At 71.3% G+C, this 57501-nt stretch carries 50 protein-coding genes and 1 tRNA gene (1 of these 51 only partly in view); 19 read left to right on the plus strand and 32 right to left on the minus strand.

Annotated elements, in window-relative coordinates; all coding sequences use genetic code 11:
- Positions 1–174: 174 nt before the first annotated feature.
- From J2W21_RS18070 to J2W21_RS18090, 5 genes are read right to left on the minus strand one after another with little or no spacing between them, the layout of a single operon-like run.
- Positions 175–504 (minus strand): metal-sulfur cluster assembly factor, encoded by a 330-nt coding sequence (locus tag J2W21_RS18070; protein ID WP_307006170.1) that lies wholly within the window; start codon positions 502–504, stop codon positions 175–177.
- Positions 505–544: 40 nt separating this feature from the next.
- Positions 545–1321, minus strand: a complete 777-nt coding sequence (gene sufC, locus J2W21_RS18075) for a Fe-S cluster assembly ATPase SufC (RefSeq protein ID WP_307115912.1) — start codon at positions 1319–1321, stop codon at positions 545–547.
- Between the two features lie 48 nt (positions 1322–1369).
- Complete coding sequence (gene sufD, locus J2W21_RS18080; protein WP_307115913.1) at positions 1370–2656, minus strand: Fe-S cluster assembly protein SufD; 1287 nt, start codon at positions 2654–2656, stop codon at positions 1370–1372.
- Positions 2656–4143 (minus strand): Fe-S cluster assembly protein SufB, encoded by a 1488-nt coding sequence (gene sufB / locus J2W21_RS18085; protein ID WP_307115914.1) that lies wholly within the window; start codon positions 4141–4143, stop codon positions 2656–2658. Before sufB ends, sufD begins: the two co-directional genes overlap by 1 nt.
- Complete coding sequence (locus tag J2W21_RS18090; RefSeq protein ID WP_307115915.1) at positions 4143–4898, minus strand: helix-turn-helix transcriptional regulator; 756 nt, start codon at positions 4896–4898, stop codon at positions 4143–4145. Before J2W21_RS18090 ends, sufB begins: the two co-directional genes overlap by 1 nt.
- Positions 4899–5116: 218 nt before the next feature.
- Between J2W21_RS18090 and J2W21_RS18095 the strand changes: the two genes are divergently transcribed.
- Genes J2W21_RS18095 through J2W21_RS18105 form a run of 3 tightly spaced genes read left to right on the plus strand, consistent with a single transcriptional unit; the run spans position 5117 to position 7714 of the window.
- A complete protein-coding gene (locus tag J2W21_RS18095; protein WP_307115916.1) occupies positions 5117–6040 on the plus strand; it encodes an ABC transporter ATP-binding protein in 924 nt (307 codons plus the stop codon).
- Positions 6037–6780 carry an ABC transporter permease gene (locus J2W21_RS18100; protein WP_307115917.1) on the plus strand — a complete coding sequence of 248 codons (744 nt, stop codon included), beginning with the start codon at positions 6037–6039 and terminating at the stop codon, positions 6778–6780. Before J2W21_RS18095 ends, J2W21_RS18100 begins: the two co-directional genes overlap by 4 nt.
- A gap of 4 nt (positions 6781–6784) precedes the next feature.
- A complete protein-coding gene (locus J2W21_RS18105; RefSeq protein WP_307115918.1) occupies positions 6785–7714 on the plus strand; it encodes a COX15/CtaA family protein in 930 nt (309 codons plus the stop codon).
- A gap of 79 nt (positions 7715–7793) precedes the next feature.
- On the opposite strand, the gene J2W21_RS18110 is transcribed toward J2W21_RS18105, so the two are convergent.
- Positions 7794–8741: a heme o synthase gene (locus J2W21_RS18110; protein ID WP_307115919.1), complete on the minus strand. Its 948-nt coding sequence runs from the start codon at positions 8739–8741 to the stop codon at positions 7794–7796.
- A gap of 431 nt (positions 8742–9172) precedes the next feature.
- On the opposite strand from J2W21_RS18110, the gene tkt reads away from it, so the two are divergent.
- From tkt to pgl, 6 genes are all read left to right on the plus strand, one after another.
- Positions 9173–11290: a transketolase gene (gene tkt, locus J2W21_RS18115; RefSeq protein ID WP_307115920.1), complete on the plus strand. Its 2118-nt coding sequence runs from the start codon at positions 9173–9175 to the stop codon at positions 11288–11290.
- A gap of 19 nt (positions 11291–11309) precedes the next feature.
- The gene (gene tal / locus J2W21_RS18120; protein ID WP_307115921.1) at positions 11310–12431 is read left to right on the plus strand and encodes a transaldolase; all 1122 of its coding nucleotides are present in this window, start codon (positions 11310–11312) and stop codon (positions 12429–12431) included.
- The gene (locus J2W21_RS18125; RefSeq protein WP_307115922.1) at positions 12428–14038 is read left to right on the plus strand and encodes a glucose-6-phosphate isomerase; all 1611 of its coding nucleotides are present in this window, start codon (positions 12428–12430) and stop codon (positions 14036–14038) included. Before tal ends, J2W21_RS18125 begins: the two co-directional genes overlap by 4 nt.
- An 85-nt stretch (positions 14039–14123) precedes the next feature.
- Positions 14124–15683 (plus strand): glucose-6-phosphate dehydrogenase, encoded by a 1560-nt coding sequence (zwf, locus tag J2W21_RS18130; RefSeq protein WP_307115923.1) that lies wholly within the window; start codon positions 14124–14126, stop codon positions 15681–15683.
- The gene (locus J2W21_RS18135; protein WP_307115924.1) at positions 15680–16621 is read left to right on the plus strand and encodes a glucose-6-phosphate dehydrogenase assembly protein OpcA; all 942 of its coding nucleotides are present in this window, start codon (positions 15680–15682) and stop codon (positions 16619–16621) included. The genes zwf and J2W21_RS18135 overlap by 4 nt, the downstream gene beginning before the upstream one ends.
- On the plus strand, positions 16611–17417 hold the full coding sequence (gene pgl, locus J2W21_RS18140; protein WP_307115925.1) for a 6-phosphogluconolactonase: 807 nt from the start codon (positions 16611–16613) through the stop codon (positions 17415–17417). Before J2W21_RS18135 ends, pgl begins: the two co-directional genes overlap by 11 nt.
- A 94-nt stretch (positions 17418–17511) precedes the next feature.
- Here pgl and secG read toward each other — a convergent pair whose 3' ends face one another.
- The 13 genes from secG to J2W21_RS18205 all read right to left on the minus strand — a co-directional run bounded on the left by secG (position 17512) and on the right by J2W21_RS18205 (position 31883).
- A complete protein-coding gene (gene secG / locus J2W21_RS18145; protein WP_307115926.1) occupies positions 17512–17769 on the minus strand; it encodes a preprotein translocase subunit SecG in 258 nt (85 codons plus the stop codon).
- Between the two features lie 50 nt (positions 17770–17819).
- Positions 17820–18632, minus strand: coding sequence for a triose-phosphate isomerase (tpiA, locus tag J2W21_RS18150; RefSeq protein ID WP_307115927.1), 813 nt, complete (start codon positions 18630–18632; stop codon positions 17820–17822).
- 72 nt (positions 18633–18704) lie between these two features.
- On the minus strand, positions 18705–19949 hold the full coding sequence (locus J2W21_RS18155) for a phosphoglycerate kinase (RefSeq protein ID WP_307115928.1): 1245 nt from the start codon (positions 19947–19949) through the stop codon (positions 18705–18707).
- Positions 19950–19990: 41 nt separating this feature from the next.
- On the minus strand, positions 19991–20998 hold the full coding sequence (gene gap / locus J2W21_RS18160; RefSeq protein WP_307115929.1) for a type I glyceraldehyde-3-phosphate dehydrogenase: 1008 nt from the start codon (positions 20996–20998) through the stop codon (positions 19991–19993).
- Positions 20999–21239: 241 nt separating this feature from the next.
- The gene (locus J2W21_RS18165; RefSeq protein WP_307115930.1) at positions 21240–21875 is read right to left on the minus strand and encodes a superoxide dismutase; all 636 of its coding nucleotides are present in this window, start codon (positions 21873–21875) and stop codon (positions 21240–21242) included.
- A 112-nt stretch (positions 21876–21987) separates the two neighbouring features.
- Positions 21988–22968, minus strand: a complete 981-nt coding sequence (whiA, locus tag J2W21_RS18170; RefSeq protein ID WP_307006192.1) for a DNA-binding protein WhiA — start codon at positions 22966–22968, stop codon at positions 21988–21990.
- Between the two features lie 43 nt (positions 22969–23011).
- Entirely contained in the window at positions 23012–24058 is a 1047-nt protein-coding gene (locus J2W21_RS18175) for a gluconeogenesis factor YvcK family protein (protein ID WP_307115931.1), read from the minus strand.
- Positions 24055–24978, minus strand: a complete 924-nt coding sequence (gene rapZ / locus J2W21_RS18180) for an RNase adapter RapZ (protein WP_307115932.1) — start codon at positions 24976–24978, stop codon at positions 24055–24057. Before rapZ ends, J2W21_RS18175 begins: the two co-directional genes overlap by 4 nt.
- A gap of 13 nt (positions 24979–24991) precedes the next feature.
- Entirely contained in the window at positions 24992–26920 is a 1929-nt protein-coding gene (gene uvrC / locus J2W21_RS18185; RefSeq protein WP_307115933.1) for an excinuclease ABC subunit UvrC, read from the minus strand.
- A 67-nt stretch (positions 26921–26987) separates the two neighbouring features.
- Positions 26988–27638 carry a lysophospholipid acyltransferase family protein gene (locus J2W21_RS18190; RefSeq protein WP_307115977.1) on the minus strand — a complete coding sequence of 217 codons (651 nt, stop codon included), beginning with the start codon at positions 27636–27638 and terminating at the stop codon, positions 26988–26990.
- A gap of 8 nt (positions 27639–27646) precedes the next feature.
- Positions 27647–28345: an HAD hydrolase-like protein gene (locus J2W21_RS18195; protein ID WP_307115934.1), complete on the minus strand. Its 699-nt coding sequence runs from the start codon at positions 28343–28345 to the stop codon at positions 27647–27649.
- Between the two features lie 114 nt (positions 28346–28459).
- A complete protein-coding gene (gene uvrA, locus J2W21_RS18200; RefSeq protein ID WP_307115978.1) occupies positions 28460–31324 on the minus strand; it encodes an excinuclease ABC subunit UvrA in 2865 nt (954 codons plus the stop codon).
- Positions 31325–31487: 163 nt separating this feature from the next.
- Positions 31488–31883 carry a GntR family transcriptional regulator gene (locus J2W21_RS18205; protein ID WP_307115935.1) on the minus strand — a complete coding sequence of 132 codons (396 nt, stop codon included), beginning with the start codon at positions 31881–31883 and terminating at the stop codon, positions 31488–31490.
- 36 nt (positions 31884–31919) lie between these two features.
- On the opposite strand from J2W21_RS18205, the gene J2W21_RS18210 reads away from it, so the two are divergent.
- Both J2W21_RS18210 and J2W21_RS18215 read left to right on the plus strand, forming a co-directional pair.
- Entirely contained in the window at positions 31920–32570 is a 651-nt protein-coding gene (locus J2W21_RS18210; RefSeq protein ID WP_307115936.1) for an MBL fold metallo-hydrolase, read from the plus strand.
- Between the two features lie 5 nt (positions 32571–32575).
- On the plus strand, positions 32576–33484 hold the full coding sequence (locus J2W21_RS18215) for an amidohydrolase family protein (RefSeq protein ID WP_307115937.1): 909 nt from the start codon (positions 32576–32578) through the stop codon (positions 33482–33484).
- Here the strand turns inward: J2W21_RS18215 and J2W21_RS18220 are convergent.
- A complete protein-coding gene (locus J2W21_RS18220) occupies positions 33481–34287 on the minus strand; it encodes a trans-aconitate 2-methyltransferase (RefSeq protein WP_307115938.1) in 807 nt (268 codons plus the stop codon). The genes J2W21_RS18215 and J2W21_RS18220 overlap by 4 nt on opposite strands.
- Positions 34288–34321: 34 nt before the next feature.
- Here J2W21_RS18220 and J2W21_RS18225 point away from each other — a divergent pair, with 34 nt between their 5' ends.
- The 4 genes from J2W21_RS18225 to J2W21_RS18240 all read left to right on the plus strand — a co-directional run bounded on the left by J2W21_RS18225 (position 34322) and on the right by J2W21_RS18240 (position 40297).
- Positions 34322–36883: a DEAD/DEAH box helicase gene (locus J2W21_RS18225; RefSeq protein ID WP_307115939.1), complete on the plus strand. Its 2562-nt coding sequence runs from the start codon at positions 34322–34324 to the stop codon at positions 36881–36883.
- 10 nt (positions 36884–36893) lie between these two features.
- Positions 36894–37418 (plus strand): GNAT family N-acetyltransferase, encoded by a 525-nt coding sequence (locus tag J2W21_RS18230; RefSeq protein WP_307115940.1) that lies wholly within the window; start codon positions 36894–36896, stop codon positions 37416–37418.
- 86 nt (positions 37419–37504) lie between these two features.
- Entirely contained in the window at positions 37505–38779 is a 1275-nt protein-coding gene (locus J2W21_RS18235) for an alpha/beta fold hydrolase (RefSeq protein WP_307115979.1), read from the plus strand.
- A gap of 45 nt (positions 38780–38824) precedes the next feature.
- Positions 38825–40297, plus strand: coding sequence for an HNH endonuclease signature motif containing protein (locus tag J2W21_RS18240; protein WP_307115941.1), 1473 nt, complete (start codon positions 38825–38827; stop codon positions 40295–40297).
- 65 nt (positions 40298–40362) lie between these two features.
- On the opposite strand, the gene J2W21_RS18245 is transcribed toward J2W21_RS18240, so the two are convergent.
- The 3 genes from J2W21_RS18245 to coaE form a co-directional block, all read right to left on the minus strand.
- Positions 40363–41694, minus strand: coding sequence for an MFS transporter (locus J2W21_RS18245; RefSeq protein ID WP_307115942.1), 1332 nt, complete (start codon positions 41692–41694; stop codon positions 40363–40365).
- Complete coding sequence (uvrB, locus tag J2W21_RS18250; RefSeq protein ID WP_307115943.1) at positions 41687–43795, minus strand: excinuclease ABC subunit UvrB; 2109 nt, start codon at positions 43793–43795, stop codon at positions 41687–41689. The genes J2W21_RS18245 and uvrB overlap by 8 nt, the downstream gene beginning before the upstream one ends.
- A gap of 92 nt (positions 43796–43887) precedes the next feature.
- Positions 43888–44502 carry a dephospho-CoA kinase gene (gene coaE, locus J2W21_RS18255; RefSeq protein WP_307115944.1) on the minus strand — a complete coding sequence of 205 codons (615 nt, stop codon included), beginning with the start codon at positions 44500–44502 and terminating at the stop codon, positions 43888–43890.
- Positions 44503–44562: 60 nt separating this feature from the next.
- Between coaE and J2W21_RS18260 the strand changes: the two genes are divergently transcribed.
- Complete coding sequence (locus J2W21_RS18260; protein WP_307115945.1) at positions 44563–45240, plus strand: IMPACT family protein; 678 nt, start codon at positions 44563–44565, stop codon at positions 45238–45240.
- Positions 45241–45485: 245 nt separating this feature from the next.
- Here J2W21_RS18260 and rpsA read toward each other — a convergent pair whose 3' ends face one another.
- From rpsA to polA, 4 genes are all read right to left on the minus strand, one after another.
- Positions 45486–46949 (minus strand): 30S ribosomal protein S1, encoded by a 1464-nt coding sequence (gene rpsA, locus J2W21_RS18265; protein WP_307115946.1) that lies wholly within the window; start codon positions 46947–46949, stop codon positions 45486–45488.
- A 189-nt stretch (positions 46950–47138) separates the two neighbouring features.
- Complete coding sequence (locus J2W21_RS18270; protein WP_307115947.1) at positions 47139–48011, minus strand: polysaccharide deacetylase family protein; 873 nt, start codon at positions 48009–48011, stop codon at positions 47139–47141.
- Between the two features lie 152 nt (positions 48012–48163).
- A complete protein-coding gene (locus J2W21_RS18275; RefSeq protein ID WP_307115948.1) occupies positions 48164–49492 on the minus strand; it encodes a GNAT family N-acetyltransferase in 1329 nt (442 codons plus the stop codon).
- Positions 49493–49562: 70 nt separating this feature from the next.
- The gene (gene polA, locus J2W21_RS18280) at positions 49563–52346 is read right to left on the minus strand and encodes a DNA polymerase I (RefSeq protein WP_444965509.1); all 2784 of its coding nucleotides are present in this window, start codon (positions 52344–52346) and stop codon (positions 49563–49565) included.
- Between polA and J2W21_RS18285 the strand changes: the two genes are divergently transcribed.
- Positions 52345–52905, plus strand: a complete 561-nt coding sequence (locus J2W21_RS18285) for a hotdog fold thioesterase (protein WP_307115949.1) — start codon at positions 52345–52347, stop codon at positions 52903–52905. The genes polA and J2W21_RS18285 overlap by 2 nt on opposite strands.
- A 10-nt stretch (positions 52906–52915) precedes the next feature.
- On the opposite strand, the gene J2W21_RS18290 is transcribed toward J2W21_RS18285, so the two are convergent.
- Complete coding sequence (locus tag J2W21_RS18290; protein ID WP_307115950.1) at positions 52916–53455, minus strand: dihydrofolate reductase family protein; 540 nt, start codon at positions 53453–53455, stop codon at positions 52916–52918.
- 89 nt (positions 53456–53544) lie between these two features.
- Between J2W21_RS18290 and J2W21_RS18295 the strand changes: the two genes are divergently transcribed.
- A complete protein-coding gene (locus J2W21_RS18295; protein ID WP_307115951.1) occupies positions 53545–53904 on the plus strand; it encodes a hypothetical protein in 360 nt (119 codons plus the stop codon).
- A 95-nt stretch (positions 53905–53999) separates the two neighbouring features.
- Here J2W21_RS18295 and J2W21_RS18300 read toward each other — a convergent pair whose 3' ends face one another.
- The 3 genes from J2W21_RS18300 to J2W21_RS18310 form a co-directional block, all read right to left on the minus strand.
- Complete coding sequence (locus J2W21_RS18300; protein ID WP_307115952.1) at positions 54000–54224, minus strand: hypothetical protein; 225 nt, start codon at positions 54222–54224, stop codon at positions 54000–54002.
- Positions 54221–55414, minus strand: a complete 1194-nt coding sequence (locus J2W21_RS18305; RefSeq protein ID WP_307115953.1) for an inorganic phosphate transporter — start codon at positions 55412–55414, stop codon at positions 54221–54223. The genes J2W21_RS18300 and J2W21_RS18305 overlap by 4 nt, the downstream gene beginning before the upstream one ends.
- Positions 55415–55577: 163 nt before the next feature.
- A tRNA-Leu gene (locus tag J2W21_RS18310) sits at positions 55578–55659 on the minus strand.
- A gap of 83 nt (positions 55660–55742) precedes the next feature.
- On the opposite strand from J2W21_RS18310, the gene J2W21_RS18315 reads away from it, so the two are divergent.
- Positions 55743–56369, plus strand: a complete 627-nt coding sequence (locus J2W21_RS18315) for an ANTAR domain-containing response regulator (protein WP_307115954.1) — start codon at positions 55743–55745, stop codon at positions 56367–56369.
- 71 nt (positions 56370–56440) lie between these two features.
- On the opposite strand, the gene pyk is transcribed toward J2W21_RS18315, so the two are convergent.
- Positions 56441–57501, minus strand: partial view of a pyruvate kinase gene (pyk, locus tag J2W21_RS18320; RefSeq protein WP_307115955.1) — the 3' portion only. Its footprint extends 448 nt past the window's final position; 1061 of the gene's 1509 nt are visible here — the last part of the coding sequence; the start codon falls outside the window, past its right edge — the gene reads right to left on this strand; its stop codon occupies positions 56441–56443.

A 57501-nucleotide genomic window follows, 5' to 3' on the forward strand; every position in this document is an offset into this window, starting at 1 on the left:
TCTCTGGGGGGGGTGGGGGGGGGGTACCCCACTTAGCTCCACCACGCGCCCGGCCCCGTTGCGGCCCCGTTGCCCGTGGGGTTGCTTGGGGGGGGGCCCTGGCCGGCGTGTCCGCGCCGCCCCCGCCCGCCGTCGTGCGCTGGCGCGGGCGGGTCCTCGCCGGGACCCTGTCCTCTAGATGTTGAAGCCGAGGGCGCGCATCTGGTCGCGCCCGTCCTCGGTGATCCGCTCGGGACCCCAGGGCGGCATCCACACCCAGTTGAGGCGCCACTCGTCGACAACGCCGTCGAGGACCTTGCCGACCTGCTCTTCGAGGATGTCCGTGAGCGGGCATGCGGCGGTCGTGAGCGTCATGCTGATCAGCAGCGCCCCGTCCTCGCCGTACTCGAGCCCATAGACGAGCCCCAGGTCCACGACGTTGACGCCGAGCTCGGGGTCGATCACGTCCTTGAGACGCTCCTCGACGTCCTCGAGCGATGTCGGTGCGGGCTGGATCTCTGTCATCACTGCCTTCCCAGTGTCGAAGTGGTGGCCGTGGCCCGAATCAGGCCGTGGCGGTCGCGGAGCCGGCGCCGGTGAGGTAGCGGTCGTAGCCCTCGTCCTCGAGGCGGTCGGCGAGCTCCGGGCCGCCCTGCTCGGCAATGCGGCCGTCCACGAACACGTGCACGAACTGCGGCTTGATGTAGCGCAGGATCCGCGTGTAGTGGGTGATGAGGAGCGTGCCCATGTTGCCCTCGGCGTGGGCGCGGTTGACGCCCTCCGAGACAACCTTGAGGGCGTCGACGTCGAGGCCGGAATCGGTCTCGTCGAGGATCGCGAACTTCGGCTTGAACAGCTCGAGCTGGAGGATCTCGACGCGCTTCTTCTCGCCGCCGGAGAAGCCCTCGTTGACGTTGCGCTGGGCGAAGTCCGCGTCGATGCGCAGCTGCTCCATGGCCGCCTTGACGTCCTTGGTCCAGTGGCGGATGGCGGGGGCCTCGCCGTCGATCGCGGTCTTCGCGGTCCGCAGGAAGTTCGTCATGGTGACGCCCGGGATCTCCACCGGGTACTGCATCGCGAGGAACAGGCCCGCGCGGGCGCGCTCGTCCACGCTCATCGCGAGGACGTCCTCGCCGTCGAGCGTGATCGAGCCCGACGTGACGGTGTAGCGGGGGTGGCCCGCGATCGTCGAGGCGAGGGTGGACTTGCCGGAGCCGTTCGGGCCCATGATCGCGTGGGTCTCCCCCGTCTTCACGGTGAGGGTGACGCCCTTGAGGATCTCCTTGACGCCCTGCTCCGTCTCGATCGAGACGTGCAGGTCCTTGATCTCCAGTGTCGACATGTGTGTTCTCCTACTGCCCGGCGGGCCGGGCTGTACTAAAGGTCGTTGTCAGTTGTCGCCGGCTTCGAGCTCGCGCTCGACGGCCTCGGTCAGGTGGTCTTCGATGCCCTGGACACCGATCTTCTGGATGATCTCGTTCAGGAAGCCGCGCACCACGAGCCGGCGGGCCACATCCTCGGGGATGCCGCGCGCCATGAGGTAGAACAGGTGCTCGTCGTCGAAGCGGCCGGTCGCGCTCGCGTGCCCGGCGCCCTCGATGAGGCCGGTCTCGATCTCGAGGTTCGGCACGGAGTCCGCGCGGCAGCCGTCGGTGAGGACCAGGTTCTGGTTCTTCTCGTAGCTGTCGGTGCCCTCGGCCTGCTTCTGGATCAGCACGTCGCCGACCCACACCGTGCGCGCATCCTTGCCCTGCAGCGCGCCCTTGTACAGGACGTTCGAGACGCAGTTCGGCTGGGCGTGGTCCACATAGGTGCGGTGCTCGAGGTGCTGGCCGGCGTCGGCGAAGTAGAGGCCGTAGAGCTCGACCTCGCCGCCGGGCGCCGCGAACCGGGCCGTGGGGGTCATGCGGACGAGCGAGCCGCCCAGGCTCACCACGATGTGCTTCAGGTGCGCGTCGCGGCCCACCTTGACCTGCTGGCTCGAGGCGTGCACCGAGGTGTCGGTCCACTCCTGAAGGGTCACGACCGTGAGGTCGGCGCCGTCCTCCAGGACGATCTCGACGTTCTCGGACACGACCGCCTCGCCCACGTGGTTGAGCACGACGACGCCGCGGGAGCCCTGCTCCGCGATGACCACGAGGTGCTGCGCGGCAGGGGCGGAGCCCGCTCCGGTCAGGGTCACGAGGACCCGGTCCGCCAGCTCGGCACCCGCGGGCACCGTGACGACGGTGGCTTCGCTGAAGTGCGCCCACGCGTTGGCCGAGACGCGGTCCTCGGGGATGCCGGCCGAGCCGATGCGGGCGTCGTCGCGGCCCACCGTCTCGACGCGGACCTGCTCGGGCCCCTCGACGGCAACGGCCGGGGCCGCGCCGTCCAGCGCCGCGGTGTGCAGGCCGCCGAGCCGCTTGAGCGGCGTGAACCGCCACTCTTCCTCGGTGCCCTTGAGGACGGGGAAGTCCTCGAGCCGGTAGGAGGTGAGGCGGCCTGCGCGCGAGCTGTCCGGGATGCCGTAGCCCCCGCCGTGCGAGTGCGCCTTCGCGGCGGCCCCGCCCAGCGGCGAGGTCTGCCCGGCGGGCTCGAGCGGGGTCAGGCTCTCGCCCTCCTCCGTGAGCCCGGGGATCGACGGGGTGCCGATGCGGGCCTTCTCTGCGGTCTTCTCTTCGGTCATCTCAGTCATCAGCCGACGGACCCTTCCATCTGCAGTTCGATCAGGCGGTTCAGCTCGAGGGCGTACTCCATCGGGAGCTCGCGGGCGATCGGCTCGATGAAGCCGCGCACGATCATCGCCATCGCCTCGTCCTCGGGCAGGCCGCGGGACATGAGGTAGAAGAGCTGCTCCTCGGACACCCGCGAGACGGTCGCCTCGTGGCCCAGCACGACGTCGTCCTCGCGGATGTCGATGTACGGGTAGGTGTCCGAGCGGGAGATCGTGTCGACGAGCAGCGCGTCGCAGCGGACCGTGTTGGCGGAGTGCTTGGCGCCCTCGCGGACCTGGACGAGGCCGCGGTACGCCGCACGGCCGCCGCCGCGGGCCACGGACTTGGACACGATCGAGGACTTGGTGTTCGGCGCGATGTGGACCATCTTCGAGCCGGTGTCCTGGTGCTGGCCCTCGCCGGCGAACGCGATCGAGAGCGTCTCACCCTTGGCGTGCTCGCCCACGAGGTAGACGGCCGGGTACTTCATGGTGACCTTCGAGCCGATGTTGCCGTCGATCCACTCCATCGTCGCGCCCTCGTGGCAGATGGCGCGCTTGGTGACGAGGTTGTAGACGTTGTTCGACCAGTTCTGGATGGTCGTGTAGCGCACGCGGGCGCCCTTCTTCACGACGATCTCGACGACGGCCGAGTGCAGCGAGTCGGACGTGTAGATCGGGGCCGTGCAGCCCTCGATGTAGTGGACGTAGGAGTCCTCGTCCGCGATGATGAGCGTCCGCTCGAACTGGCCCATGTTCTCCGTGTTGATGCGGAAGTAGGCCTGCAGCGGGATCTCGACGTGGACGCCCTTGGGGACGTACACGAACGAGCCGCCGGACCAGACGGCCGTGTTGAGGGAGGCGAACTTGTTGTCGCCCACCGGGATCACGGTGCCGAAGTACTCCTGGAAGAACTCCGGGTGCTCCTTGAGCGCGGTGTCCGTGTCGAGGAAGATCACGCCCTGCTTCTCCAGGTCCTCACGGATCTGGTGGTACACGACCTCGGACTCGTACTGGGCCGCGACGCCCGCCACGAGGCGGGAGCGCTCCGCCTCCGGGATGCCCAGCTTCTCGTAGGTGTTGCGGATGTCCTCGGGCAGGTCCTCCCACGAGGCGGCCTGCTTCTCCGTGGAGCGGACGAAGTACTTGATGTTGTCGAAGTCGATCCCGGACAGGTCCGCGCCCCACAGCGGCATGGGCTTGCGGTCGAAGTACTTCAGGCCCTTCAGGCGCGTCTCGAGCATCCACTCGGGCTCGCCCTTCTTGGCGGAGATATCCCGGACCACGTCCTCGTTGAGGCCGCGGCGCGCGTTCGCGCCGGCGTCGTCCTTGTCGGCCCATCCGTACTCGTACGTGCCGATCCCGTGGAGCTCGGGGTTCTTCTCCAGGATCTCCGCGATCACCGTGGACCCGGCGCCGGCCTGGCCCCCGGCCGTCGCGGCGCGGTTCTCAGCTAATTGATCCGTCATCACGGCCTCTCTTGCTGGTTGGTTGCGGTCTCCGCGCCGGGCAGCCTCAGCTGGCCCCGCCCGGTAGGAATGTGGGTCGTGCACACGTGCCCGCCCTGCGCGAGGGTCGAGAGCCGGCGGACGTCCACGCCGAGGAGGCGTGAGAACGCGGCCGTCTCGCTGTCGCAGAAGACGGGGAATTCCGCGGCGAGCTCCTGCACGGGGCAGTGCCCCTGGCAGAGCTGGACGCTCCCCAGGTGGGCCGGAAGCGGCGCCTTGCCCTGCACGGAGGCGGCGGAGGCGACGAAGCCGTCCGCCGTGAGCGCCTCGGCGAGGGCCCGCGCCCGCGCCGCGATGTCCTCGCCCGCTGCGTCCACGAGCGGCTGGTAGCGCCTCTCCATGGCCGCGAAGCGCTCATGGGCGAAGTCCTCGACGGCCCCGGGGCCGCCGAGCTCGCCGAGCCGCTCGAGGGCCTTGCGGGCGATCGCGAGGTAGTCGTCGCCGATCGTGGACTGGCCCCTCGAGGTCAGCACGTACCGCCGGGCGGGACGGCCAGCACCGACGCCGGAGGTCGCGACCCGCTTGACCTCCACGACGCCGGCCTCGGTGAGGGCGTCGAGGTGGCGGCGGACCGCGGCGGGCGTGACGTTGAGCATCTCGCCCAGCTCCGCCGCGCTGACAGGCCCGTGCTCGAGGACTGCGCTGAGGACACGGTCCCGCGTGCGGTCCTCAGCATCGGCCCGGGCATCGGGCTTCGAAGAGGTCACGGAATACACAAGACAATCATTGCCTAATATCCAGCGGGTCTCCAGTAAGGAGATGCTTATCACGCCCTCGGCGGACACGGCAGGGCCGCCCGGCGGCGCCGGCCCGCTCACAGGGAACGCACTACTACCTTGCGTAGAATGGGCGGGTGCTACAGACCGGTACTCCCTGCCTCGAAATAGAAGGCCTGGTGAAGGACGTCGGCCCCCTCCCCTCTCTCGAAGGCCGCATGAAGAGGGTGCTGGCAGGAGTCGACCTCACGGCGAACGCCGGTGAGATCACCGTGATCCTGGGCGTCAACGGCGCCGGGAAGACGACCACCCTCGAGTGCGCGCAGGGCCTGCAGAGGCGCACCGCCGGCGTCGTCCGCCTCCTCGGCGAGGACCCCGAGAAGGCCGACGCCGCGCTGCGCGCCCGCGTGGGCATCATGCTGCAGGAGGGCGGCCTGCCCCCCGCCGCGCGGCCGCTCGCCCTGCTCGCGCACGTCGCCGGCATGTACACGGACCCGCGCCCCGTCGGCGAGCTGGCCGAGCGGCTCGGGATCCATGAGTTCGCCTCCACCACGATCCGGCGCCTCTCCGGCGGCCAGAAGCAGCGGGTCGCCCTCGCGGCCGCGCTCATCGGGAGGCCCGAGGTCGTCTTCCTCGACGAGCCCAGCGCCGGCCTCGACCCGCAGTCCCGCCAGCTCGTGGTGGACCTCATCGACGAACTGCGCCGTGACGGCCTCGGGGTCATCCTCACGACCCATCTCCTCGACGACGCGGAGCGCCTCGCCGACGTGGTCCACATCCTCGACCGGGGCCGGGTGGTGACGAGCGGCACCGTCGGGGAGATCCTGGCCGGCCGTGAGGGCACCCGGTCGCGGCTCACGCTGCGGGCGCGGCCAGGCCTCGACCTCGCGGCGGCGTTCGCCGGCCGCACTGGCCAGGGCCCGGAGGTCACGGTCACCGAGGCCTCCGCCGGCCACTACACGGTCGCCGGCGAGCTCACCCCGGCAGACCTCCTCGCCGTCGCGCAGTGGCTCCACGCGCGGGACATCATGCCGGCCTCGCTCGAGCTCGGCACCGCCAACCTCCAGGACGTCTTCCTCTCCATCGCCGCCGAGTCCGCGGCCGAGGACGAGGGTGCCCGGCCCGGCGGGAGGGCCGCATGAGCGCCGCCGCAGGGCTCACGCGCCGCGTCTGGCAGCAGGGCCGGTACGAGACGGCCGCGATGCTGCGCAACGGCGAGCAGCTGACGCTCATGATCGTCCTGCCGATCCTCGCGCTTGTCGGCCTCACCGTCACGCCCGTCCTCGACGGGCTGGGACCGAGCCGGATCGCCGTCGCCGCGCCGGGCGTGCTCGCCCTGTGCACCATGAGCGTCGGGTTCACCGGCCAGGGCATCGCGACGGGGTTCGACCGCCGCTACGGCGTGCTCCGCTTCCTCTCGACCACGCCGCTCGGCCGCGGCGGACTCATCGCGGGAAAGGTCCTCGCGGTCCTGGTGGTCCTCGCCGTCCAGGTCGTCGTCATCGGCGGCGTCGCGCTCACCCTCGGCTGGCGGCCCGGCGCCCTCGGGGTCCTCCTCGGGCTGCCGCTCCTGGCCCTGGGCGCCGCCGCGTTCACCGCCCTCGGCCTGCTCATCGCCGGCACTGCCCGGCCGGAGGCCACGCTCGCGGTGACCAACCTCGTGTGGATCCTCCTCGGCGTCCTCGGCGGGATCGTCCTGCCCGTCCAGCGGGTGCCGGCCGCCCTGGCCCCCGTGGTCGGATTCCTCCCCTCCGGAGCGCTCGGCGACGCCGTGCGCTCGGCCTTCCTCGAAGGCTCCCTGAATGTCCCTGCCGCCGCCGTGCTCCTGACGTGGACCGTGCTCGCCGGCGCCGCCGCCACCCGCTGGTTCCGATGGAGCTGAAACCATGACAGACACCGCACTGACACGCCTCACCGCCCGGCTCCCCCGGGAGGTGGACGGCCGCATCCGCGCCATGGCGATCGCCTCCTTGGTCGGGCAGATCGTGCTCATCCTCACCGGCGGCGCCGTACGCCTGACCTCCTCCGGGCTCGGCTGCCCCACGTGGCCCCGCTGCACCGCAGAGTCCATCACCACCACGCCGGAGATGGGGGTGCACGGAATCATCGAGTTCGGCAACCGGCTCCTGACGTTCGCGCTCACGGCCGTCGCGGTCCTCATGCTGGTGATGCTGTGGAACCTGCGCAAGGAGCGCAAGGACCTGTTCTGGCTCGCCGTCGGGCTGCTCGCCAGCGTTCCCGCGCAGGCGATCATCGGCGGGATCACCGTGCTGACGCACCTGAACCCCTGGGTGGTCGGGCTGCACTTCCTGGTCTCGATGGCCCTCGTGGTCCTGTCGATGCTCCTCGTCAACCGGGCCTATGGGCGCACCGGCCGCTTCATGGACAGGGTGCACCCGGCCCTGCCGGGCTCGATGGCGCCGGCCATGCTCGCCACGACGGTGGCCACGGCCGCGGCGGTGGTCCTGGGGGTCACCGTCACCGGTGCGGGCCCGCACGCAGGCGACGCCAACGCGCCGCGCAACGGGCTCGACTGGGACCTGTTCTCGCACATCCACGCCGTCCCCGCGTACCTCGTGCTCTTCGGGGCCCTCTTCGCCGTCGTCGCCACCTTGGGCCGCCGGATCAAGGGCTCCTTCCGCAACGGCGTGCTCGCCCTCCTCGGCCTGACAGTCCTGCAGGCCGCCCTCGGGATCACCCAGTACTACACGGGCATCCCGGCGCTCCTCGTCGCAGCGCACATGCTCGTCTCGGCGCTCCTCATGGCCGCGGCAGTGAATGCGGCCGACGTCGCCAGGCACAGCCCCACGGCGTAGTCCCCAGTCCGCTTCTTCTGCGCCGAGACAGCGAGAGGCCCGCAGCATCGAGTGCTGCGGGCCTCTCGCTGTCTCCGGTTCAGCCCAGGAGCGGGCCCCCCACGAAGGGGTCCACGGCAAGGGCCAGGAAGAGCAGCGTGAGGTAGCTGATGGAGCCGTGGAAGACCTTCATCGCCTTCTTGTCCTGGATCTCCTCGCGCTGCGCGCGGGCATAGAGCGCGTGCGACTCGTACAGGAACCATGCCCCCGAGGCGAGCGCAGTGAGGGTGTACACCCACCCGGCGTGGCCGAGCGGGACGAGCAGGAGCGAGGCCATCACCATCGCCCACGCGTACAGGACGACCTGCACGGCGACGATCTTCGCCCCCGCCACCGCGCCCAGCATCGGCACCTGCGCATTGCGGTAGTCCTCGCCGTACCGCATGGACAGCGGCCAGTAGTGCGGCGGGGTCCACAGGAAGATCACCAGGAAGAGGATGACCGCGGGCCACTCGATCGTGTTCGTGACGGCGGACCACGCGATGAGCACCGGGAAGCAGCCGGCGGCTCCGCCCCAGACGATGTTCTGGGCAGTCCTGCGCTTGAGGACGAGCGTGTAGACCACGACATAGAAGAAGATCGCGCCGGCGCCGAGCACGGCCGAGAGCGGGTTCGCTCCGAACCACAGGATGGCGAGCGATGCGATGCCCAGGACCCAGGAGAAGACGAGCGCCTCCCGCGGCGTCACCTCTCCGGTCACGAGCGGGCGGTTCTCAGTGCGGCGCATCAGCCGATCGATGTCCCGGTCGATGTAGCAGTTGAACGCACCGGCACTCCCCGCGGCGAACGCCCCGCCCACCAGGGTGGCAATGATGAGGCCGATCGACGGGAAGCCGCGTTCGGCGTAGATCATGGTCGGCAGCGTGCTCACGAGCAGCAGCTCGATGACCCGGGGCTTGGTGAGGGCGACGTACGCCTTGATCTTGCGGCGCAGGCCGAGCTTCGCTGGCCTGGACGGTGCTGTGGCGGGGGCGTCTGCTGTGCTCACGGATGCGCGACTCTTCTACTCGGGATCGTCGGTCCCCGCAAGGGGTGCTCGAGGACCGCCTCCATGATACCCGCCGCCCGTACGCCCCCCGGTTGGCCGCGCCACCCCCCAGCGCCGCTCCCGGCAGCTGCCCGGAGACGTTCACAGAGTGGAATATCGGTGGCAATTTCCCGAAACACCTCTCCCCCCGCGGGGTCCCGTGGCTAGTATGAATGCTGGATGCCCTGCTGCTGGGACGCGCCCCCGGGACGAACGGCCAGCCAGACCGGTGGCCGGATATGTGTAGGGAAAGGCGCATGAGGGCAGTGGGCAGACACCGACAAACGTTTCGATGGTGAACGGCTGGCAGGATGCTTTGCAGGGCCCACCATTCGCGTGCCCCGTAGGCTGCCTGCCGCCAGCAATGGAGAGGGGCCGTGTACGTGCCTGCTGTGGATGTGCAAGAACTGACCTGGACCGACCTGGACCGCAAGGCCGTCGACACCATCCGCGTGCTCGCGGCGGACGCGGTGCAGAAGGTGGGCAACGGGCACCCGGGCACGGCGATGAGCCTGGCCCCGGCCGCGTACCTGCTGTTCCAGAAGCTCATGCGCCACGACCCGGCGGACCCGACCTGGATCGGCCGCGACCGCTTCATCCTCTCCCCGGGGCACTCGTCGCTGACCCTGTACATCCAGCTGTTCCTGGCCGGGTACGGCCTCGAGCTGGGCGACCTCGAGTCGCTGCGCACCTGGGGCTCGCTCACCCCGGGCCACCCCGAGTACAAGCACACCAAGGGTGTGGAGATCACGACCGGCCCGCTGGGCCAGGGCCTGGCCTCCTCGGTCGGGTTCGCCTACTCCGGCCGCCGCGAGCGGGGCCTCTACGACCCCGAGGCAGCCCAGGGCGAGTCCCCGTTCGACCACACCGTGTGGGTCATCGCCTCCGACGGCGACCTGCAGGAGGGCGTGACCTCCGAGGCCTCCTCCCTCGCCGGGCACCAGGAGCTGGGCAACCTCGTGGTGATCTACGACGAGAACCACATCTCCATCGAGGACGACACCGACGTGGCCTTCACGGAGGACGTCCTGAAGCGGTACGAGGCCTACGGCTGGCACACCCAGCGGGTCGACTGGACCGCCTCCGGCGAGTACAGGGAGGACGTGCCCGCCCTCTACGACGCCCTCGTCGCGGCCAAGGCCGAGACGGGCCGGCCCTCGATCATCTCCCTGCGCACCGTCATCGGCTGGCCCGCGCCGACCAAGCAGAACACCGGCAAGATCCACGGCTCGGCCCTGGGCGCCGAGGAGGTCGCGGCCCTGAAGGAGATCCTCGGCTTCGACCCGGAGAAGTCCTTCGAGGTCGATCCCGAGGTCCTCGAGCACACCCGCAGGGCCGTCGAGCGTGGCGAGCAGGCCAAGGCCGCCTGGCAGGAGTCCTTCGACGCCTGGAAGGCCGCGAACCCCGAAGCGGCGAAGCTGCACGAGCGCATCGAGGCCCGCCGCCTCCCCGAGGGCTGGGCCGATTCGCTGCCCGAGTTCCCGGCCGGCAAGGACGTCTCCACCCGCGCCGCCTCCGGCAAGGTCCTCAACGCGATCGGACCCGTCCTGCCCGAGCTCTGGGGCGGCTCCGCTGACCTCGCCGAGTCGAACAACACCACGATCGAAGGCTCCCCCTCGTTCATCCCGGCCTCCCGCTCCACCCATGCGTGGGAGGGCAACCCCTACGGGCGCGTGCTCCACTTCGGCATCCGCGAGCACGCCGCGGCCGCGATCGTCAACGGCATCACGCTCGGCGGGAAGACCCGGGCGTTCTCCGGGACGTTCCTGATCTTCTCTGACTACCAGCGCCCGGCCATCCGCCTCTCGGCGCTCATGGGCATCCCGTCCACCTACGTCTGGACCCACGACTCGATCGGGCTCGGCGAGGACGGCCCCACCCACCAGCCGGTCGAGCAGCTCGCCTCCCTGCGGGCCATCCCCGGCCTGGACGTGGTCCGCCCCGCCGACGCGAACGAGACCGCCCAGGCCTGGAAGACCATCCTGGAGCACACGGACCGCCCGGCCGGGATCGTCCTGACCCGGCAGAACCTCCCGACCTGGGAGCGCGGCCAGAACGGATCGGGCCAGGGCGGCTTCGCTTCGGCGTCGAACGTCTCCAAGGGCGGCTACGTCCTCGCCGAGGCCCAGCGTGACGGCGCCGACGTCGAGCCGGACGTGATCCTCATCGCCACCGGCTCGGAGGTCCAGCTCGCCGTCACGGCCCGCGAGGCGCTGGCCGCCGAGGGCGTTGCCGCCCGCGTGGTCTCGATGCCGTGCGTGGAGTGGTTTGACGCCCAGGACGAGGCCTACCGCGAGTCCGTCCTGCCTGCAGCGGTCAGGGCGCGCGTCTCGGTCGAGGCCGGCCTGGCCCTGACCTGGCGGCGCTTCGTCGGCGACGCCGGCCGCTCCATCAGCCTCGAGCACTACGGCGCCTCCGCCGACTACAAGACCCTCTTCACCGAGTTCGGCATCACCGCCGAAGCGGTCGCCGCCGCCGCCAAGGACTCCATCGCCGCCGCCGCGGCCTGACCCACGAGGAGCACCTCACATGACTACCCCCACCCAGGCCCTCTCCGACGCGGGCGTGTCCATCTGGCTCGACGACCTCTCCCGGCTCCGCCTCCAGGACGGTTCGCTCGCTGCGCTCATCTCCGAGAAGAACGTCGTCGGGGTGACCACCAACCCGACCATCTTCCAGGCCGCGATCACCAAGGGCCACGGCTACGACGACCAGCTGCGCGAGCTCGTCGCCGAGGGCGCCGACGCCGAGAAGACGGTCTTCGAGATCACCACGGCCGACGTCGCCGACGCGTGCCGCCTCTTCGCCCCCGTGGCCGAGGCGACGCGGGGCGTGGACGGCCGGGTCTCCATCGAGGTCGACCCGCGCCTGGCGTGGGACACCGCCGGGACGATCGCCGAGGCCAAGCGCCTGCACGCCAAGGTCGCGCAGCCGAACGTGCACATCAAGATCCCGGCCACGCTCGAGGGCCTCGAGGCGATCTCGGCGACCCTCGCCGAGGGCATCAGCGTCAACGTGACCCTGATCTTCTCGCTCACCCGCTACCGCGCGGTGATCAACGCGTTCATGACCGGCCTCGAGAAGGCCAAGGCGGCGGGGCACGACCTGTCCCAGATCCACTCGGTCGCCTCGTTCTTCGTCTCCCGCGTGGACACCGAGATCGACAAGCGCCTCGAGAAGGTCGGCACCGAGCAGGCCACGGCCCTCAAGGGCAAGGCCGGCCTGGCCAACGCCCGCCTCGCCTACCAGATCTACGAGGAGGAGTTCACCACCGAGCGGTGGAAGCTCCTGGCCGACGCCGGCGCCCTCCCGCAGCGCCCGCTGTGGGCCTCGACCGGCGTCAAGGACCCGGCCCTCCCCGACACCCTCTACGTCACGGGCCTCGTCGCCCCCGGCGTGGTCAACACGATGCCGGAGAAGACCCTCGAGGCGACCTTCGACCACGCCGAGGTCACGGGCGACACCGTGACGGGCACGTACGCCGAGGCCAACGCCCACCTCGACGCACTGGCAGAGCTCGGCATCGACTACAACGACGTCGTCTCCGTCCTCGAGTCCGAGGGCCTGGACAAGTTCGTCGCGTCCTGGAAGGACCTCCTCGCCGACGTCGAGCGCACCCTGTCCGAGACCGCGCACGGGGCCCGCGCATGAGCGCCCTGACGTTCGAGGCGACCGGCGCGGCGCAGGCCGCCGTCGACGCGCACGTGAAGCAGCTGGCGGCCGACGCCGTCGCGAGCCGCATCTTCGCCAAGGACGCCACGCTGTGGGGCCCGGACGCCGAGGAGGAGTCCGGCAAGCGCCTGGGGTGGACGGAGGCCGCCACGGTCTCCCAGCCCCTCGTCGCGGAGATCACCGCGCTCCGCGATGCGTTCCGGTCCGAGGGCGTGGACCGCATCGTCCTGTGCGGCATGGGCGGGTCCTCCCTGGCCCCCGAGGTGATCGCCGGCACGGCCGGGGTTCCCCTCGTGGTCCTCGACTCGACCGACCCCGAACAGGTCGCCGAGGCCCTCGCCGAGCGCCTCGAGAACACCGCCATCGTCGTCTCCTCCAAGTCCGGGTCCACGGTCGAGACCGACTCGCAGCGCCGGGCCTTCGAGGCGGCCTTCACGGAGGCGGGCATCGACGCGGCCTCCCGCATCGTGGTCGTGACCGATCCCGGCTCCCCCCTCGAGAGCGCCTCGCGCGAGGCAGGGTACCGGGCCGTGTTCAAGGCCGACCCGACTGTCGGCGGCCGCTACTCGGCGCTGACCGCCTTCGGCCTCGTGCCGGCGGGGCTGGCCGGCGTCGACCTCCAGGCGCTCCTCGACGAGGCCGAGGAAGCGGCCGAACTCCTGCGCGACGACTCGGAGGACAACATCGGCCTGCAGCTGGGAGCGGCCCTCGGGGGAACGTCCCCGCTGCGGGACAAGATCGTGATCGTCGAGGACGGCTCCGGCATCGCCGGCTTCGCCGACTGGGCCGAGCAGCTCATCGCCGAATCGACCGGCAAGATCGGCCGCGGCGTGCTCCCCGTCGTCGCCGGCGCCGGCGCCCCCGAGGTCACCTCGGGTGCGGACGACGTGCTCGTCGTGCGGCTCGTCTCCGCGGAGGGCGAGCCCTCGCTCGGCGCCAACGAGGCCGCGGTCGGCGGCTCCCTCGCGACGCAGATGCTCGTGTGGGAGTTCGCGACGGCCGTCGCCGGGCGCCTGCTCGGCATCAACCCGTTCGACCAGCCCGACGTCGAGGCCGCCAAGGCCGCCGCTCGCGGACTCCTGGACGCCCAGCCGGAGCCCACACCGGCGCTCTTCACCGAGGGCGCCATCGAGGTGCGCGGCGGCGAGTGGCTCGAGGGCGCCTCGACGGTCGAGGAGGCCGTCAGGGCGCTGCTGGCCCAGCTCGGCCCCACCGGCTACCTGAGCGTGCAGGCCTACCTCGACCGGCTCGCCTACCCCAAGCTCGAGGCTGTCCGCGACCAGCTCGCCGCGGCCACGGGACGCCCGACGACGTTCGGGTGGGGCCCGCGCTTCCTGCACTCCACCGGCCAGTTCCACAAGGGCGGCCCCGCCGTCGGCGTGTTCCTCCAGATCACGGCGGATGCCGCGCAGGACGTCGAGATCCCGGAGCGCCCGTTCACGTTCGGGCGGCTCATCGCCGCGCAGGCCGCCGGAGACGCCCAGGTGCTGCGCGACCACGGCCGCCCCGTGCTGCAGCTCCACCTCACCGACCGCGCGGCAGGCGTCGCGCAACTGACCGGTCTCATCTCGGCGCTCTCGCGCTGACGCCCACGAGCGGCCGGCCCGGGCGACCCGGGTCGGCCGCTCGTGTCCGCTGCGCGGACCGCATCCGATGGACTAGAAAGGCATCATGCCAGAGAACGACAACGGCGCGACCGGGACGAAGCGGCGCTCGAATCCGCTGCGCGACCCGCGCGACCGGCGCCTCAACCGCATTGCGGGGCCCTCGTCCCTCGTGCTGTTCGGGGTGACCGGCGACCTCGCGCGCAAGAAGCTCATGCCCGCCGTGTACGACCTCGCCAACCGCGGCCTCCTGCCGCCGAGCTTCGCCCTCGTGGGCTTCGCCCGCCGCGAGTGGGAGCACGAGGACTTCGCGGAGGAGGTCAAGGCTTCCGTCAAGCAGTACGCCCGCACGCCCTTCGACGAGACCGTCTGGGCCCAGCTGAACGAGGGCGTCCGGTTCGTGCAGGGCTCCTTCGACGACGACGAGGCGTTCGAGAACCTCAAGGCCACCCTCGAGGAGCTCGACGCGAAGCGCGGCACGCGCGGCAACCATGCGTTCTACCTCTCGATCCCGCCCAAGGCGTTCGAGCAGGTGTGCCGGCAGCTGTCCGACCACGGCCTCGCCCAGCCCGAGCAGGGCAAGTGGCGCAGGGTCGTCATCGAGAAGCCGTTCGGGCATGACCTCGCCTCGGCCCGCGCCCTGAACGACATCGTGGAGTCCGTCTTCCCGCCCGACGCCGTCTTCCGGATCGACCACTACCTGGGCAAGGAGACGGTCCAGAACATCCTCGCCCTGCGGTTCGCCAACATGCTGTTCGAGCCGATCTGGAACGCCAACTACGTGGACCACGTCCAGATCACCATGGCCGAGGACATCGGAACCGGCGGCCGCGCGGGCTACTACGACGGCGTCGGCGCAGCCCGCGACGTGATCCAGAACCACCTCCTCCAGCTCCTCGCGCTGACGGCCATGGAGGAGCCGATCTCCTTCAACGCCGACGACCTGCGCGCCGAGAAGGAGAAGGTGCTGGCCGCGGTGCGGCTGCCCGAGGACCTCTCGACCCATTCGGCCCGCGGTCAGTACCTGGGCGGGTGGCAGGGCGGCGAGCTCGTCAAGGGATACCTCGAGGAGGACGGCATCCCGGCCGACTCCACGACCGAGACCTACGCCGCGATCCGCGTGGACATCAACACGCGCCGCTGGGCCGGCGTGCCGTTCTACCTGCGGGCGGGCAAGCGGCTCGGCCGCCGCGTGACGGAGATCGCCGTGGTGTTCAAGCGCGCCCCCAACCTGCTGTTCCAGGACCAGGAGGAGGCCGAGTTCGGCCAGAACGCCGTCGTGATCCGCGTCCAGCCCGACGAGGGCGCCACGATCCGGTTCGGTTCCAAGGTCCCGGGCACGCAGATGGAGGTCCGCGATGTGAGCATGGACTTCGGCTACGGGCACTCCTTCACCGAGTCCTCCCCCGAGGCGTACGAGCGGCTGATCCTCGACGTCCTCCTCGGCGAGCCGCCGCTGTTCCCCCGGCACCAGGAGGTCGAGCTGTCCTGGAAGATCCTCGATCCGTACGAGGAGCACTGGGCCAGCACCGGCGAGCAGCCTGAACCGTACGAGCCGGGCAGCTGGGGGCCGCGCAGCGCCGACGAGCTCCTCGCCCGCGACGGACGCACCTGGAGGCGACCATGATCATCGACCTGCCCAACACCACGACCTCGCGGATCTCCAAGGAGATCACCAACCTCCGCCACCGGGGCGGCGTCGTCGCCCTCGGGCGGGTCCTCACGCTCGTGGTCATCACCAAGCACGGTTTCGAGGAGGAGGCGATCGAGGCGGCGAACCAGGCCAGCCGCGAGCACCCCTGCCGCATCATCGTGCTCGTCGACTCGGGCCACGATGCGGCAGACCGCATCGACGGGCAGATTCGCGTGGGCGGGGACGCCGGCGCCTCCGAGGTGATCGTGCTGCGCGGCTACGGCCGGCTGGCCGAGGAGAGCGAATCGCTCGTCGCGGCACTGCTCCTCCCCGATGCCCCGATCGTGGCCTGGTGGCCGCACGGGGCCCCGGACAACGCGAGCGCCACCTCGATCGGGTGCATCGCCCATCGGCGCATCACGGACTCGGGCAACGAGCCGGACCCCACCGCGGCGCTCTTCCACCTGCGCGAGACGTACCGGCCGGGCGACACCGACCTCGCGTGGACGCGGCTGACGAATTGGCGCATCCAGCTCGCCGCCGCACTGGACCAGGTCGATCCCGAACCGGTCTCCGCCGTCACCGTCGAGGGCGCCTCGGACTCCCCCAGCACGGTGCTGCTGGCCGCATGGCTCGGGCTGACCCTCGACAGTCCGGTGACGATCGTGGCCGATCCCGCGGGCACGGGCATCCGGCGGGTCCGCCTCCGGCGGTCGACCGGGGACATCCAGCTGCACCGCCCGGGGTTCACGGTCGCGGAGCTGACCCAGCCCGACCAGCCCGCCCAGCGCATTGCCCTGCCGCGGCGGAGTCTGCAAGACTGCCTCACCGAAGAGCTGCGCAGGCTCGACCCGGACGAGGTCTTCGGCGAAGTCCTCACTGCCGGGCTGCCGCGCACGAACCTGAGGAGTGTGCAGCCGAGTGAGCGCTGATCCCCGCGTGAGCATCCATCCCGACTCGTCCGTGCTGCTGGCCGCGATCGCTGCCAGACTCATCACGAAACTCGTGGACACCCAGGACCGGTACGGCGAGGCGACGATCGTGCTCACCGGCGGGACGATGGGCATCGGCACCCTGCGCGCCGTCGCCGACTCGCCCGCGTGCCGTGCCGTGGACTGGTCCAAGGTCAACGTGTGGTGGGGGGACGAGCGCTTCGTGGAGGCCGACTCCCCAGACCGCAACACGGTCCAGGCGGATGAGGCGCTGCTGGGGCGGCTGCCGCTCGACCCGGCGCGCGTGCACCGCCCCGGCGCTGCGGGGGACTTCGCGACGGCCGACGACGCCGCAGCGGACTACGCCCGCAGGCTGGCCGAGGCCGCATCCGCCGAGCACGAGTCCGATCTGCCGGGCGGCGTGCGGGGTGTGCCCCGCTTCGACGTGCTGCTCCTCGGTGTGGGGCCCGACGCGCACGTGGCCTCCCTGTTCCCCGAGATGGCCGGGATCCGGGAGACCGATCGCACCGTGGTCGGCGTCGAGAACGCTCCCAAGCCGCCGCCGGCGCGCATCTCGCTGACCCTTCCGGCGATCAAGTCGGCGGACGAGGTGTGGATGCTCGTGGCGGGCGAGGACAAGGCGGGCGCCGTCGGCCTCGCCCTCGCCGGGGCCGGCGCCGTGCACGTGCCCGCCGCCGGCGCGAGGGGCCGCACCCGCACGCTGTGGCTCATCGACGCCGCCGCCGCCGCGAAGGTGCCCCAGGAGCTGGTCCGCAAGGAGCCGGCGTCGGCCTGAGCGACGCCTGAGCGGACCTTGATGCGACGAGGCCGGGACCAGCGGATGCTGGTCCCGGCCTCGTTCTGCTGGGAAAGCTGCTTGCTGCTGCGGGTCAGGACTCCCCGACGTTCGAGAAGCGCATGATGAGCCCGAGCGCGATGATCACCACGCCCCAGGTGACGCCGAGGATGATGGTGAAGCGGTTCAGGTTCCTCTCGGCAACGCCGGACGACGCCAGACCGGAGGACATCCCGCCGCCGAACATGTCCGAGAGGCCGCCGCCGCGGCCCTTGTGCATGAGGATCAGCATGGTGAGCAGGAGGCTCGTGATGCCCAGGATGATCTGGAGGATGATCTGGAGTACTTGCACAGGTTTGCCTCGTGGCCTTCCGTCAGCTGTCGTGCGTGGTCGCGGCGCTGCTACGCGCCCGCGTGGCTCTCGAACCTGACAATGCTAGCAAATTCGGCGACGTCGAGGCTCGCACCGCCCACGAGCACGCCGTCCACGTCCTGCTCGGCGAGGATGGCCGCGGCGTTGGCCGCCTTGACGGATCCGCCGTAGAGGAGGCGCGTGGCACGGGCGGCCTCGTCGCCGAACAGCGCGGCGAGCTCGGCGCGCAGCGCGGCGCACATCTCCTGCGCATCGCCGGGCCCGGCGACCTCGCCCGTGCCGATCGCCCAGACGGGCTCGTAGGCCACGACGAGCTGCGCGGCCTGGTCGGCGGTGAGGCCCTCGACGTCCGCCCTGAGCTGGGCCAGGGTGTGCTCGACGTGGGTGCCCGCCTGCCGGACCTCGAGCCCCTCGCCGACGCACAGGATCGGCACGAGCCCGTGCTTGTAGGCGGCCTTGACCTTGGCGTTGAGGACCTCGTCCGTCTCGCCGTGGACCGTCCGGCGCTCGGAGTGGCCCACGAGGACGTAGCGGCAGCCGAGCTTGGCCAGGAAGGCGCCGCTGATGTCGCCGGTGTAGGCGCCGGCGTCGAACTGGGAGAGGTCCTGGCCGCCGTAGGCGATGGCGAGGTCGTCGCCCGCCACGAGCGTCTGGACGCCCCGGAGGTCGGTGAAGGGCGGGAACACCGCGACCTCGACCCGCGCGTAGTCATGCTTCGCGTCATCGAGGGTCCAGGCGAGCTTCTGGAGCAGGGTGATGGCCTGGACGTGGTCCATGTTCATCTTCCAGTTGCCGGCGATGAGGGGGGTGCGCTCGAACGTGCCGTTCGCGGAGGTGGTCACGGTGGGCTCCTGACGAGGTGGTGTGGTGGGCACAGGGAGGCCCCGCCGCCTCTCGGCGGCGGGGCCTGGGGCTCAGGCTCCGAGGGCCGTGAGGCCCGGGAGCTCCTTGCCCTCGAGGTACTCGAGGCTCGCGCCGCCGCCGGTCGAGATGTGTCCGAACTGGGCGTCGTCGAAGCCGAGCGTGCGGACCGCGGCGGCGGAGTCGCCGCCGCCGACGACGGTCAGGGCGCCGGCCGCGGTCGCGTCGACGAGGCCCTGCGCGACGGCCTTGGTCCCGGCAGCGAAGGCCGGGAACTCGAACACGCCCATCGGGCCGTTCCAGAACACGGTCTTGGCCCCGGCGATCTCCTTGGCGAACGCCGCGGCGGTGTCGGGTCCGATGTCGAGGCCGATGCCGGCGGCTCCGAAGGACGTGCCCTCGATGGCGTCGGCCGCGGCGACCTCGTGGTCGGCGTCGGCCCCGAACTTCGAGGCGACAACGACATCGGTCGGGAGGACGAACTCAGTGCCGGCTGCCGCGGCGCGGGCGAGGTAGTCCTGCACGGTGGCGATCTGGTCCTGTTCGAGCAGGCTCCCACCGACCTTGTGCCCCTGGGCCGCGAGGAAGGTGAAGAGCATGCCGCCGCCAACCAGGAGCTTGTCCGCCTTGCCGATGAGGTTGGCGATGACCGCGAGCTTGTCCGAGACCTTCGATCCGCCCAGGACCACGACGTAGGGACGCTCGGCGCCGTCGGTGAGGCGGCGGAGCACCTCGACCTCCGTCCGGACGAGCTCGCCGAGGTAGGCGGGCAGGACGGCCGCGATGTCGTACACCGAGGCGTGCTTGCGGTGCACGGCGCCGAACGCGTCGTCCACATAGGCGCCGCGCTCGCCCGTGAGGGAGGCGAGCTCGCGGGCGAAGGCGGTCCGCTCGGCGTCGTCCTTGCTCGTCTCGCGCGCGTCGAAGCGGACGTTCTCGAGGACGAGCACCTGTCCGTCCTCGAGCGAGGCGGCGAGGGCCTTGGCGCTGTCCCCGACCGTGTCCTCCGCGCGCAGCACGGTGACGCCGGCGGGCGCGGCGAGCTCCGCGAGGCGGTCAGCGGCGGGCTTGATCGTGTACTTGGGGTCCGGGGCGCCCTTGGGCCGGCCGAGATGGGCCATCACCAGGACGCGGGCGCCGGCTTCGGCGAGCTTCTGGATCACGGGCAGGGAGGCGCGGACGCGTCCGTCGTCGGTGACGGTGGAACCGTCGAGCGGCACGTTCAGATCCGAACGGACCAGAACGTGCCGCCCACGGACACCATCGGCGAGCAGGTCGTCGAGAGTGCGTGCAGTCATGGACTCAGGCTATCCGAGTTCTTCGTGCGTTACGGCGCGGGTCAGAGCTTGGACGCGACGAGCTCGGTCAGGTCCACGAGGCGGTTCGAGTAGCCCCACTCGTTGTCGTACCACGAGACGACCTTGACCTGGTTGCCGATCACCTTGGTGAGCCCGGAATCGAAGATCGACGACGCCGGGTCTCCCACGATGTCGGAGGACACGATCGGGTCCTCCGTGTAGGTGAGGAAGCCGGCCAGCGGGCCGGACTCGGAGGCGGCCTTGACGGCGGCGTTGACCTCGTCCTTGGTGACCTCTCGGGACACCGTGACCGTCAGGTCGGTCGCGGAGCCGGTGGGAACGGGCACGCGGATCGCGTAGCCGTCGAGCTTGCCCTTGAGCTCCGGCAGGACCAGGCCGATGGCCTTCGCCGCGCCGGTGGACGTGGGGACCATGTTGATCGCGGCGGCGCGGGCGCGGCGGAGATCGCGGTGCGGGCCGTCCTGGAGGTTCTGGTCGGCGGTGTAGGCGTGGACCGTGGTCATGAGGCCCCGCTCGATCCCGAACGCGTCGTTGATCGCCTTGGCCAGCGGGCCGAGGCAGTTCGTCGTGCAGGAGGCGTTCGAGATGATGTTGTGGTTCGCGGGGTCGTAGAGGCCGTCGTTGACGCCCATGACGATCGTGACGTCCTCGTCCGTGGCCGGGGCCGAGATGATGACCTTCTTCGCGCCCGCGGCGAGGTGCTTCTTGGCGCCCTCGGCCTTGGTGAAGAATCCGGTCGACTCGATGACGATGTCCACGCCCAGATCGGCCCACGGCAGGTTGGCCGGGTCGCGCTCGGCCAGCACCTTGATCTCCTTGCCGCCGACGACGATGGTCCCCTCGCGGACCTCGACGGACTCGGCCAGGCGGCCGGTGATCGAGTCGTACTTGAGCAGGTGGGCGAGAGTCTCGGGGCTCGTCAGGTCGTTGACGGCCACAATCTCGAGGTCTGCGCCCTGGGAGAGGGCTGCGCGGAAGAAGTTGCGCCCGATGCGGCCGAAGCCGTTGATGCCAATTCGAGTGGTCACTCTGGTCGATCTCCTTGATGCTCAGTCGAGCATCCGCGAAGACTGCTCGAACTGTTAGACGGTCCCGCACGCCGTTGGGCAGAGATTTGCACAGGGAAAGGCCGACAGCCCAAGTCTCCATTGTCATGGCTGAAAGGCCGCACGGGCCTTTCCGTTTCCCCATCCTACGGCGAAAGGGCCCGTCCGGGAACAGACGGACCCTTTCGCACTGAAAGTCACAAAATGTGACGCAGGTCTCCGATCAGGAGAAGGTGACGAGGCCCTTGGCGCCCGAGCGGGCGGCCTCGAAGCGGCGGGCCACATCGGCCCAGTTGACGATGTTCCAGAAGGCCTTGACGTAGTCCGCCTTGACGTTCTGGTAGTCGAGGTAGAAGGCGTGCTCCCACATGTCCAGCTGGAGGAGCGGCGTCGTCGCGACCGGCACGCCGTTCTGCTGGTCGTACATCTGCTCGATGACCAGGTTCCCGCCGAGGGGCTCGTACGCGAGGATGGCCCAGCCGGAACCCTGGATGGTCGTGGCGGCGGCCGTGAAGTGGCCGCGGAAGGCGTCGAAGGAGCCGAAGTACTCGTCGACCGCGGAAGCCAGCTCGCCCTCGGGCTTGTCGCCGCCGTCCGGGGAGAGGTTGTTCCAGAAGATCGAGTGGTTGAGGTGGCCGCCGAGGTTGAACTGGAGGTCCTTCGAGAGCTTGGCAGCGGCCGCGCCGTCGCCGTTGGACCGCGCCTCGGCCATCTTCTCGAGGGCGGTGTTGGCGCCGGCGACGTAGGCCGCGTGGTGCTTGTCGTGGTGGAGCTCCATGATCCGGGCCGAGATGTGCGGCTCGAGGGCGGCGTAGTCGTACGGGAGCTCGGGCAGTACGTAGGTCACAACATCCTCCATCGGTTGGCTCCCCGCACGCGCTGGTCGCGGCGCGCGGGCTGGTGACGGCTCCATCCTAAGCAGATGCGCCGGATGGGATACCGATCATTGCGGTACCCGCGCCCGGCGCCGGTCAACCGTCGAGCATCTCCGGCGTCACATTGGCCTCGGTTCCGGGGACCCCCTCCTCGGCGGCCTTCTTGTCCGCCATGGCCAGGAGCCGCCGGATCCGGCCCGCGATCGCGTCCTTCGTCATGGGCGGGTCGGCGAGCCGGCCCAGCTCGTCGAGGCTCGCCTGCTTGTGGGCGACCCGGAGCTCGCCGGCGTAGCGCAGGTGCTCCGGGACGTCGGTGCCGAGGATCTCCAGGGCGCGCTCGACGCGGGCCCCGGCGGCCACGGCTGCCTGGGCCGACCGGCGCAGGTTGGCGTCGTCGAAGTTGGCCAGCCGGTTCGCGGTCGCGCGGACCTCCTTGCGCATGCGCCGCTCCTCCCACGCCATGAGCGCGTCGTGGGCGCCCATGCGCGTCAGCAGCGCGGCGATGGCGTCGCCGTCACGCACGACGACGCGGTCCACCCCCCGCACCTCGCGCGCCTTGGCGGCGATCCCCAGCCGGCGGGCGGCGCCCACGAGGGCGAGCGCGGCCTCCGGGCCCGGGCAGGTCACCTCGAGCGAGCTCGAGCGGCCGGGCTCGGTCAGCGACCCGTGCGCGAGGAAGGCCCCGCGCCAGACCGCCTCCGCGTCCGCGGCGGAGCCGTTGACGACAGTGGAGGGCAGGCCCCGGACGGGGCGCCCGCGGTTGTCGAGCAGCCCGGTCTGGCGGGCGAGGGCCTCGCCGTCGCGCACCACGCGCACCACGTACCGGCTCCCCCGCCGGAGCCCGCCGCCGGAGACCACGATGATCTCGCTGGGGTGCCCGTAGACCTCGGCGATGGCGGCCCGGAGCCGGCGGGCCGTCGCGGCGAGGTCCACCTCGGCCTCGATGACGATCCGCCCCGAGATGATGTGGAGCCCGCCGGCGAACCGCAGCATGGCGGAGACCTCCGCCTTGCGCTCGGAGGACTTCTTCACCGTCAGCCGCGACAGCTCGTCCTTGACGCTCTGGGTCAATGCCATGGCTGTCCTTCCTGCTCCCGCGGCGTCCGCACCGGACCCACGCTCAACGGCCTGCCGCGGGGGTCCCGCCCCCGGTGAAGACCTCATGGTACGCACCGGCCAGCCGGAGCGCGTCGTGCACCGGCCGTCGGCCGGAGGACCTCACTCTATCGAAGAGGACCTGCGCTCCGAGCTCGGCGGCGACCCGTTCGAACTCCGCGCGATCCGCCACCGACGCATGGTCCGCGATCACCGCATCCACCCGGAACCCCGGTGCGACCCGCTGGATCGCGCGGAGGTGGTCGGCCGCGCTCATGCCCGTGGTCTCCTTGGTGTCGACCGCGAGGTTCATCGTCAGGCAGCGGCGGGCCGGGGTGTCGACGAGGGCCTGGCGCAGCTGCGGCAGGAGCAGGTGCGGCAGCACCGAGGTGTACCAGGAGCCGGGGCCGAGCACGACCCAGTCGGCGAGTTCGATCGCGCTGAGGGTCTCGGGGCACGCGGGGGCGTCGTCCGGCTCGAGCCGGACGTCCTCGAGGCGGCCGGCCACCGCGCACGCGGCCTGCCCGCGGATGGTCTCCACCCGCGCGGGGCCGCCGTGGGCGCCGCCGCCGGTGACCACGACGTCGCCCTCGATGGTGAGGGGAACGCGGGACATCGGCAGCACCTGGCCGCGCGCGCCGAGCAGGGCGCCGGCCCAGCGCAGGCCGTCGACGACGTCCCCCAGCAGCTCCCACAGGGTGACGATGAGCAGATTGCCCATCGCATGGTTGTCGAGGCCGCTCGTGCCGGCCGGGGAGCGGAACCGGTGCTGCATGACGTCGCGCCACGTCCTCCCCCAGTCGGTGTCGTCGCACAGCGCGGCCAGGGCCATCCGGAGGTCGCCGGGCGGGAGGACGCCGAAGTCGGCCCGGAGGCGGCCGGAGGAGCCGCCGTCGTCCGCGACGGTCACGACGGCGGTGAGCTCCGTGGTGAGCAGGCGCAGGGCGGACAGCGACGCGGCGAGGCCGTGGCCACCGCCGAGGGCGACGACGGCGGGACCCTTGGGCTTGCCGCCGTCGGTGCCCGCGCCCGGGCGGATGAGGGGCAGCGGCCCCGTGAAGAGCGTGCTCACTCGCGGCCGAGGTCCCGGTGCGCCGTGGTGACCGTGACCCGGGGCTGCTGGGCGAGCCGCTTGGAGATCTCCTCGGCGATCGCGACCGAGCGGTGCTTGCCGCCGGTGCAGCCGATCGCGATCGTGGCGTAGTGCTTGTTCTCGCGGCGGTAGCCGGCGAGGACGGGCTCGAGGGCGTTCACGTAGCGCTCCACGAACTCCTGGGCCCCGTTGGCCACGAGCACGTAGTCCCGCACGTCCGGGTCCAGGCCGGTGTGCGGGCGCAGCTGGGGCACCCAGTGCGGGTTGGGGAGGAAGCGCACATCGGCGACGAAGTTGGCGTCGGCCGGGAGGCCGTACTTGAAGCCGAAGCTCATGACGTTCAGCCGCACCGTCACGGGGCCCTTCTCGGAGAAGAGCTCCGTGATGGCCGTGGCGAGGCCGTGCACGTTGAAGTCCGAGGTGTCCAGGACGATCGTCGCGTGGTCCCTGAGCTCGCGCAGGAGGGTCCGCTCCTCCGCGATGCCGTCCGAGATGCGGCCGCCCTCCTGGAGGGGGTGGGGGCGGCGGCCCTGCTCGAACCGGCGGATGAGCACGTCGTCGCTCGCGTCGAGGAACAGCAGGCGGTACTCCGTGCCGCTCGAGGTGAGCTGGCCGAGCGCGTCGCGGATGTCGGCGAAGAGCGCCTTGCTGCGCACGTCCATGACGACCGCGAGCTTGGGGATGCGGTCCGGCGAGTGGCGGACGAGGTCGGATAGGGTGCCGAGCAGCTGCGGGGGGAGGTTCTCGACGACGTACCACCCGTGGTCCTCGAGGGCGTTCGCCGCGGTGCTGCGGCCGGCGCCGGACATCCCCGTGACGATGAGCAGCTCGGACGCGGGCGGCCTGACCGGAGTCAGGTCTGTCTCGTGGCCGGCCTCGGCGGCGCTCGTCTCGGTCATGGTGCCAGCCTAGCTAAGACTCCACGATTTCGCCGGTGGCGTAGTTGACGGCGGGGGCTGGCTGCTCCACTCCGTGGAGCCGGGCGTGGATGGCCGCCGCGAGGGACGGGCCCACCCCGTTCACGTCCGTGATCTCGGTCACCGACGCGGCCCGGAGCCGCTTGAGCGAGCCGAAGTGCGCCAGGACGGCCTTCTGACGGGCAGGGCCCAGCCCGGGGACCTCGTCGAGGAGGGACGCGGTCATCGACTTCGCGCGCCGCTGCCGGTGGAAGGTGATGGCGAAGCGGTGGGCCTCGTCGCGGATGCGCTGGAGCAGGTACAGGCCCTGTGAGGCGCGGGGCAGGATGACGGGGAAGTCGCCCTCGGGGAGCCAGACCTCCTCGAGCCGCTTGGCGAGGCCCACGACGCGGACCTCGTCTCCGATGCCGAGCTCGGCGAGGGCCCGGACCGCGGCCGTCACCTGGGGCTGGCCGCCGTCCACCACGACGAGGTTCGGCGGGTAGGCGAACTTGCCGCTGTCCCGCTCCTCGACCGGCCGCTCGCGCTCGGCGAGGTAGTTGCGGAAGCGGCGCGTCAGGACGTCATGCATCGCCGCCGTGTCGTCGCGGGCCGCCTCGCCCGTGATCGTGAACTTGCGGTACTCGCTCTTCTTCGTGAGCCCGTCCTCGACCACGACCATCGAGGCCACGACGTTGGTGCCCTGGACGTGGGAGATGTCGAAGGACTCGATGCGCAGGGGCGGCTCGGGCAGCTCGAGCGCGTCCTGGAGCTCCTGCAGGGCGAGGGAGCGGGTCGTGATGTCCCCCGCGCGGCGGCTCTTGTGCAGCCGCAGGGCCTGGACCGCGTTCTCGTGCACGGTCTTGAGCAGGGCGGCCTTGTCGCCCCGCTGCGGCACCCGCAGCTCGACCCGCGCGCCGCGCAGGCCGGTGAGCCAGATGCCGAGCTCGTCGGCATCCTCCGGCAGGACCGGGACGAGCACCTCGCGCGGGAGCCGCCCGTTCGTCTCCTCCTGGTCGCCGTAGACCTGCTGGAGCAGGTGGCCCACGAGCGCCTCGGGCGTCGTGTCCTCAACCTTCTCCACGATCCACCCGCGCTGGCCGCGGATGCGCCCGCCCCGGACGTGGAACACCTGCACGGCGGCCTCGAGCTCGTCCTCCTCGACGGCGAAGACGTCCGCGTCGGTCTCTTCGGAGAGCACCACCGCGTTGCGTTCGAAGACCTTCCGCATGGCCACGATGTCGTCCCGCAGCCGCGCGGCGTTCTCGTAGTCGAGGTCGGAGACGGCGTCCGCCATCTTGCGCTCAAGCTGGGTGATGAAGCGCTTGGCCTCGCCGCCCATGAAGGCGCAGAAGTCGTCGGCGAGGGCGCGGTGGTCCTCCTCGCTGATGCGGCCCACGCACGGGGCCGAGCACTTGTCGATGTAGCCGAGCAGGCACGGGCGCCCGCTCTGCTCGGCGCGCCGGAACACTCCGGCGCTGCACGAGCGGACCGGGAAGACGCGCAGGAGGGTGTCCATGGTCTCGCGGATGGCCCCGGCCGTGTAGGGCCCGAAGTAGCGGGTGCCCTTGCGCCGCTCGCCGCGCATGACCATGACGCGGGGGTACTTCTCCCCCATCGTGACGGCGAGGTAGGGGTAGGTCTTGTCGTCGCGGAAGGCGAGGTTGTAGCGCGGCCTGAACTCCTTGATCCAGGTGTACTCGAGCTGGAGGGCCTCGAGCTCGCTCCCGACCACGGTCCACTCGACACTCGCGGCCGTGTGGACCATCGCGTACGTCTTGGGCAGGAGCGTCGCCGGCCGCGCGAAGTAGGACGTGAGCCGCTGGCGGAGGTTCTTGGCCTTGCCGACATAGATGACCCGCCCGTGCGGGTCCCGGAAGCGGTAGACGCCAGGGTCGGTCGGGATCTCGCCGGTCCTGGGCCGGTAGCTCGCTGGATCTGCCACCGCTCCAGTCTAGGAGAGTCGGCGGGTCCTCCCGTGCGCGCGGCCCGCCGTGCGGCCCCCCGCGCGGCTAGTGCGAGGGCGGCTTGTTGTAGCCGGCCGCGCGCTCCTGCCCGCTGAGGGCGGCGATGGCGTCCATGATCCGGTCGGTCGCCTCGCGGCGCAGCGGGAGCGAGTGGTCCGGCCCGGTCTTGTCGAACCACAGCGGCTCGCCGACGCGCATCTCGAAGTGCTGCGGCCGGATCGCGTTCCTGCCCGCCGGCTGGAGGTTCTCCGTCCCGACGAGCCCGACCGGGACCACGGGCGCGCCGGTCGTGAGCGCGAGCCAGCCGACGCCGGTCCGGCCGCGGTAGAGCAGGCCGTCGCGGGAGCGTGTGCCCTCGGGGTAGATGCCGATCGCCTCGCCCTGGTCGAGGATGTCGAGCAGCGTCTTGAGCGCGGCCACGCTCGCCGCCTGCTCGCCGCGCTCCACGGGGATGGACCCCACGCCCTCGAAGAAGGCCTTCATGAGCTTGCCCTTGACGCCCTTGCCCGTGAAATACTCGGCCTTCGCGAAGAACGCGACGCCGCGGGGCATGAGCGCCTGGATGATGACGGAGTCGAGGAACGAGAGGTGGTTGGAGGCCACGATGAAGGGGCCGCTCTCGGGCACGTTCTCCAGCCCCGTCACAGTGGGACGGCAGAGGCCGCCGATGAGGCCCCGGATGCTCTGCCGGGTCATGGAGTAGATCAGCACGCGGCGGCCTCCGGTGCACGGTGGAGCACGACGTCGATCGCCCGCCCGAGCTCGTCGGCGTCGCCGACCGCGGCGGCGAGGTCGAGGGACGCGAATTCGCCCTCGGGCGCGAAGCCCCACCGGACTCCGATGCACGGCAGCCCGTTCGCGGCGGCGCCCGCGGCGTCGTGCCGCCGGTCGCCGATCATGACCGAGCGCTCTGCGCGGCCGTGATTCGTCTCGAGGGCGGCACGGACCATCCCCGCCTTCCCATCCGGAGCGGGCGGAAGCGTCTCGTCGTCGGGCGCTCCGTGGATGCTGTGGAAGTGGACGTCGAGGCCGTGGGCGCGCAGGAGGCGCTCGGCGAGGTTCTGCGGCTTCTGGGTGGCGACGGCTAGGTGCACCCCCTCGGCCCGCAGGCGGCCGAGCAACTCGGGGATGCCGGGATACGGCCTGCTCTCGGCCATCCCGTGCGAGATGTAGCGCTGCCGGTAGGTGTGGACCACCGCCGAGAGCGTCTCCTCGGGCACGTCCGCGAGCCGGTGCAGGGATTCCAGGAGCGGCGGGCCCACCATGCTGGAGAGCGTCTCGCTGTCGGGGACGGGCAGCCCGTGGGCCTGCAGGGCGAAGGCGATGCCGCCGGTGATGCTCCCCGCCGGGTCGATGAGGGTTCCGTCCAGATCGAAGATCGCAAGCGCGGGGCTGTCAGTCACCGGGACAGTCTCGCACATCGCCCGCGCCGGACCGAAACGGACACGGCCATGGCATGAACGCCGCGGCATGGAACCGAGGATCCATGCCGCGGCGCTCATGTTCGACGGGTGCGGCTAGCCCTCGCCGCCGAGAATCTCCGCGAGGAACATGCCCGTGTAGCTGCCCTCCACGCGCGAGACCTGCTCCGGGGTTCCGGTGGCCACGATCCGGCCGCCGCCCGATCCGCCGTTCGGGCCGAGGTCGATGATCCAGTCGGCGCTCTTGATGACGTCGAGGTTGTGCTCGATCGTGATCACCGTGTTGCCCTTCTCGACGAGGGACTGCAGGACGAGGAGCAGCTTGCGGATGTCCTCGAAGTGCAGGCCGGTGGTCGGCTCGTCCAAGACGTAGGCGCTGCGGCCGTTGGAGCGCTTCTGGAGCTCCGCCGCGAGCTTGACACGCTGGGCCTCGCCGCCGGACAGGGTCGTGGCCGGCTGGCCGAGCCGGACATAGCCGAGGCCCACGTCGACGAGGGTGTTGAGGTGCCGCGCGATCGGGCTGAACGCGGCGAAGAACTCGGCCGCCTCGTCGATCGGCATGTTCAGCACGTCCGCGATGGTCTTGCCCTTGTAGTGCACCTCGAGCGTCTCGCGGTTGTAGCGCGCTCCGTGGCACACCTCGCAGGGGACGTACACGTCCGGGAGGAAGTTCATCTCGATCTTGATGGTGCCGTCGCCGCTGCACGCCTCGCAGCGGCCGCCCTTGACGTTGAACGAGAAGCGGCCGGGCATGTAGCCGCGGACCTTCGCCTCGTTCGTCTCGGCGAACAGCTTGCGGATGTGGTCGAACACGCCGGTGTAGGTCGCCGGGTTGGACCGCGGGGTGCGACCGATCGGGCTCTGGTCGACGTGGATGACCTTGTCGAGGTGCTCGAGCCCCTCGATGCGCGTGTGGCGGCCCGCGACCTGCTTGGCGCCATTGAGGCGGTTCGCGAGCACCTTGTAGAGGATGTCGTTGACGAGCGTGGACTTCCCGGAGCCGCTCACGCCGGTGACGGCGGTGAGCACCCCGAGGGGGAAGGTCACGTCGACGCCCTGCAGGTTGTGCTCGCGCGCCCCCACGACCTTGAGCTGGCGCTTGCGGTCGACCTTGCGGCGCTTGGCCGGGATCTCGATGGAGCGCCGTCCGGACAGGTAGTCCCCGGTGAGCGAGGCGGTATTGGCCTTGAGGTCCTCGAGCGTGCCGGAGTGGACGACCTCTCCCCCGTGCTCGCCGGCGCCCGGGCCGATGTCGACGATCCAGTCGGCCTCGTGGATGGTGTCCTCGTCGTGCTCGACGACGATGAGCGTGTTCCCGAGGTCGCGCAGCCGGGTGAGCGTCTCGATGAGCCGGCGGTTGTCGCGCTGGTGCAGGCCGATGCTCGGCTCGTCCAGGACGTACAGGACGCCGACGAGGCCGGAGCCGATCTGGGTCGCGAGCCTGATGCGCTGCGCCTCGCCGCCGGAGAGCGTCCCGGCCGCGCGCTCGAGGTTGAGGTACTCGAGGCCCACATCGAGGAGGAACCGCAGGCGCGCGTCGATCTCCTTGAGGACCTGCGCGGCGATCTGCTCCTCGCGCCGGGTGAGGTCGAGCGTGGCGAGGAACGTCCTCGCCTCCTGGAGCGGCAGCCTGCTGACGTCCGCAATGGACCGGCCGCCCACCAGGACCGAGAGCGAGGCCGGGTTCAGCCGCGCGCCGCCGCACTCGGGGCACGGGATCTCCCGCATGTACTCCTCGTACCGGTCACGGGCGGAGTCCGACTCGGTCTCGAGGTGCTTGCGCTGGATGTAGGCCACCGCGCCCTCGAACCCCGTGCTGTACTTCCGCTCCCGGCCGAACCGGTTGCGGTACTGGACGACAACCTTGTGGTCCTTGCCGAACAGCACCGCGTCCCGGGCATACTCCGGAAGGCTGTGCCACGGGGTGGTCATCGAGAAGCCGAGCTCGTCGGCGAGGCCGGCGAGGAGCCGCGTCCAGTACTCCTGGGTCGCCGTGCCGAGCGACCAGGGGGCGATCGCGCCCTCGGAGAGGCTCAGCTGCGCGTCGGGCACCACGAGGTCGACGTCGACCTCGAGCTTCGTGCCGATGCCGGTGCACGCCGGGCACGCGCCGAACGGGTTGTTGAAGGAGAAGGAGCGCGGCTCGATCTCGTCGATCGCCAGAGGGTGCTCGTTGGGGCACGCAAGGTGCTCCGAGAACGCGCGCAGCCGCACGTCGTCGTCCTCGTCGAGGTCCACGAAGTCTGCGAGGACGCGCCCCTCGGCGAGCCCGAGCGCCGTCTCCACCGAGTCGGCGAGGCGCTGGCGGATCCCCTCCTTCACCACGAGCCGGTCGACGACGACCTCGATGGTGTGCTTGAACTGCTTGCCGAGCTTGGGCGGGTCGGAGAGCTGCACGAGCGAGCCGTCCACCCGGGCCCGGGAGTAGCCCTTGGCGGCCAGCTCCTTGAACAGGTCCACGAACTCGCCCTTGCGGCCCCGCACCACGGGGGCGAGCAGCTGGAAGCGGGTGCCCTCGGGCATCTCGAGGAGCTGGTCGACGATCTGCTGCGGGGTCTGGCGGGTCACCGGCTCGTGGCAGATGGGGCAGTGCGGGCGCCCGACGCGCGCCCAGAGGAGGCGCATGTAGTCGTAGATCTCGGTGATCGTGCCCACCGTCGAGCGGGGGTTCTTGCTCGTGGACTTCTGGTCGATCGAGACGGCCGGCGAGAGGCCCTCGATGAAGTCGACATCAGGCTTGTCCACCTGGCCGAGGAACTGGCGGGCGTAGGCCGAGAGGGACTCGACGTAGCGTCGCTGCCCCTCGGCGAAGATCGTGTCGAAGGCGAGCGAGGACTTCCCCGAGCCCGAGAGCCCGGTGAAGACGATCATCGCGTCGCGCGGCAGGTCGAGGCTGACGTTGCGGAGGTTGTGCTCGCGCGCGCCCTTGACGACGAGGCGGGACTGGTCGTGCGGCGTCAGGGTCTCCTGGAGGACGGCAGCGGCCGTGGCAGGCCCCGTCCGCTCGCCATCCAGGACGTTCTCCTGCTCGGACGTGGACTCGTTGAGTGTGGGCAGACTCTGCACCTGACTATGCTAGTGGACAGGATCGAAATTCGAAAATGTCTTCGATGTGAGCTTGGGCTCACCCGGCCTGCGGGCGGTCCCTGGTGCCGTAGGCCGCGGTGACGAGGGTGACAGCCTCCTCGAGCGAGCAGCCCCGTGCCGCCGCGGTGCGCACGAACGCCGCCGCAGCCGCCGCGAGGTCCTCGTCCCGCTGGCCCCGGGGGGCCACCGTGGTGCCGGCCCGCCCGGCTGTCTCGAGGACGCCGGCCTCCTCGAGCTCGCGGTAGGCGCGCGCCACGGTGTGCGGCGCAACCCCGAGCTCGCCCGCGAGCGCGCGCACCGACGGCAGCTTCGTGCCGACCCCCAGGCCCCCCTCCTCCACGAGCCCCAGGATGTGCCGCCGGAGCTGCTCGAAGAGCGGAACGGCCAGCTCCGCGTTGGGGCGCCACCGCCCCGGGAAATCACCCTTTGCCATTGGCCCAGCGTAGCGAAGCCGCCTAGGGTGGCGTCCATGAGCACCCTCGTGAAAGACCTCGGGCGCGTCACGGTGCGCCGGATCTCCGTGAGCGACATGGACAACAACGTCTACCTCATCACGGCCAAGGCCTCAGGAGCCCAGGTCCTCATCGACGCCGCCGACGACCTCCCGGCCATCCGCGCCCTGCTCGCCGAGGGCGCGGCCGATGCGCAGGGACCGGCGAAGCTCGCCCTGATCGCGACGACGCACCAGCACTGGGACCATGTCCGGGCGCTCGAGGGGCTCGTGGAGGAGACGGGCGCGCCGGTCGCCGCCGGCCGGCAGGACGTGTCCGGAATCCCCGCCCCGGTCGGGGTCGTCCTCGACCACGGCGACGTGGGCACCTTCGACGGGTTCGAGCTGACCGCCGTCCACCTGCGGGGGCACACGCCGGGATCGATCGCCTACGTGCTGGCCGAGCCCGGCTCGGCGCCGCTCATCTTCTCCGGCGACTCCCTCTTCCCCGGCGGCATCGGGAACACCCAGCAGGACCCCGACCGCTTCGCGCTCCTCTACGGCGACGTCGTCGAGCGCCTGTTCGGCGCGTACCCGGACGAGTCCGAGGTCCACCCCGGACACGGCAAGCCCACCACGCTCGGCGCCGAGCGGCCGCACCTGGCCGAGTGGAAGGAGCGGGGCTGGTAGCCGGCATGCCCACCAGCCCGGGGCCCGCCACCGACGCCGAGATCCCCGCCTACCTCGGGCGGCTCGGCATCCCGGCGCTCGCGGACATCCACGTCCACTTCCTGCCGCCGGCGGTCCTCGCGAAGGTCTGGGCCTACTTCGACCAGGCGGAAGAACGCTACGGATGGGCGTGGCCGATCACCTACAGGACCGGCGAGGAGGAGCGCCTGCGGATCGCCCGCGGCCTCGGGCTCGCCGCGATCCCGGCGCTCACGTATGCGCACAGGCCCGGCATGGCAGCGTGGCTCAACCACTGGTGTGCGGACTTCGCCTCGCGGGTCCCCGACGCCGTCCACTGCGGCACGATGTACCCGGAGCCCGAGGCCGGCGAGTACGTGGGCCAGGCCCTCACCGCAGGGGCACGGCTGTTCAAGGTCCACCTCCAGGTGGGCCGGTTCGGACCGGACGATCCCCTGCTCGAGCCTGCATGGGCCCAGCTCGAGGAGGCCGGGGTACCCGTAGTCATGCACGCGGGGTCCAAGCCGCTCCCCGGGGAGTTCACCGGCCCCCAGCGCGTCGAGGCCCTCCTGCGCCGCCACCCACGGCTCGCGCTCGTGATCGCGCACCTCGGCATGCCGGAATACTGGGAGTTCGCCGACCTCGCGGCCGCGTACCCGAACGTCCACCTCGACACCACCATGGCTGCGACGGACTTCACCGAGCGGTTCGCTCCCCTTCCCGACGGCTTCCCCCACCGGCTCGCGGAGCTGGCAGACCGCGTGGTCCTCGGCTCGGACTTCCCGAACATCCCGTACCCGTACGCCCACCAGCTCGACGCGCTCGCGCGGCTCGGCCTCGGGGACGAGTGGATGCGCAAGGTCCTGTGGCACAACGGGGCCCGGCTCCTCGGCCTGGAGGAACGCGCCGCGTCCTAGGCCCGCCCCGGCCTGCGCCCCACGCAGAAGATCCGGCGGAAGGGATAGACGGTCGTGAGGACCCCGTCCCGCTCGGACGAGGGGTACGCGTCGTAGAGGAGCTGGTTGTACTGCTCCTCGAACTGGGCGGCCTCGGCGGGAGAGAGCGCATCGAGCACGGGGCGCAGGCCCGTGCCGCGCACCCAGTTGAGGACGGCGTCCTCCCCGGTGAGGAGCTGGCAGTACGTCGTCTCCCAGACGTCTGCATCCCAGCCGGCGTCGAGCATGAGCTCGAGGTAGGCCCGGGGCTCGGACACCGGGTCGGTATGACGGAGCACCCCGCGGAGGCGGTGGTCCCACTGCGAGGACTCGGCGAGCTCGCGCATGAGGGTGTGGGAGGGGGCCGAGAAGTTGCCGGGCACCTGGACGGCCAGCCACGCGCCGGGCGCGAGCTGTTCGAGCCAGCGGCCCATGAGGCCCTGGTGCCCGGGCACCCACTGGAGGGCGGCGTTCGAGACGACCACGTCGACGTCGTCCTCCGGCTCCCAGTGGAGGATGTCGCCGTGCCGGAACGAGAGCCGGTCGCGCCCAGCGAACCGCGAGCGCGCGGCGTCGAGCATCTCCTCGGAGCTGTCCAGCCCCTCCACGTGGGCGCCGGGCCAGCGCTCGGCGAGGGTGGCGGTGAGCTCGCCCGGGCCGCAGCCGAGGTCGACGACGCGGCGCGGCGCCTCGGCCGCGATGCGTCCCGTGAGGTCGTAGAACGGCCTCGAGCGATGGTCCCCGAAGGCGGTGTAGAGGGCCGGGTCCCACGTGGGCGAACTCATGGGACCACGCTAATCCGGATAGTCTGGGGGCGCCATGCGACTCGACACCCTGATCCCCGCGCCGTCCTCCCGCCCCGACTCCGGACAGTCCCTGGAGGACAGGGTCTACGACGCGTTCGTCGGCTGGGCCGAGGCCCGCGGGCTCTCCCTCTACCCCGCGCAGGACGAGGCGGTGCTCGAGATCGTCTCCGGCTCGAACGTGATCCTCGCGACGCCGACCGGCTCCGGCAAGTCCCTCGTGGCCGTCGCGGCGCACTTCCACGGCCTCGCGACGGGCCAGCGCAGCTACTACACCGCCCCGATCAAGGCGCTCGTGTCGGAGAAGTTCTTCGCGCTGTGCGAGATCTTCGGCGCCGAGAACGTCGGCATGGTCACGGGCGACTCGTCGGTGAACCCCGACGCCCCGATCATCTGCTGCACCGCGGAGATCCTCGCCAACCACGCCCTGCGCCTCGGCGACGCCGCCGAGCTCGGTCCGGTGATCATGGACGAGTTCCACTTCTACTCCGACCCACAGCGAGGCTGGGCCTGGCAGGTGCCCCTCCTCGAGCTCCCCCAGGCGCAGTTCCTCCTCATGAGCGCCACGCTCGGGGATGTCAGCCGCTTCGAGCGCGAGCTCACCGAGCGCACCGGGCGGACGACGACGACCGTCGCCCACGCGGAACGGCCCATCCCGCTGCACTACTACTACGAGGAGAAGCCCGTCCACGAGACGCTCGAGGAGCTGCTCGCGACGAAGCAGGTCCCCGTCTACGTGGTGCACTTCAGCCAGCTCGAGGCGATCGAGCGGGCCCAGCAGCTCATGAGCGTGAACATGTGCACGCGCGAGGAGAAGGACCGGATCGCCGAGCTGATCGCCGGATTCCGGTTCGCGGCGGGGTTCGGCAAGACGCTCAACCGGCTGGTCCGGCACGGCATCGGGGTGCACCACGCGGGCATGCTGCCCAAGTACCGACGCCTCGTCGAGCAGCTCGCGCAGGCGGGCCTGCTCAAGGTCATCTGCGGGACGGACACCCTCGGCGTCGGGATCAACGTGCCGATCCGCACCGTCCTGCTCACCGCGCTGAGCAAGTTCGACGGCACGCGCACGCGGCACCTCAACGCCCGGGAGTTCCACCAGATCGCCGGGCGCGCGGGGCGGGCCGGCTACGACACGGCTGGGACCGTCGTCGTGCAGGCCCCCGAGCACGTCGTGGAGAACAACCGGGCCATGGAGAAGGCGCGGGCGAAGTTCGGCGACGATGCGCGCAAGCTCCGCCAGGTCGTGAAGAAGAAGCCGCCCGAGGGGTTCGTCTCGTGGGGCCGGCCGACGTTCGAGAAGCTCGTCGAGGCCGCCCCGGAGCCGCTGAGCTCAAGCTTCACCGTGACCCACGCGATGCTCCTGAATCTCATGGCGCGTCCCGGCAATCCCTTCACGGCGGCGCACCGGCTCCTCACCGAGAACCACGAGCCGCGGCCCGTCCAGCTGCGCCTCATGCGCCGGGCCCTCGGGATCCTCCGCGAGCTCATCGCCGCCGACGTGGTCGAGCGGATCCCCGACGCCGAGCTCACCGACGCCCAACGGGCGAGCGGGCACACGCTGCGCCTGACCGTGGACCTGCAGGAGAACTTCGCGCTCAACCAGCCGCTCTCCCCGTTCGCGCTCGCGGCCCTGGACCTGCTGGACCCGGACTCCCCCTCCTACGCCCTCGACGTCGTCTCCGTCATCGAGGCCACGCTCGAGAAGCCGCGGCAGATCCTCTCGGCACAGCTCAAGCGCGCCAAGACCGAGGCGGTCGCCGCGATGAAGGCCGAGGGCATGGAGTACACCGAGCGGATGAACGCGCTCGACGCCGTCACCTATCCGGAGCCCCTCAAGGAACTGCTCGAGGCCGCGTTCGAGACCTACCGCCGGCACGCTCCCTGGGTGGGCGACTTCGAGCTCGCACCGAAGTCGGTGGTCCGGGACATGTACGAGCGGGCCATGGACTTCGGCGAGTTCGTCCAGTTCTACGGCCTCGCCCGCAGCGAGGGAATCGTGCTGCGCTACCTGACCGACGCGTTCAAGGCCCTGCGCCAGACCGTCCCGCAGGATGCGCTGCGCGAGGACCTCGAGGACCTCATCGCGTGGCTCGGCGAGCTGGTCCGCCAGGTAGACTCCTCGCTCCTGGACGAGTGGGAGGAGCTCACGAGCGGCAAGGACCTGCACGCCCACGACGCCCCGCCCCCTCCCCCGCCGGCGCTCACCTCCAACGTGCGCGCCTTCCGGGTCATGGTGCGCAACGAGCTGTTCCGACGGGTCGAGCTGTTCGCCGACGAGGACTCGGACGCGCTCGCCGCGCTGGACGGGGACGAAGGATTCGGGGTCGCCGCGTGGGAGGACGCGCTCGACGCCTACTTCGAGGAGCACGAGGACATCGGCACCGGCCCGGACGCGCGCGGGCCGCAGCTGCTCGTCATCGACGAGCAGCCTGGCGTGTGGCACGTGCGGCAGATCTTCGAGGACCCCGCGGGCAACCGCGACTGGGGCTTCTCCGCCGACGTGGACCTCGCCGCGAGCGACGCCGCGGGCAGCGCCGTGATCCGTCTGACCGCGGTGGGGCGGCTCGGGGGCTAGGTTGGGAGGCATGACCGTTTCCACCACCGCACTCCTCCGGCCCGCCGAGCCCGCCGACGTCCCCGTCATCCTCGAACTCATCCACGAGCTCGCGGTCTACGAGAAGGAGCCGGACGCGGTGAAGAACACCGCGGAGGCACTCGAGGCGCAGCTGTTCGGCGAGAACCCGGCGATCTTCGCCCACGTGGTCGAGGACCGCTCCAGCGCCGGCTCGCCGGAGGTCATGGGCTTCGCCCTGTGGTTCCTGAACTACTCGACGTGGGAGGGCACCCACGGGATCTACCTCGAGGACCTCTACGTCCGCCCGGCCGCCCGCGGCCGGGGCTACGGCAAGGCGCTGCTGGCCGAGCTCGCGCGGATCGCCGTGGAGCGCGGCTACGCACGGGTCGAGTGGGCCGTGCTGAAGTGGAACGAGCCCTCCATCGGCTTCTACCGCAGCCTGGGCGCCGCGCCGATGGAGGAATGGGACACGTTCCGCCTCACCGGGTCCGCCCTCGCGGAGTTCGGGGCATCCGCGGCAGGGTCGGCGGGGTGAGCACGACGGCGGGTGGGTGCCCGAGCAGGGCCGGTGCGGCGCCGTCGTCCGCCCACCGCATCGTCGGAGCGCACGAGTTCCGCGGAATGCGCACCGTGGAGCACGTCTTCGCGGTGCCGCTCGACCACGGACGGCCCGACGGTGAACTCATCGAGGTGTTCGCGCGCGAGTACGTGGCCGCAGCGCACTCCGCCGGCGCCGTCGAGCGCCTGCCGTGGCTCGTCTTCCTCCAGGGCGGCCCCGGTGGCCGCGGCGGGCGGGTGACGAGCCTGAGCGGCTGGATGAAGGCCGCGGCCAAGGACTTCCGGATCCTCATGCTCGACCAGCGCGGCACCGGCCTCTCGACCCCCGCGGACCGCACCACCCTCCCCCGCCGCGGCGGACCGGCCGCGCAGGCCGCATACCTCGGGCACTTCAGGGCGGACTCGATCGTGCTCGACTGCGAGGTGATCCGGCGGGCGCTCGGGTCGGGGCCGTGGACCGTGTTCGGGCAGAGCTTCGGCGGGTTCTGCGCCCTCAGCTACCTCTCCTTCGCCCCGCAGGGGGTGCGGCGCGCGATCATCACCGGCGGCCTCGCACCCCTGGACGGCCCGGCGGAGCGCGTCTACCGGGCCACCTACGCGCGGGTCGCCGATCGCAATGCCGAGTACTTCGGCTGGTACCCGGATGACCGGGCACGGGTGACCGAGGTCATGGCCCACCTGGGGTCGGCCGAGGAGCGACTCCCGTCCGGCGAACGGCTCACGCCCGAGCGCTTCCAACTCGTCGGGAGCCTGCTGGGCGGCAACACGCGCGTGGACCAGCTGCACTACCTGCTCGAGGATGCCTTCACCCTCGGCACCGACGGGCAGCGCCTCTCCGACGCATTCCTGGCCCAGGTGCACTCCCTCGTGACGAGGGCTCCGAACCCGCTCTACGCCGTGCTGCACGAGGCCATCTACGCCCAGGGCGAGGCCACTGACTGGGCCGCGTGGCGCGTTCTGGACGAGCATCCCGAGTTCCGTCCCGACGCCGCCGAGCCGCTGCTGCTCGGCGAGATGGTGATGCCGTGGTACTTCGAGCAGGATCCCGCACTCGTGCCGCTGGCCGAGGCTGCGCGCCTCCTGGCCGAGCGGTCCGACTGGGGGCCGCTGTACGATCCGGCCCGGCTCGCGGCGAACGAGGTGCCGGTCGCCGCCGCCGTGTACCGCGACGACATCTTCGTGGACCGTGGCCTCTCGCTCGAGACGGCAGGGCGCGTGCGCGGGCTCGACGTCTGGGAGACCGGCGACTTCCACCACGACGGCATCTCGGACGACGGCGAGGCGATCTTCGCGCGGCTCCTGGCGATGGCAGACCCCGACCCCACTCAGGGCGGGTGACGGGCGCCGCCGAGGAATGTCGGACCCCCGTGATGGGATGAATCCATGGAGGGGTACTGCGGTTCGGCGCACGACGGCGAGTGGTCGCCGTCGCGTGACCATGTGCCGCGGTCACTGCCCCCGGAGGGGCCGGATGATGACCCGCTGTGCTGGGCGGAGGCGTGGGACCCTGCTCCCGCTGACGCGGAGGCCCTGAGCGAGCCCTCCCGGCGCGCGGCGGAGCGGGTCTTCAGGATCGACTCACTCGTGGGCGGGCTCTCGGTGTGCAGGGCCGTGGAGTCCCAGCTCCACGCCGACCGGGCGAGGAGTGTCCGGCGGATCGCAGTGCTGCTGGGAGCGGAGTCGGCGGACCCGATGGAACGGCTCGAGGCGCCCTCGCTCGCCGCCGCCGAGGTCGCCGCGGAGCTGTTCCTCCCGCCGCGTGCCGCTCGGGCGCTCGTCGCCGAGTGCCTGGCCCTCACCGAGCCCGCAGCCGCGCCTCTGCTGGCCGCGCTCGACGACGCCCGCATCGACCGGGAGCGGGCCAGGACGATCCTGAGCGCGTCAGCCTGCGTGCCCGATGCGGCGGTCGCCGAGTTCATCCACCGCGCGATCCGCCTAGCCTCAGCGGAGCCCTCGCCCGGCGAGTCGGCGGTCCGCACTGCGGTGCCGTTATCGGTGCCGGCACTGCGGCGGTCCCTGCGGCGGCTCGCCGAGGAGTACTCCGCCGACGCCTTGGCCGCGCGGTCCCGGGCAGCGCGCGAGCACCGCCGGGTCGAGGTGGACCCCTGCGACGATGGGATGTGCCTCCTCACCGCCTATCTGCCTCTCGTCGACGGCGCCATGATCGACACCAGGCTGCAGGCCGTCGCCCAAGCACAGGCCGCCGACGACCCCCGGACCACGGCCCAGAAGCGCGCGGACGCGTTCACGGGCCTGCTCCTCGCGCCGGTGTCGGGGACCATGTCCGAGCCACGCGGCGGCGTCCGCACGGAGATCGTCGTGACCATCCCGTACGGCACTGTCCTTCCAACCCCCGGTCCCGCCACACCCGGCTCCTCGGCGACGGGGCTGAAGCTCGCGGAGGCTCCTGCAGAGATCCAGGGCTACGGGCTCGTCGATGCCGAGACTGCGCGGTCGCTGGCCGCCCATGCGGCCACCTGGGTGGGCGCTGTCATCGACCCGAACGCCGGTGTCCCCTTGGCACTCGGCCGCACCCGCTACACACCGCCGCCCGCGCTGCGCCGCTACCTCGCGCTCAGAGACGCCGGCTGCACCTTCCCAGGATGCGACGCCCCGCACCCGCGCACGGAGGCAGACCACCTCCGTGAGTGGTCACACGGCGGCAGCACGGGTCGGGACAACCTCGCCCTCCTCTGCCCCGAGCACCACCGCATCAAGACGCTCGGGCACTGGAAAGCGGAGAACGACGTCCCGGCGGGCACGACGGTCTGGACCTCGTGCCTCGGCCGCACCCACGTCACACGCGGCACGCCCCCGGCGCCACCACCTCGGCCTCCGCAACCGCCCCCGTTCTGAGCTGCAGGGTCTCCCATCTCAGCCCATGCTGGGATGCGCCCTGAGAACCCGCCGGAGCCAGACCGTCAGGCGGGGTCGAGGCGTCGGCGCCCGGCCACGGACCGCGTCACGGCGAGCACGAGGACGGCGACGCTCAGCACACCGGCCGCCAGGGCGAGTCCCTCGAAGCCGATGAGCGCCATCGCGACCCCGGAGAGCGCGCCGCCGGCGGCTCCCGCGAGGCCCATGGCCGTGTCGCTCGCACCCTGCGCCTGGACCCGGTGGACGGGTCCGACGCTCTCGGCCAGGAGCGCAGAGCCGGCGATCGTCGCGGCGGACCATCCGAGCCCGAGCAGGACGAGGCCCACAGCTACGGCCGGGGGGCTCGGTGCCCCGAGCGCGGCGACGGCAACGGCGAGCAGGAGCACAACATGGCCGCCGGCAAGAACCCGACGCCGCCCGTAGCGGTCCGAGAGCCAGCCCATGAGCGGCGAGAGCGCATACATCCCGGCGATGTGCAGCGAGATCGTGAACCCGATGAGCGCGAACGAGTCGGTGCTCACGCGGCCCTCGTGGCCCATGCCGGCCATGGGCCCCACCGTGACCTGCTGGAGGTGCAGCGGGGTCATCGACATGACCGAGACCATGACGGCGTGCGCGGCGACGACGCCCAGGACGCCGAGGACGGCGTCGGGTGAGGTACGGATCGCGCGGACGCCGCCCGTGAACGCCGCACCCCAAGGGGTCCCACCCGAGCGGGCGGCCCGGTCCTGAGGAGCCTCCTGGATGCCGGCGCGGCGCCGGGCCTCGAGCAGAGGGTCGGGGCGCAGGCCGACGAGCAGGATCACGGCGGCCAGCGCCATCCCGGCGACGGAGATGACGAACGGGCCGGCCGTCTCGGGCAGGTGGAGGGCCGTGCCGAGGGCGGCCCCGGGCCGGATGAGGTTGGGGCCCGCCACCGCGCCCACGGTGATGGACCAGACGACGAGCGAGAGGTCCCGGCCGCGGTGGGCGGCGCCGGCGAGGTCGAGCGCTGCAAAGCGCGACTGGAGGTTCACGGCTGTCCCCACCCCGAGCAGCGCCCCGCCCGCCAAAAGGACCGGCAACGATGAGGTGACGGTGGAGAGCACGACCGCGAGTGAGCCCGCCATGGCGAGGGCCAGGCCCACGACGAGCGCCGTCCGGCGGCCCTTCGCGGCGGCGAGACCCGCCAGGGGCAGGGCGGCGACGGCGGCCGTGAGGGTCAGCACGGTCGTCACGGACCCTGCCCAGGCATCGGAGCCGCCGTACTGGACGGCGAGCAGGGAACCGATGGCGAGCGTCGCACCGTTCCCGAGACCGCTCAGCAGCTGCGCGGAGGCCAGCACCCCCACGGTCCTGCGCTGCAGGCGGCGCTGCCCGGCGCCGGGGTCAGGCATGCCCGGCGGCCTGCATCTGCCGCAGCTCCTTCTTGAGGTCGCCGACCTCGTCACGGAGCCTGGCAGCGAGCTCGAACTGGAGTTCTGCCGCGGCCCCATGCATCTGTTCCGTAAGCTGCTCGATGAGGCCGATCAGGTCCTCGGCCGGGGCGGCCGCGACCCCATCCTTCCGGACGGTCTCCTGGCCGGTCGCCGCGGCCTTCGCGGCGGAATACCCGCGCTTGCCCTTGCCGTAGTCGAACTGCTTGATCAGCTTCTCGGTGTCCTGATCCTCACGCGCGAGCTGGTCCGTGATGTCGGCGATCCGCTTGCGTAGCGGCTGGGGGTCGATCCCCCGCTCCTTGTTGAACGCCACCTGGATCTCGCGGCGACGATTCGTCTCGTCGATGGCCTGGGCCATGGAGTCGGTGATCCTGTCCGCGTACATGTGCACCTGGCCGGAGACATTGCGCGCCGCGCGGCCGATCGTCTGGATGAGGGACGTCGCCGAGCGCAGGAAGCCCTCCTTGTCCGCGTCGAGGATGCTCACGAGCGAGACCTCGGGGAGGTCCAGGCCCTCGCGGAGGAGGTTGATGCCGACCAGGACGTCGAACGTGCCGAGCCGCAGCTCCCGCAGCAGCTCGACGCGGCGGAGGGTGTCGACGTCCGAATGGAGGTACTGGACCTTGACCCCGTGGCCGAGCAGGTACTCGGTGAGGTCCTCGGCCATCCGCTTGGTGAGGGTCGTGACGAGCACGCGCTCGTCCCGCTCGACGCGGTCGCGGATCTCGCCGAGGAGGTCGTCGATCTGGCCCTTCGTGGGCTTGACCACCACCTCGGGGTCAACCAGGCCGGTGGGCCGGATGATCTGCTGCACCACGCCGTCGGCCTTGCCGAGCTCGTATTTCCCGGGCGTGGCCGAGAGGTAGATGGTCTGGCCGATCCGCTCGAGGAACTCGTCCCACTTCAGCGGGCGGTTGTCCATGGCGGAGGGTAGCCGGAAGCCGTGTTCGACGAGGGTGCGCTTGCGCGACATGTCCCCCTCGTACATGGCGCCGATCTGCGGGACGGTCACGTGGGACTCGTCGATGACGAGCAGGAAGTCATCCGGGAAGTAGTCCAGGAGGCAGTGCGGGGCAGTGCCGGGCCCTCGGCCGTCGATGTGCCGGGAGTAGTTCTCGATGCCGTTGCAGAACCCCATCTGCTGCATCATCTCGAGGTCATAGGTGGTGCGCATGCGCAGCCGCTGGGCCTCGACGAGCTTGTTCTGCGACTCGAGCAGCTGCAGCCGCTCGGCGAGCTCGTCCTCGATGCCGCGGATTGCCTTGGCCATCCGCTCGGGGCCGGCGACATAGTGGCTCGCGGGGAAGACGTACATCTCCGTCTCCTCCCGGATCACCTCGCCCGTGAGGGGGTGGAGGGTGTGGATCGACTCGATCTCGTCGCCGAAGAACTCGATCCGCAGGGCCTGCTCCTCGTACATGGGGATGATCTCGACCGTATCGCCGCGCACGCGGAAGGTGCCGCGGTGGAAGTCCATGTCGTTGCGCACGTACTGCATCGCGACGAACCGGCGCAGGAGCGCGTCCCGGTCCATCTCCATCCCGCGCCGCAGGGTGACCATCCCGGCGACGTACTCCTCGGGGGTGCCCAGGCCGTAGATGCACGAGACGGTCGCCACGACGACCACGTCTCGGCGCGTGAGCAGCGCGTTCGTGGCCGAGTGCCGCAGCCGCTCGACCTCCTCGTTGATCGAGGAGTCCTTCTCGATGTAGGTGTCCGACTGGGGCACGTAGGCCTCGGGCTGGTAGTAGTCGTAGTAGGAGACGAAGTACTCGACCGCGTTGTTGGGCAGGAGCTCCCGGAACTCGTTGGCGAGCTGCGCCGCGAGGGTCTTGTTCTGGACCATCACCAGGGTCGGGCGCTGGAGCTTCTCGATCACCCAGGCCGTCGTGGCGCTCTTGCCGGTGCCCGTGGCTCCGAGGAGCACCACGTCCTTCTCGCCGTTCTGGATCCGTTCGGCGATCTCGGCGATCGCGGTCGGCTGATCGCCCGCCGGCTGGTATTCGCTGACCACCTCGAAGGGCGCTACGACGCGGTTGATCTCCTGCGCAAGGCTCATGCTTCCAATCTACGCCGGGCAGCGGACAGCTCGTGTCCGCAGGGCGCCACGATCGCCACGGGCTGACACCGAATGCCCCGGCGGCCCGGCTCTCAGCCCTCCCGGGCGGCGGGCTCAAGCACCTCGTCCCAGAGCCGGTCCACCGCGGCGCGCAGCTCGGGGAGGGAGCCGGTGTTGGCGACAACGTGGTCGGCGGCGGCGAGGCGCTGCTCCCGCGTCGCCTGGGCCGACATGCGGGACCTCGCCTCGGCCTCGTCCATCCCATTGCGGGCAAGCAGCCTGGCCAGGCGCACGTCGTCGGGCGCATCGACGACCACGACGACGTCGAACGCGCCCGCCTGGCCGGTCTCCACCAGCAGCGGGATGTCCTGGACGACGACGGCGTGCGGGTCCCCGGCGACGGCGTCGCCCGCGAGCTGCGCCGCGCGCGCCCGGACGCGGGGATGGATGATCGCGTTGAGCATGTCGCGGCGGGACGGGTCGGCGAACACGATGGCGCCCAGCGCGGCACGGTCGAGCGTGCCGTCGGGGGCGAGGATTCCCTCCCCGAAGGCTTCGACGACTTCCGCGAGCCCGTCGCTGCCGGGCGCCACGGCCTCGCGCGCCAGGACGTCCGCGTCCACGATCACGGCGCCGCGCTCGGCGAGCCGCCGCGACACCTCCGACTTCCCCGCGGCGATGCCGCCCGTCAGGCCCACTCTCAGCACGGGACCAGCCTAGTGGAGCCGGGCGGCCCCCCGGACCGGACAGCTCCTAGACTGGGCACGGTGACCGAGACGCCGAGCCATGCCACGATCTACACGACCTTGGACGGGGAGCACCGCCACGAGTTGGAGGTCAAGCGCTCGCGCTTCATCACGGTGCTGCGCCGGGCGACGACCGAGGACGAGGCCCGTGCCCTCGTCGCCGGGCTTCGGCGGGAGTTCCACGATGCCCGCCACCACTGCAGCGCGTTCGTCCTCGGGCCGGACCGCACCACGCAGCGCAGCAGCGACGACGGTGAGCCCTCGGGCACCGCCGGGATCCCGATGCTGGAGGCCCTCCTGCGGCGTCAGACGCACGACGGCGTCGCCGACCTCAGCGACGTCGCTGCGGTCGTGGTGAGGTACTTCGGCGGGATCCTCCTGGGCGCCGGCGGCCTGGTGCGGGCGTACTCGGAGTCCGTCTCGGCGGCCCTGGACACCGCCCCGCTCCTGCGGCGCCGCAGACTTCGGCTCGTCGGGATCGATCTGCCCCATGCCGCGGCACCGCGGCTCGAGAACGACCTGCGCGCCGGCGGCGTGCTGGTGGTCGGCACGGACTACGGCGCAGACGGCGCGACGCTGCGGGTGGCCCTCGAGGACACCGACGCGGGAGGGATGGCGTTCGCTGCGCGACTCGCCGGACTGACCGCCGGGACGGCTGAGCCTGTGAGGCTCGGGACCTCATGGGTGGACGTCCGCTGACGGGCCGAAGAATCGGGCTGACGGAGCTGGGACTGAGGAGTCGGGCCGAAGGAGTCGGGCGAAAGAGCCGAGGTGGGGGCGGGTGCTGGGGGTGAACCCGCCCCCGCAGCCACCGTAGGGATCTGCTCGGGAGCGCCGGCAGGGGAAAAAGGCCCGGGAGACACGACGAGGGCGGGCCCTGCCTGAGCAGGACCCGCCCTTGTCAGCGGTGTCGGTACCGGCGGCCTAGGCGGCCGCGGTCACGATCAGTTGCCGGTCAGCTTCTCGCGGAGCGCGGCAAGGGCCTCGTCCGAGGCGAGGGTGCCGTGCTCGGTCGCCGGCGCCTCGGAGGAGTAGGTGGTCGGAGCGGCCTCGTGGCCACCGGACGCGGCGGCCGCGTCGTCGGCGAGGTGCTGCGCGACCTGCTTCTTGTGCGCCTCCCAGCGGGCCTGGGCGTCGGCGTACTGCTGCTCCCACGCGGCGCGCTGAGTCTCGTAGCCCTCGAGCCACTCGTTGGACTCCGGGTCGAAGCCCTCCGGGTACTTGTAGTTGCCCTCCTCGTCGTACTCGGCGGCCATGCCGTAGAGCGCCGGGTCGAACTCGGTCGAGTCCGGGTCCACGCCCTCGTTGGCCTGCTTGAGCGACAGGGAGATGCGGCGACGCTCGAGGTCGATGTCGATGACCTTGACGAAGAGCTCGTCGCCCACGGAGACAACCTGCTCGGCGAGGTCCACGTGGCGGACCGCCAGCTCCGAGATGTGCACGAGGCCCTCGATGCCGTCCTCGACGCGCACGAACGCGCCGAACGGAACGAGCTTCGTGACCTTGCCCGGGACAACCTGGCCCAGCGCATGCGTGCGGGCGAAGGTCTGCCACGGATCCTCCTGCGTCGCCTTGAGCGACAGGGAGACGCGCTCGCGGTCCAGGTCCACCTCGAGGACCTCGACCGTGACCTCCTGGCCGACCTCGACAACCTCGGACGGGTGGTCGATGTGCTTCCAGGACAGCTCCGAGACGTGGACGAGGCCGTCGACGCCGCCGAGGTCCACGAACGCACCGAAGTTGACGATCGAGGACACGACGCCCGTGCGGACCTGGCCCTTCTCGAGCTTGTTGAGGAAGGAGGAGCGGACCTCGGACTGGGTCTGCTCGAGCCACGCACGGCGGGACAGGACCACGTTGTTGCGGTTCTTGTCGAGCTCGATGATCTTCGCCTCGAGCTTCTGGCCGATGTACGGCGCCAGGTCGCGGACGCGGCGCATCTCGACCAGCGAGGCCGGGAGGAAGCCACGGAGGCCGATGTCGAGGATGAGACCACCCTTGACCACCTCGATGACGGTGCCGGTGACGACGCCGTCCTCCTCCTTGATCTTCTCGATGTCGCCCCAGGCGCGCTCGTACTGGGCGCGCTTCTTGGACAGGATCAGGCGGCCTTCCTTGTCCTCCTTGGTGAGAACGAGGGCCTCGACCTGATCACCGACGGCGACGACCTCGGACGGGTCGACGTCGTGCTTGATGGAGAGCTCGCGGGAGGGGATGACACCCTCCGTCTTGTACCCGATGTCAAGGAGGACCTCGTCGCGGTCGACCTTGACAACGGTGCCCTCGACAAGGTCGCCGTCGTTGAAGTACTTGATGGTGGCGTCGACGGCGGCGAGGAACTCCTCGGGCGTGCCGATGTCGTTGATGGCGACCTGCGGCGTGGAGGAGGTCGTGGAGGTGATGGTCATGTAGTAGGGGCTCCGATGTGGATAGTTGGTCGGTCACCCAGACACGTGCGGCCGCACGTGCTGGCTGAAGTGTTGATGGTGGTGCTGCGCACTACGCGCCCCACCAGTCTAGTTGGCGGTCCCAACAGGGGTCAAAACGCCCCAGCGCGCGGCTGCCTTCGATTCCAGGGTCCGATTCCGGGGACAGCCCTATTCCCACGGCAGGCCAGCCCTCGAGAGGGTGGTGAAGGAGATCCCCATCCCGATGAGGCGCGGCAGCGCCGCCTCGTACCCCCGGGCCGTCCCCGCTCCCGGGTGGTTCATGTGGCTGATCACGATGTCCCCGGCGCGCGCCCTCCCGACCTCCGTGGCGACCTGCGCGGGCGAGAAGGTCGCCCCGCCGTCGCCGTTGACCGAGAAGTTGACCGGGACGAGGCCCACGGCACGGACCACATCCGCGGCCACGTCGTCGTAGTAGGCGGTGCCGGGCCGGTACCAGGGGCCGGGCGCCCGGGTGAGCCCCTCGAGGTGCGCCCTGTTGGACAGGATCTCCTGGTAGACGGCGGCGACAGAGGACGTGCCCGGGATGCCGTAGGCCGCCCGGCCCGTCACCGACAGCGGCCGGTGCGCCGTGCCGTGGTCCGCGAGCTCGAACAGGGGGTCGGCGGCCAGTTCGGCGGCCGCTCCGGGGTTCGCCGCGATCCAGCGGGAGTTGAGGAACAGGGTCGCGGGAACCCGGTACTTCCTCAGGGCCGCAATGAGCCGGGAATCGTACCCCGCGCCCCCTGGGCCTCCGCAGGCGTCGAAGGTGAGGGCGACAGATGCCACGGAACAGCGGGTCACGACGCCGGGCACCGCGAGTCCCCACATGGCCGGGACGCGTCCGGCAAACCTGCCCTCGATCTGCTCGAGCGCGGGGAGCGGCGGCCGCGCCGGGCCGGTGGGCCCCGGAGCTTCCGCGGCCCCGTGGGCCGGGGCCGGCCCGGGGCCCTTGGCGCCCGAGGAGAGGGACGCTGTCGGCGCGGCGCACGCCGCCAGTGCCAGTGCAGGCAGGGCGGTGAGCACACGTCGGCGCGCGAGCATTCAGGCTCCAGGGAGGAGGAACAGTGGGCGGGGTCCGCACCGGTCTTCGCCGTGACGTCCCGGGGGCAGGATACCGCGGCGAGCCCACGCCCGGGGGAACGCACGGTTGCAGGCAGGTGTCGCGCTGCCGCCCGCCAGCGACCCGTCGCCGCCTAGAAGTGCGTGAGGCAGTGGGCGGGGCGCTCGACCGCGAGCATCCGGGCCAGCTCCGCTGCGGCATCCGGCCGACCGGCCCCGACGCGGATGCGGCCCGCCTCGGCGAGCGTCACCGGGCTCACGCCGCCGACGTAGACCGACGAGAGCTCGGCGATGTCCATGATGAGGTCGTCCTGCCCGGGGTCGTCGGCGCCGACGCGGGAGACCCGGGCTGTGCCCGCCGAGGAGGAGAGGCGGTACCTGCCGTCCGTGAATCCGAGGGGATCGTGGACGCGGAGGACGAGCTCGCCGTCGTGCGCGGTCTTCCGGGCGGAGAGCGCGGCCTCGACGTCGAGGATCCGCAGCCAGAGCATGTCCCGCACCGAGCCGGTGCGGACCACGCGCGGGTCCTCGAGGGCCCACACGAGCGGGTCGTCCACCGGGGCATCCTCCCACTCGACGCGCTCGATCAGGTCGAGGGAGCCCAGGAAGTCCCAGAGCCCCAGGTAGGCCTCCGGGGTCGCCGCGACGAGGTCGCGCAGCGCCATGGTGGGCGGCTCCGTCTCCCAGCCGCGGAATGCGTAGGCCGCGTAGCCGTCGGGGATGCCCTGCTCGTCGAGGTGGACCGCGACCCGGACGGCCCGGTCCGGGCCGCCCGTCTCGTCATCCCACTGGCCCGCTGCGCGCAGGCGGTAGCGCTCCTGCCGGCCCAGCGAGCCGGGGATCGCCCGGTGCGCCCTGGCGAAGATCTCCGGGGCGAGGTCCAGCATCGCCGCCGGCTCGGCCGCGACCACGCGGCCGCGCACGGGCGCCGGGAGCCTGAACCGCGGCCCCGTCTCCACACTCACGCTCCGCTCGTGGGTCGCGACCCCGTAGCCGAAGCGCCGGTAGATCGAGGCCTCGGAGGCCGTCAGGGCGGCGACCGGCACACCGTCTGCCTTCGCGCGTGCCAGGTCCTCGGACATGAGCCTGCGGAGGAGCCCGCGGCGGCGGTGGTCCGTCCGGACGGTGACGGCCGTGACCATGTGGGCGGGGACGAGCACCCCGTGGCCCACATTGAGGGTCTTGCGGAACGTGGCAAAGGTGGCCACCGGGCCCGCAGAATCCAGCGCCGGGGCCGCGGCGGGCTCCGTCTCGTACGCCCCGGTCAGCTCCCGGTCGTCGGCCACCGACGACTCGGCGATCCGCGCCGTGAGCTCGTCCCGCCCGGGCTTCTGGTAGAAGCCGTAGTGCACGGCCTCGATCCACCGCTCCGTGTCCGCGTAGTCGGGCGACGACGCCGGCTGCGGCCGGAACCGCCGGATCTCGTAGTCGGTGCCCCGCAGCGTTCCTGTGTCGGCGCTCATTGCCCGCGTTCCCCCTCGTGTCAGTGCTGCCTCGCAGCAGTGTGCGGCGTCGTATCAGTGCGGCGTCAGGTCAGTGCCCGGCGTCGTTCCAGGTGCGGCCCACGCCGATCTGGACGTCGAGCGGCACGCTCAGCTCGGCGGCCGAGCCCATCTCGTGCTCGACGATGCCGCGCACGGCCTCCTCCTCCCCCGGCGCGACCTCGACGACGAGTTCGTCGTGGATCTGCAGGAGGAGGCGGGAGCCCAGGCCGCGCGAGCGCAGCCGCCCCTCGACGCCGATCATGGCGCGCTTGATGATGTCCGCCGCGGAGCCCTGGATCGGCGAGTTGAGTGCGATCCGCTCGGCGAGCTCGCGGTGCACCCGGTTGGTGCTCGTGAGGTCCGGAAGGTAGCGCCGCCGGCCGAAGATCGTCTGCGTGTACCCGTCCTGCCGGGCCTGCTCCACGACGCCCCGGAGGTAGTCGCGCACGGCCCCGAAGCGGTCGAAGTAGTCCTTCATGAGGGTGCGGGCCTCGTCCACGGAGATCTCGAGCTGCTTGGACAGCCCGAAGGAGGACAGCCCGTAGGCGAGCCCGTAGCTCATGGCCTTGACCTTCGAGCGCATCTCGCTCGTCACCTCGGCAGGGGCGACGTGGAAGATGCGCGAGCCGACGAAGCGGTGCAGGTCCTCGCCCTGCCGGTACGCCTCGATGAGGCCCTCGTCGCCGGACAGGTGCGCCATGATCCGCATCTCGATCTGCGAGTAGTCCGCCGACAGCAGGGACTCGTAGCCCTCGCCCGCGACGAAGACGTCGCGCACCCGCCGGCCCTCCTCCGAGCGGATCGGGATGTTCTGCAGGTTCGGGTTGTTCGAGGACAGGCGGCCGGTGGCGGCGATGGTCTGGGCATAGGTTGTGTGGATGCGGCCGTCGGCGGTGACCGCCTTCTTGAGGGTCTCGACCATCTGCCGCAGCTTGCTCGACTCGCGGTGGGCCATGAGCGCCTCGAGGAACGGGTGCCCCGTCTTGTCGAGGAGCTCCTTGAGGGACGCGGCATCCGTCGTGTAGCCGGTCTTGATCTTCTTCGTCTTGGGCAGCCCGAGCTCGTCGAAGAGCACCGTCTGCAGCTGCTTGGGCGAGCCGAGGTTGACCTCGTGGCCGATCGCCTCGTAGGCCGCGGCGGCCGCCTGCTCGCTCGCGGTGCCGAGCTCCTCCATGAGGGCATCGATCTGCTGCTGGTCCACGGTGATGCCGGCCCACTCCATGTCGAGCAGGACGCGCGAGAGCGGCAGCTCCATGTCCTGCAGCAGCCCGCTCGCCCCCACCTCCTCGAGTTTGGGGGCCAGGGCCTCGTGGAGGGCATGCACGACGGCGGCCTTCCGGGCGAGCGCCGCCGCGGCGGCTTCCGCTCCCTCGAGGTCGAGGGCGAGCTGCCCGCTGGACGGGGCGCCGGCCGCGAGCTCGATCCCGAGATGGTGCTGGGCCAGATCCCCGAGCGCGTAGGAGCGGCGGTCCGGCTCGGCGAGGTAGCCCGAGATCGACACATCGTCGACGACGCCCGCGAGCTCCGACCCGTGCCCGCGCAGCGCCTTCGCCGTCTCCTTGAACTCGGCCGTCGCCTTCGGCACCGAGGCGTCCGCGAGCCACGCGGCAAGGGGCGCCGGGATGCTGGCCACATCGTCCCCGAGCGGGACCACGACGGCGGCCGCCCCCGTCGCGAGGGCGAGGGCCTCGGCGCGCGGCCGGGGCCCGGCACCGTCGGTCCGGACCGCGACCGCGACGGGCTGTCCCCCCGCGCCCTCGGTGAGGCCCGTGAGCGCGGCGGCCAGCTCGGCGTCGTCCGCCGGAATGGTGTGGGCCGGCACGTGGAAGGCGTCCGGGGTCTCCTCGGGGCCCTCCGTGCCGAAGACGTCGTAGACCCGTGCCCGCAGCGCCTTGAACTCGAGCTCGTCGAAGAGCGCCTCCACGGCCGCGCGCTCGGGACGCGGGTCGGCGAGCTCGTCGAGGGCGAGCGGCAGCTCGAGGTCGGTCAGGAGCCGGTTGAGCTGCCGGTTGCGCCGCACGGCGTCGATGTTCGCCCTGAGGCTCTCCCCCGCCTTGCCCTTGATCTCCTCGGCGTGCTCGAGCACGCCCTCGAGGCCGCCGTACTGGGTGATCCACTTCGCGGCGGTCTTGGGGCCGACGCCGGGGACGCCGGGGAGGTTGTCCGCCGACTCGCCCACGAGGGCTGCGAGGTCGGGATAGCGCGCGGGCGGGACGAAGTACTTCTCCTCGATCGCCGCCGCGTCCATCCGCGGGATGTCGCTCACGCCCTTGCGCGGGTAGAGCACGGCCACGTGGTCGTCGACGAGCTGGAACGTGTCGCGGTCGCCGGAGACGAGGAGGACCTCGAAGCCCGCTGCCGTGCCCTGGGCGGCGAGGGTCGCGAGGATGTCGTCCGCCTCGTGGCCGGGCAGTTCCATCGTGCGCACCCCGAGGGCGCCCATGACCTTCTTGATGTACTCGATCTGGCCGGAGAACTCGGGCGGGGTGGCGTTGCGGCCGCCCTTGTACTCGCTGTAGATCGTCTTGCGCTGCGTGGTCTCGTCGCTGACGTCGAACGCGACGGCGACGTGCGTGGGCTTCTGGTCCCGCACGAGGTTGATGAGCATCGACGTGAAGCCGTGGACGGCGTTCGTGTGCTGGCCCGCGGCGTTGACGAAGCTGTCCGCCGGCAGCGCGAAGAAGGCGCGGAAAGCCATCGAGTGGCCGTCCAGGACCAGCAGCCGCCCCTGCCGTCCCGCCGGGGCCCCGGCTGCCGCCGTCGGGGCGGCCGTGGGTGCGGGTGGGGCGAGGGTTTTGCTGGTTTCAGTCACGGGTGCCAGCCTAGTGGGCATGCAGGACAATTTCACCGCGATGGGCGAGCGCCCCGGGACCGATCGGAACGACGGCGCGCAGGCGGAGCCCGAGGGCAATCCCGGGCCCGACGCCGCTGCCGAGCTCGAGGCCGCCGGCATCCCCGAACGGCTCCGCCCCTGGCTCGCAACCCGCGGGGTGGGCGCCCTCGTCATCAAGATGGGGATCGTCTTCGAGGAGCTCACGGCAGAGCGGGCGGTAGCCACCATGCCGGTCGAGGGAAACACCCAGATCGCCGGGATCCTGCACGGGGGCGCCCACGCGGTGCTGGCAGAGACGCTGGGCTCGTTCGCCGCCTCGCTGCACGCGGGCGAGGGCCGCCATGCCGTCGGGGTGGACCTCAACGCGACGCATCACCGCGCTGCCGCGCGCGGCAGGGTGCGGGGCACCTGCACCGCACTCCACCTCGGCCGCACGCTCGCGACGCATGAGATCGTCATCACCGACGAGGACGGCCGCCGGCTGTGCACCGCGCGCATCACGAACCTCCTGCGGGACGACCCGACGGGCCCAGCCGGGTCGGCCCGGGACCACGCCTAGAGCGGCCGCCTCAGGCCCGCGCGTAGCGCAGCTCGACGGTCCCCCCGCGTTCGGTCAGGCCCTCGAGCGTGAACCCGGCGGGGACGCCGAGCGGGACGCCGCCGAACAGGGGCACTCCCCCGCCGAGCGCCACCGGGACGATCGTGAGCACGATCCGGTCGATGAGCTCCGCCGCGAGGAACTCGCCGGCCAGCGAGCCCCCGCCGACGATGTAGACGTCCTTCTCGCCGGCGTCCCGGCGGAGCTCGTCCGCGAAGGTGCCAACGTCCCCGCGCACGAGGACCACGTCGGCGCCGTCGTCCGTGCCGAGCTCGTGGTGCGTGAACACCCAGCAGGGCACCGTGTACGGCCACGCGCCCGGCTGGTGCGCCCGGATCCACTCGTACGTCTCGCCGCCCATGGCCACGCAGCCGACCCCGGCCTCGAACGCCCTGTACGACTCCCCCAAGCCCTCGACGTCATTGAACCTCTCGAGCCAGTCGAGCCCGCCGTTGTCCTGGGCGATGTAGCCGTCGAGGCTGCTTCCCACGAAGTAGACGAAGTCAGACATGCCGCCCAGCCTAGCCACGGGCCCGCGGCTTTCCCAGAACCCGACGCGGCGCGTGGACGTGGCCCGCGGGCGGCGCTAGCGTCGGGACCATGGATGCCGAGAACCCGAACGCCAGCAGCCCGTCCGCCGACAGCGCCCCGCAGGAGGGCGGCTACGGCAGCCCCACCCCGGAGGAGGAGATGCCCCAGGCGGCCCAGACCGGGGGCGCCGCGCAGGGGGCGGCGCAGAACGTCGAAGAAGAGGGCACCGCGGGCAGGGAGTCCCAGGAGCAGGGCGGCACCGAGTCCCGCGAGCAGCCGCAGGGAGACCTCGCGGAGCCGGAGGAGGCCCCCTCCACGGACGCCGACCTCGACGAGGGCAACACCGAGGACCAGGGGAACCGCGAGTCGTTCTCCTCGGAGTCGGATGCAGACGCCTCCGGCCTCCCCGAGGGCGGCGACTCCGCCTGAGGCCTGGGCGCTGTCTGCCCACACCGCGGCTCCGGGGCGGCCCTCGCGCCCCGGAGCCATCGTGGAAGGACGGAACAGCCCTAGTGGGAACAGCCCTAGTGGAAGTACGGAATGACGAGGTACACGCCGTACAGCACCACGGCTCCGGCGAGCGCGTAGCTCACGCCCGATCCGGTCCGGAGCAGGGCCCGGACGCGCTGCCGCTCCGGGTCCCGCGCCTCACTCCCAAGCCGGATGGCGAGCGAGAAGAACAGCACGATGCTGCCTGCGCCGAGGATGGTCGCGACCGCGACCACGATGAAGGATCCCCAATTGATCACCGGGCTTCCCCCTTCTGACGGCGCTTGCGCTTGCGCGGGAACTCCACGGCGTCGCCCGCCTCCTCGACCTCGACGACGTTGTGGTGGCCCACGCGCTGGCGGTTGTTGAGGTAGAACATCCAGGCGATCGCGGCGATGCCGACCACGACGACCAGGATCACGCCGGGCGCGCCCAGCCCCATGAGCAGCGCGGCAGCGGCTCCGACCACGGCCGCGGCGGGGAGCGTCAGGACCCAGCCGAGGGCGATCCGGCCGGCGGTGCCCCACTTCACCGAGGTCCCCCTGCGCCCCAACCCGGAGCCGATGACCGCGCCGCTCGTCACCTGCGTCGTGGACAGCGCGAAGCCGAGGTGCGAGGAGGCCATGATGGCGGCGGCCGTGCTGGACTCGGACGAGAACCCCTGGGCCGGGCGCACCTCTGTCAGGCCGGTCCCGACCGTCCTGATGATGCGCCACCCGCCCGCGTAGGTCCCGATCGCAATGGCCGCGGCGCAGGCCACGATGACCCACGCCTGCGGTCCGGTCCCCGGCTTCTGGAGGCCGCCGGCGACGAGGACGAGCGTGAGGATACCCATGGTCTTCTGGGCGTCGTTGGTCCCGTGCGAGAGGGCGACCAGGCTCGAGGTGAAGACCTGTCCGATGCGGAAGCCGCCCCGGCCCTGCTTGAGCTTCTCGCCGGTCTCGCTGTCCCGCCGGGCCGTCACAGCGTAGGCGATGCGGGTGCACAGCCACGCCGAGGCGCCCGCGATCAGCGGCGCGGCGACGGCCGGGAGGATCACCTTGGAGAAAACGGTGCCGAAGTTCACGGAGTAGAGCCCGATGCCGACGACCGCGGCGCCGATGAGGCCGCCGAAGAGTGCGTGCGACGAGCTCGAGGGCAGGCCGCGCAGCCAGGTGAACATGTTCCACAGCACCGCGCCGATGAGGCCGGCGAAGATGATCTCCGGCGTGATGTGCACGCCGTCGGCGCCCTCGCGGATGAGGCCGCCCGAGATGGTCTTGGCCACCTCGGTGGACAGGAAGGCCCCCACGAGGTTCAGGACCGCCGCGAGCGCCACCGCCTTGCGCGGGGTGATCGCCCCGGTGGCAATGGGCGTCGCCATCGCATTGGCGGTGTCGTGGAAGCCGTTCGTGAAGTCGAAGAAGAGCGCCAGTACGATGACCAGCACGATCATGGTGGTGATGTCCACCCGTCGTCCCCTCAGGTTGTGGTGAGGCTGATGTGCGATTCCCCGGCCACCAGCTGTTCATCCGAAGTTCGGCACAGATCTGTTGACGGGCGGCGGGAATCGCTCCGGACCATCCTATACAGCGCCGGGCGCCCCGACTGTGCCGGGGCGCCCGGCGCCCGGGTGCCCGAGGTGGGACTCGAACCCACACACCTTCCGATACCGCATTTTGAGGGCGGCGCGTCTGCCAATTCCGCCACTCGGGCCCAGGGCCTCCCCATGGCCTGCCCGTCCACTGTACCCGGTAGGATCGGAGGCAGGAACATCCGTCTGCCCCCAAGGAGCCAGCGTGTCAGACAAGACCCCCCAGACGGCACCGGCCGCCGAGAAGGCGACCGCCGCAGCCCCTGCCCGCCGTGTCGTCGTGGCCGAGGATGAGACACTCATCCGCCTCGACATCATCGAGATCCTCCGCGGGGAGGGCTACGACGTGGTCGCCGAGGCCGACAACGGGGAGCGGGCCGTGGAGCTTGCTGAGGAGCTCAAGCCGGATCTCGTCCTCATGGACGTGAAGATGCCCGTCATGGACGGGATCACGGCGGCCGAGAAGATCGTGAAGGCCCGCATCGCCCCGGTGGTGCTCCTCACGGCATTCAGCCAGAAGGAGCTCGTCGAGCGCGCCAGGGACGCGGGCGCCATGGCGTACGTCGTCAAGCCGTTCACGCCCGCCGACCTCGTCCCGGCCCTCGAGATCGCGCTCTCGCGCCACGAGGAGATCAAGGCGCTCGAGTCCGAGGTCACCGACCTCAAGGAGCAGTTCGCCACCCGCAAGCTCGTGGAGCGGGCCAAGAGCCTGCTCATCACCAAGATGGGCCTGACCGAGCCCGAGGCCTTCCGGTGGATCCAGAAGACCTCGATGGACCGCCGGCTGAGCATGCGCGAGGTCTCGGAGACCATCATCAACCAGGTCAGCTGACTGGCGGCTGGAACAGCACGAGGGCGGCACCCGTTTCGGGTGCCGCCCTCGTGGCGTCTGGGGCGTAAGGCCTAGAGCTTCTCGCGGCGGGGCTCGGTGGGCAGCGGCCACGGGCCGACCTGCTCGCGCACCGGCGCCGGCGCTCCGTCGAAGGCCTGGCCGGCGTCGGCGACGTCTCCGACCTTGTGCACCCGGAGCATGTTGGTCGAGCCGGCGACTCCGGGCGGGGAGCCGGCCGCGACCACCACGATGTCGTTGAGCTCGGCGAGGTCCGCCCGGAGAAGGTACTCGTCCACCTGGGCGATCATCTGGTCCGTGTGCGCGGCGAAGTCGACCATGCGGGGCTGGATGCCCCAGCACAGGCTGAGGGTGTTCAGCGTCGAGGTCAGCGGCGTGAACGCGAAGACCGGCTTCTGCGGGCGCAGGCGGCTGAGGCGTCGGGCGGAGTCGCCGGTCTGCGTGAACGTGCAGATGTACTTTGCGTCCAGCTGGTCCGCGATCGCCACCGCGGCGCGCGTGATCGCACCGCCGCGCGTCTTGGGCTGCGAGCCCAGCGGGGGAACCCGCTCAAGGCCGTGCTCCTCGGTCGACTCGATGATCTTCGCCATCGTCTGGACGGTCTCGACCGGGTAGGCGCCCACGCTCGTCTCGCCCGAGAGCATGACCGCGTCGGCACCGTCGAGGACGGCGTTGGCGCAGTCCGAGGCCTCGGCCCGGGTCGGGCGCGGGTTCTCGATCATGGACTCGAGGACCTGGGTCGCGACGATGACGGGCTTGGCCCAGCGACGCGCCAGTTCGATCGCGCGCTTCTGCACGAGCGGGACCTGCTCGAGCGGCAGCTCGACGCCCAGGTCACCGCGGGCCACCATGATCGCATCGAACGCGTCGATGATCTCGTGCAGCTGCTCGACGGCCTGGGGCTTCTCGATCTTGGCGATGACCGGGACCCTTCGGCCCTCCTCGTCCATGATCGCGTGCACGCGCTCGACGTCGCGGGCGTCCCGCACGAACGAGAGCGCCACGAAGTCGACGCCCCGCTTGAGCGCCCAGCGCAGGTCGGTCTCGTCCTTCTCGCTCAGCGCCGGCACGTTCACGGCCACGCCGGGGAGGTTGATGCCCTTGTTGTTGGACA

The sequence above is a fragment of the Sinomonas atrocyanea genome, from assembly GCF_030811715.1.
In the GTDB taxonomy this organism is placed as follows: domain Bacteria; phylum Actinomycetota; class Actinomycetes; order Actinomycetales; family Micrococcaceae; genus Sinomonas; species Sinomonas atrocyanea_A.

Bases quoted from the DNA above. Each gene is read 5' to 3' on its own strand.
- J2W21_RS18070 (WP_307006170.1), bottom strand. From the start codon at position 504: ATGACAGAGATCCAGCCCGCACCGACATCGCTCGAGGACGTCGAGGAG.
- sufC (WP_307115912.1), bottom strand. From the start codon at position 1,321: ATGTCGACACTGGAGATCAAGGACCTGCACGTCTCGATCGAGACGGAG.
- sufD (WP_307115913.1), bottom strand. From the start codon at position 2,656: ATGACTGAGATGACCGAAGAGAAGACCGCAGAGAAGGCCCGCATCGGC.
- sufB (WP_307115914.1), bottom strand. From the start codon at position 4,143: ATGACGGATCAATTAGCTGAGAACCGCGCCGCGACGGCCGGGGGCCAG.
- J2W21_RS18095 (WP_307115916.1), top strand. From the start codon at position 5,117: ATGAAGAGGGTGCTGGCAGGAGTCGACCTCACGGCGAACGCCGGTGAG.
- J2W21_RS18100 (WP_307115917.1), top strand. From the start codon at position 6,037: ATGAGCGCCGCCGCAGGGCTCACGCGCCGCGTCTGGCAGCAGGGCCGG.
- J2W21_RS18105 (WP_307115918.1), top strand. From the start codon at position 6,785: ATGACAGACACCGCACTGACACGCCTCACCGCCCGGCTCCCCCGGGAG.
- tal (WP_307115921.1), top strand. From the start codon at position 11,310: ATGACTACCCCCACCCAGGCCCTCTCCGACGCGGGCGTGTCCATCTGG.
- J2W21_RS18125 (WP_307115922.1), top strand. From the start codon at position 12,428: ATGAGCGCCCTGACGTTCGAGGCGACCGGCGCGGCGCAGGCCGCCGTC.
- zwf (WP_307115923.1), top strand. From the start codon at position 14,124: ATGCCAGAGAACGACAACGGCGCGACCGGGACGAAGCGGCGCTCGAAT.
- J2W21_RS18135 (WP_307115924.1), top strand. From the start codon at position 15,680: ATGATCATCGACCTGCCCAACACCACGACCTCGCGGATCTCCAAGGAG.
- J2W21_RS18155 (WP_307115928.1), bottom strand. From the start codon at position 19,949: ATGACTGCACGCACTCTCGACGACCTGCTCGCCGATGGTGTCCGTGGG.
- J2W21_RS18165 (WP_307115930.1), bottom strand. From the start codon at position 21,875: ATGGAGGATGTTGTGACCTACGTACTGCCCGAGCTCCCGTACGACTAC.
- whiA (WP_307006192.1), bottom strand. From the start codon at position 22,968: ATGGCATTGACCCAGAGCGTCAAGGACGAGCTGTCGCGGCTGACGGTG.
- rapZ (WP_307115932.1), bottom strand. From the start codon at position 24,978: ATGACCGAGACGAGCGCCGCCGAGGCCGGCCACGAGACAGACCTGACT.
- J2W21_RS18190 (WP_307115977.1), bottom strand. From the start codon at position 27,638: ATGACCCGGCAGAGCATCCGGGGCCTCATCGGCGGCCTCTGCCGTCCC.
- J2W21_RS18205 (WP_307115935.1), bottom strand. From the start codon at position 31,883: ATGGCAAAGGGTGATTTCCCGGGGCGGTGGCGCCCCAACGCGGAGCTG.
- J2W21_RS18210 (WP_307115936.1), top strand. From the start codon at position 31,920: ATGAGCACCCTCGTGAAAGACCTCGGGCGCGTCACGGTGCGCCGGATC.
- J2W21_RS18215 (WP_307115937.1), top strand. From the start codon at position 32,576: ATGCCCACCAGCCCGGGGCCCGCCACCGACGCCGAGATCCCCGCCTAC.
- J2W21_RS18220 (WP_307115938.1), bottom strand. From the start codon at position 34,287: ATGAGTTCGCCCACGTGGGACCCGGCCCTCTACACCGCCTTCGGGGAC.
- J2W21_RS18225 (WP_307115939.1), top strand. From the start codon at position 34,322: ATGCGACTCGACACCCTGATCCCCGCGCCGTCCTCCCGCCCCGACTCC.
- J2W21_RS18230 (WP_307115940.1), top strand. From the start codon at position 36,894: ATGACCGTTTCCACCACCGCACTCCTCCGGCCCGCCGAGCCCGCCGAC.
- J2W21_RS18235 (WP_307115979.1), top strand. From the start codon at position 37,505: ATGCGCACCGTGGAGCACGTCTTCGCGGTGCCGCTCGACCACGGACGG.
- J2W21_RS18240 (WP_307115941.1), top strand. From the start codon at position 38,825: ATGGAGGGGTACTGCGGTTCGGCGCACGACGGCGAGTGGTCGCCGTCG.
- J2W21_RS18245 (WP_307115942.1), bottom strand. From the start codon at position 41,694: ATGCCTGACCCCGGCGCCGGGCAGCGCCGCCTGCAGCGCAGGACCGTG.
- uvrB (WP_307115943.1), bottom strand. From the start codon at position 43,795: ATGAGCCTTGCGCAGGAGATCAACCGCGTCGTAGCGCCCTTCGAGGTG.
- rpsA (WP_307115946.1), bottom strand. From the start codon at position 46,949: ATGACCATCACCTCCACGACCTCCTCCACGCCGCAGGTCGCCATCAAC.
- J2W21_RS18270 (WP_307115947.1), bottom strand. From the start codon at position 48,011: ATGCTCGCGCGCCGACGTGTGCTCACCGCCCTGCCTGCACTGGCACTG.
- J2W21_RS18275 (WP_307115948.1), bottom strand. From the start codon at position 49,492: ATGAGCGCCGACACAGGAACGCTGCGGGGCACCGACTACGAGATCCGG.
- J2W21_RS18285 (WP_307115949.1), top strand. From the start codon at position 52,345: ATGCAGGACAATTTCACCGCGATGGGCGAGCGCCCCGGGACCGATCGG.
- polA (WP_444965509.1), bottom strand. From the start codon at position 52,346: ATGCCCACTAGGCTGGCACCCGTGACTGAAACCAGCAAAACCCTCGCC.
- J2W21_RS18290 (WP_307115950.1), bottom strand. From the start codon at position 53,455: ATGTCTGACTTCGTCTACTTCGTGGGAAGCAGCCTCGACGGCTACATC.
- J2W21_RS18295 (WP_307115951.1), top strand. From the start codon at position 53,545: ATGGATGCCGAGAACCCGAACGCCAGCAGCCCGTCCGCCGACAGCGCC.